Genomic DNA, 54,831 nt, shown 5'->3' with positions numbered 1-54,831 from the left:
GATCTCCGGCTGCGACCGGCACTACGGCTCGGTCAACGTCTGTGTGCCGACGGTCTTCCCGCCCAAGGTGAAGAAGACGGCGGCGGCGCGCTGCACCTGGCTCAAGCAGAACCACTACGGCCGGCTGAAGGTCAACGGCGGCGACGACCCGCTGGGCCTGGACCGGAACCGGAACGGCATCGCCTGTGAGAAGAGGGATACGAGCAGGCGCTAACCATGCTCCGTCAGGGCGCGCTCCACGATCGCTTCCAGCTGGTCGTGGTGCGCGCCCTTCCAGTAGGCGCGACCGCATTCCGTGCACTGGGCGAAGACGTCGTACGAGCGTTGCGTGCCGTGCTTGAGCTGCCCGGCGACCTCCTCCTTGGTGGCTTGCCTGAGCAGGCCGTTGCAGGCGGTGCAGCGGGTCCAGGGGTTCAGGGCGGGGGCGAACCGGTCGAGGACGTCGTGCAGCTGGTCGTCGGGGCGGGTGCTGTAGACGAAGGCGCCGGCCCACAGTTCGCGGCGGCGCAGGAGCCCTCGGTCGCGGCTGAGCATCACCCGCTGCTCCGACGCCGAGCGCGCGGCCAGCGCCGGGTCGCCGATGTCCGTCGACTCGTACGCCGTGTCCACACCGAGCAGCCGGAGGCGGCGGGCGAGGGTGCCCAGGTGCACGTCGAGGAGGAAGCGGAGCGGGGCGCCGGGGACCTGCTGGGGGCGGGTGACGGGCTGGACCAACACCGTCTCGCCCGCCGCCGGGATGTGCGAGACAGGTACTTCACGGCCGTCCACGACCAGTGCGCCGACCTCGGTCAGCGGGACGCCGAGGGACTCGATGACATGGCCGAGCGTCGAGACGCCGTCCGTGCCGAGCGGCGTGGCGCCGCCCCGTCGGGCGGCCGGCACGAACAGATGGAGCGCGGGGGCGACTTCGACGTGGATCTCGGGTCGGTTCACCCCGTCAGGATCGCACGGGGGGCCGCCCGGACCTCAGCGGTTTTCGGTGGGCAGGCCGTGTTCCAGGACCGTGAGGGCGCGTTCCATGAGGTCGCCCAGGTCGCCCTCCTGGTCGTGCTCGCCCCAGTACATGTTGGCCTCCATGAGCCCGGCGATGACGGACATGGAGTAGACCCGCACCTCAAGGCTGTCCGGGTCGTGGCCCGTGCGGTCCGCGATGGCCCGGCGGAGCAGGACACTGGTGCTCGCCATGCTCTCGAACACCCGGGAGCGGACGGCGGGGACCTCGACTCCGAGACGCGTCCGCAGCCGGAGCACCTCGGGGTCGTCGTGCATCAGGCCGGCGAGCGACGCGCGCATGACGTACCGCAGCGACTCCAGCAGCGGCTCGTCCGCCGGGCGGGCCCGCAGTTCCTCCGCCATCAGGTGGTCGTACTCGTCGGTGAGGACGATGTCCTCCTTGGTCGGGAAGTACCGGAAGACGGTCGACGGCGACACCTCGGCCCGCTCGGCGATCTGGTCGACGGTCGTGGCGTCGTACCCCTGCTCCCTGATCAGTTCGTATGTCGCGGTGCGGATCGCCTCACGGGTCTTGATCTTCTTGCGCTCGCGCAGACCCAGTTGCGGGCGGTCGGCGGGGGAGAGGGGGGAACGTGCGGCCGTCATGGGGGTCATTGTCGGGCATCCTCCCGCGGGGCGACCACGTCGGGGGCGGCGGCCTCCGCGGGCCCGGCCGCCGTCGTCCCGGGCAGGAAGGCCGCCGCCAGCAGTGCGGAGACCAGGGCGGCGGCACCGCACACCAGCAGCACGACGGTCATGCCGTGGACGTACGCACCGTTCGCGGAGGCGGCGAGGTGGGCGGAGTGGGCCTTCTCGGCGATCAGACGGGCGGCGACGACCGAGTCCCCTGCGGTGTCGGCGGCCTTCGCGGGCAGCCCGGTGACGTCCAGGCGGTCCCGGAAGGTGTCGGCCAGCAGGCTGCCGAGCAGGGCGATGCCGATCGCGGAGCCCACCTGGCGCAGGGTCATCAGCAGTCCGGAGCCGCTGCCGGCCCGGTCCCGGGGCAGGGTGCCGAGCGCGCCCGTCATGGCCGGTACGAGGGCGAAGCCGAAGCCCAGTCCGGCGGTGGTGAGCCACAGTGCGGTGAAGCCGTAGCCGGAGCCGGTCGTCGTACGACTGCCGAGGAAGGCGGCGAAGGCCAGCACCACCAGGCCCGCGCTGACCGAGGCACGCGCGCCGAAACGGGCGGCGACCGGCGGGGCGAGCTTCGCGGCGACGGACAGGCCGAGAACCATCGGCAGCATCCGTACGCCGGTGCCGAGCGTGTCGTTGCCGAGGACGGCCTGGAGGTAGGCCGGCAGGACGAACATCAGGCCGGACAGCACGAACATCACGAGGGTCGCGGCGACGGCGTTGAGCAGGAAGCCGCGCCGGGCGAGCAGGGTGAGGTCCAGCATGGGGCGCCGGACCCGGCGCGAGCGCAGCACGAGCGCGGCGATGAGAGCCGCGGACCCGGCGAACAGAGCGAGGACCAGTGGGTCGTCCCAGCCGCGGTCGGAGGCCTCGGTGGTCGCGTAGACCAGGGCCCCCAGCCCGGCGGTGGTGAACACGGTGGACAGCGCGTCGACCGTGGGGGAGTGCGGGTCACGGGTCTCGGGGAGCAGCAGGACGCAGGCGAGGATGCCGATGGCGACCATCGGGATGTTGATCAGGAAGACCGATCCCCACCAGTAGTGGTCGAGCAGCCAGCCGCCGATGATCGGTCCCAGCGGCATGCCCAGGGCGCTGCCGGTGGAGACCAGGCCGATGGCCTTGCCCTGCTCCTGCCGCGTGAACAGCGAGGGCAGCACGGACATCGCCAGTGGAGTGATGAACGCGGCGCCGAGGCCCATGACGGCGCGGGCGGCGATCACCACGTCCACATCCCCGGCCAGTGCACCGAGCAGCGAGCCCGCCAGGAAGACCATGAGTCCCGCGATCAGCATTCGGCGCCGCCCGAACCGGTCCCCGAGCAGTCCGGCCGGGAGCATCAGCGCGGCGAACACGACGACGTACGCGTCCGCCATCCACTGCTGTTGGCCCGTCGTGGCGCCGAGCTGCCCGGCCATCGTCGGCAGGGCCACGTTGAGGATCGTCATGTCGAAGCCGAGCACCAGCATGCTCGCGACCAGGGCCCCGAGGGCCCACCAGCGGCGGGAGTCGTGCCGCGGCTCATCGACGTGAGTGACAGTAACCATGGAATGAAAGTAACTCTTAAAAACATGTGACTGTCAATGGCGATCTGGTGTCAGGCGCACGAAAAACGGCCACGGCGGATGAGCCGTGGCCGGGAAGGGATGGGTTGCGGTTACGCGTGCTGGTACGCCACCAGCGAGATGCCGACGTAGTGGACCACGAAGGCGGCCAGCGTGAGGGAGTGGAAGACCTCGTGGAAGCCGAACCAGCGCGGCGACGGGTTCGGCCGCTTGATGCCGTAGATCACGCCGCCGGCGCTGTAGAGCAGGCCGCCGACGACCACCAGGACCAGCACCGCGATGCCGCCGGTGCGCAGGAAGTCGGGCAGGAAGAAGACGGCCGCCCAGCCCATCGCGATGTAGCAGGGCGTGTAGAGCCAGCGCGGGGCGCCGACCCAGAAGACCCGGAAGACGATGCCGGCCGCGGCGGCGGCCCAGATGCCCCACAGCAGCCACTGGCCCTTCCCGCCGGGAAGGAGCAGCAGGGTCAGCGGAGTGTAGGTGCCCGCGATGATCAGGAAGATGTTGGCGTGGTCCAGGCGGCGCAGGACGCCGTCCATCCGGGGGCTCCAGTTTCCCCGGTGGTACAGCGCGCTGATGCCGAAGAGCAGACAGGCCGTCAGGACGTAGATCCCGCAGGCGATACGGCCTCTGGTGGAGTCGGCGAGGGCGGTGAGGACGAGGCCCGCGATGAGCACGGCCGGAAACATGCCGAGGTGCAGCCAGCCGCGGAGCCTGGGCTTGACCGGATGCGGCAAGGAGAGCGCTACGGGGCCGCGGCCGCTGGCCGGCGTCTCCGTGGGCGCGTCGGGAGCGGACGCAGTCATGCGGGGCATGGTACCTACGGCGCCGTAAGTCGGGAATCAGTGAGGCTCTTGGTCGATCGAACGCAAAAAGACCTTCAGGTGACGCAAACCTGGACGTAAAGGAAACGTAAACGGCGCTGGAAACCGTGGCCTTCCTCACGTGCTCACCTGTGAGGTCCCCTGGACATATGGGCACTCGTGTCGGATACGATCAAATGAGTGCAGTCGGCACCGGATGAGCAGCACAGAAGCGTCCGGGTCGCAGCCCCCACGGGGCCACAAGGACAAAATCCCTCACTTAGGAGCAACCGTGGCGCGCGACAACTCGGCTTCCAGCGTTCCCACCCATCACCAGGAACTGATCTCGTGGGTCGACGAGATCGCCGAACTGACGCAGCCGGACAGCGTGGTCTGGTGTGACGGCTCCGAGGCCGAGTACGACCGGCTGTGTGCAGAGCTGGTGGCCAAGGGCACCTTCAAGAGGCTCGACCCGATCAAGCGCCCGAACTCCTACTACGCCGCCTCCGACCCGACCGACGTCGCCCGCGTCGAGGACCGGACCTTCATCTGCTCCGAGAAGGAGGAGGACGCCGGCCCGACCAACCACTGGAAGGCGCCCGCCGAGATGCGGGAGATCTTCAGCGGTGAGAAGGGCCTGTTCCGCGGCTCCATGCGGGGCCGCACCATGTACGTCGTCCCGTTCTGCATGGGTCCGCTGGGCTCGCCGCTGTCCGCGATCGGCGTGGAGATCACCGACTCCGCCTACGTCGCCGTCTCCATGCGCACGATGACGCGCATGGGCCAGGCCGTCCTGGACGAGCTCGGCGACAGCGGCTTCTTCGTCAAGGCCGTCCACTCCCTCGGCGCCCCGCTGGAGGAGGGCCAGGACGACGTTCCGTGGCCGTGCAACTCCACGAAGTACATCTCCCACTTCCCCGAGGACCGCGAGATCTGGTCCTACGGCTCCGGCTACGGCGGCAACGCCCTGCTCGGCAAGAAGTGCTACGCCCTGCGCATCGCCTCCGTCATGGCGCGTGACGAGGGCTGGCTGGCCGAGCACATGCTGATCCTCAAGCTCACCCCGCCGCAGGGCGAGGCCAAGTACGTCGCCGCCGCCTTCCCGAGCGCCTGCGGCAAGACGAACCTCGCCATGCTGGAGCCCACGATCTCCGGCTGGACCGTGGAGACCATCGGCGACGACATCGCCTGGATGCGCTTCGGCGAGGACGGCCGCCTGTACGCGATCAACCCCGAGGCCGGCTTCTTCGGTGTCGCGCCCGGCACCGGTGAGCACACCAACGCCAACGCGATGAAGACGCTGTGGGGCAACGCGGTCTTCACCAACGTCGCGCTCACCGACGACGGTGACGTGTGGTGGGAGGGCATGACCGAGGAGCCCCCGGCCCACCTCACCGACTGGAAGGGCAACGACTGGACGCCGGCGTCCGAGACCCCGGCCGCCCACCCCAACGCCCGCTTCACGGTTCCCGCGTCCCAGTGCCCGATCATCGCGCCGGAGTGGGAGGACCCCAAGGGCGTGCCGATCTCGGCGATCCTCTTCGGCGGCCGGCGTGCCAGCGCGGTGCCGCTGGTGACGGAGTCCTTCGACTGGAACCACGGTGTCTTCCTCGGTGCCAACGTGGCCTCCGAGAAGACCGCCGCCGCCGAGGGCAAGGTCGGCGAGCTGCGCCGCGACCCGTTCGCGATGCTGCCGTTCTGCGGGTACAACATGGGCGACTACATGGGCCACTGGGTCGACGTCGCCAAGGGCAAGGACCAGTCCAAGCTGCCGAAGATCTACTACGTCAACTGGTTCCGCAAGAACGACGAGGGCAAGTTCGTCTGGCCGGGCTTCGGCGAGAACTCCCGTGTCCTGAAGTGGATCGTGGAGCGGCTGGACGGCAAGGCCGAGGGCGTCGAGACCCCGATCGGCGTGCTGCCGGCCAAGGGCGCGCTGGACACCAAGGGCCTCGAACTGTCCGAGTCGGACCTGGACTTCCTGCTCACGGTCGACAAGGAGGTCTGGCGCGAGGAGGCCGCCCTGGTCCCCGAGCACCTCAACACCTTCGGCGACCACACCCCGAAGGAGCTGTGGGACCAGTACCGCGCGCTGGTGGAGCGCCTGGGCTGAACCGCCCGCTGAAGACTCCACGGCCGGTCCGGATGCCCTGACCAGCGATCGTCACGGCCGGCCGTGGTGACCACCCACCGGGGCCCCGCACAAAGGCGTGCGGGGCCCCGGCTTCATCGGTGCCGTGCAGAGCCCCGCCCGAGCGGGGCCACTGCCGCCCCCTCCGTCGCAACCGACAGCCGGGCGCACGCGTCGCGTAACACGTGGAACGCGAATGGCTCTTCTCTCTCATCCCTCTGACGATCGGCGTGCTCTCCCTCGGCTTCGGCCTGTACGGCCTCCGCCTCGCCGGCACGCTTCGCCGCGTGGGTGTCACCGCCGAGGCCCGGGTCGTCCGCCACGATGTCAGGCGGGACGACGAGGGCGCCACGTTCTACCACCTGGTCGTGGCCTGGACGGCACAGGACGGGCGCACGTGCGAGTACTCCTCCAGGTTCGGACGCGGAGTCGTCGCCCACAACTTCCGTGTGGGGTCGTACGTTGTGGTCCGATACGACCCGCAGGCCCCGCACCGGTTTGCGGTCGAGGGCTGGGACATGAGGGCGGTCGACCTGCTGTTCACCGTGCTGGGGGCGGTGTTCACGGTGGGCACGGTGACGGCTTTGCTCGTCCGGCTGCTCACCCTTTGACCAAGCCGACGCGGTGTGTGGCGCCCGGTCCGCGCGTCGCTGCGGGTGCACGCGGACCGGGGCCGATCGGGGGACCCTGCGGGGTCAGGCGGTGGTGCTCAGTTCCTTCGGCTCCGACAGTGCGTCGGTGTGCGCGTCCATCCGCTCGGCGGCGAGGATCGCCGCCGCCGTGTCGGCGCGCGAGGCGGCGACCACGAGCGCGCGGCCGGCGAGGGCGTGCGCGCGCTGGTGCAGCGCCATGGCGTCGCCGGACACGGACGGCGCCGCGCGCAGCGGGCTGCGTCCGCCCCGCAGCCGGGCCACCTGGTCGGCGAGCCGCTCCGCGGCGGTCTCCAGATCGGCCGACGGAGTCAGTGCCCGCAGTTCGTCGGTCACGGCGAGCAGCGCGGCGAGGTGTCCGGCGAGCTGGATGTCCAGCTCCTCCTCGCGCGACCGGTGGGGGAAGTCGGAGGGGGTGCCGGCCATCGTGCTGTGCACCGACTTGGTGCGGATCGGTTCGTACATGAGTGATGGCCTCCTGTGCTCTGACAGGAAGCCATCCTAGCTTGGATTTCGTCTAAAGTTGAGTCGTGTCACGGAATGGAGTCCGTCGGCTACGGCCGGCTGCGTCCGTCCGCTACGGCTGGCTGTATCCGTCCAGGAAGTTCCCGATCCGGGTGATCGCGTCACGGAGATCGCCGACCGTCGGCAGGGTGACCACACGGAAGTGGTCCGGCTCCGGCCAGTTGAAGCCCGTGCCCTGGACGACCATGATCTTCTCCTGGCGCAGCAGGTCCAGGACCATCCGCCGGTCGTCCTTGATCTTGAAGACCTGGGGGTCGAGGCGCGGGAAGAGATACAGCGCGCCCTTGGGGCGCACACAGCTCACGCCGGGAATCTGCGTCAGCAGCTCGTAGGCGGTGTCCACCTGCTCCTTCAGCCGGCCGCCCGGCAGCACCAGGTCGTTGATCGACTGGCGTCCGCTGAGCGCGGCGACCACCCCGTGCTGTCCCGGCATGTTCGCGCACAGGCGCATGTTCGCCAGGATCGTCAGGCCCTCGATGTAGGAGTCGGCGTGGGCGCGCGGGCCGGAGACCGCCATCCAGCCGACCCGGTAGCCGGCCACCCGGTACGCCTTCGACATGCCGTTGAAGGTGAGGGTGAGCAGGTCGGGGGCGACCTTGGCGGTCGGGGTGTGGGTGGCGCCGTCGTAGAGGATCTTGTCGTAGATCTCGTCGGAGCACACCAGCAGGTTGTGCCGGCGGGCGATGTCGGTGAGCCCCCTGAGCATCGCCTCGTCGTACACGGCCCCCGTCGGATTGTTCGGGTTGATGATCACGATCGCCTTGGTGCGGTCGGTGACCTTGCGTTCGACGTCGGCGAGGTCCGGCATCCAGTCGGACTGTTCGTCGCAGCGGTAGTGCACCGCCGTACCGCCGGATAGGGAGACGGCCGCCGTCCACAAGGGGTAGTCCGGGGCCGGTACGAGGACCTCGTCGCCGTCGTCGAGAAGCCCCTGCATGGCCATCACGATCAGCTCGGAGACGCCGTTGCCGATGAAGACGTGCTCGACGTCCGTCTCGATGCCGAGGGTCTGGTTGTGCATGACGACCGCGCGGCGGGCGGCCAGCAGGCCCTTGGCGTCGCCGTAGCCGTGCGCGCTGGAGACATTGCGGAGGATGTCCTCCAGGATCTCCGGCGGGCACTCGAAGCCGAAGGCGGCCGGGTTGCCGGTGTTGAGCTTGAGAATGCGGTGCCCCGCTGCCTCCAGCCGCATGGCCTCTTCGAGAACCGGGCCCCGGATCTCGTAACAGACGTTGGCGAGCTTGGTCGACTGGATCACCTGCATGTCGTGAGCTTACGGCCCGGTAATGCCTCCTGGGTCGTGTTTTCCGACACGTGAGACGGAGAGGTTTGCCCGGATATCGCCGAAGGCTGTCTCAGCAGTCACTTGCGTCCCTACAATCCGCTGTCATGTCCACCGAACGGGAGCACCAGCCGTCGCCTCCGGCGCCGCCGAGCGTGTACCTCCGGCAGGCTCCGGCGCCGGCGTACGAGGAGTACGCCGACCCGGCCGCCGCACACGGCTGGCAGAGTGCCTACGACCAGACGCGCGAGCTGCCTTCGCTGCCCGAGCCGTACGGGCCCGACGAGCCCTACGAGTCCTACGCCCCCCATGAGCCGGTCGAGCCGTACGAGCCGTACGAGGCGGTACGGCCGGGTGCGGGGCGGGCCGCGCGGCGGCGCGCCGGGCGGCGCACGGGCGGCCGGCGGCGGGTGGCGGCCGTCGCCGGGGTGCTGGGCGTGGCCGGTGCGGTCGCGGTGATCGCCGCGGTGGCGGGCGGCTCCGATTCCGCGGCCCCGGACGGGTCCCGGCCGGCCGGCGGCGGGCGGGTCGCCGTCGGTGACTCGGCCTCCGCGAGCCCCCGCACGGACCACGGCTCCCCGGCCGCGACCGCCTCGACGGCCGTCGCCGGCTCCCCCTCGGCCGCGCCGCCCGGCTCGACGGCCTCCCCGGCCGTCCAGGCGTCCCGGTCGACCGGCGCCCCGGACAGCGCCCCGACCGCCGTGACCTCCGCCCCACCCGCCCCCACTCCCACGCCCACACCCACCACGACGACGGCCGGCCCGGCCGACTCCACGTCGTCCTTCCCCGCCGGCCGGGGGCACGGTCACGGCACCACCAAACGCCCCCGCTGACCGCCCGAGGTCATTTTCGCGCCAACTCTGTTTCCCGCCGGGCCACTCGGCCTGCCGCCGGGCGGTACGGCGTGCCGGTCGTGCGAGAGTTGCCGCATGACCGAGCACCCCTCTCCCGCGGAGCAGTCGCCGTCGGCTCCTGACACGCTTGCCTCCGAGGAGGACCGCGAGCGTGCCGTCGAGCGGGTGCGGGCCGCCGCAGCCGACGGCCGCCTGCCGCTGGGTGAGTTGGACGACCGCCTGGGCCGGGTCCACAGCGCCCGGACGCTCGGTGAGCTGGCGGTCGCGACGCGCGGCCTGCCGGAACCGGGGCCCAGGGACTGCCTGGTGGTGGACCGGCCGCCCACCTCCCGTTTCGCGCTGGGCATGTTCGGCGGTTTCCACCGCGACGGCGAGTGGGTCGTTCCGTCCAGGTTCACCGCCTGGTCCATGTGGGGCGGCGGCCGGCTCGATCTGACCGAGGCCCGCTTCGCCGCCCAGGAGACCGTGATCCGGGCCGTCGCCCTGTGGGGAGGCACCGGGATCGTCGTCCCGGACGACATCGACGTCGAGGTCAGGGGCCTCGGGCTGTTCGGAGTGTTCCGCAGGCGCGGCGCCCGCAAGCCCGGCAGGCCGGGCGCCCCGCGTGTCGTCATCAAGGGTCTCGCCCTGTTCGGGGCTGTTGTCACCAAACCGCCCCGGAAATAGCCGAGTTGCCGGAGCGGGGGGCCGAGGGAAACCCCTATGACCTGACGCGGCTCCTTGTTCGCACCCCTCCCGGGCATTGAGAATGCGCATGACAAATGAAGGGCGGCCGGAAGACATCCGGTCGCCCAAGTCGTCAGAGGGGACCCCCACATGAACAAGCCTCTCCTTGCCGCACTCTCCTCCGTGGCCCTGATCGGACTGGGCGCCGCCCCCGCGGTCGCCGCACCGCACACCGTCGTCAAGCCCAAGGTGACCGTCAACTTCGCCGGCACCGTCGCGCTCAGCAACTGCTCCGGCTCCGTCATCCGCTTCCCCAACTCCGCGGACACCGACCCGGCGCTCGTGCTCACCAACGGCCACTGCCTGGAGACCGGCTTCCCCGAGCCCGGCGAGGTCATCACCGGTCAGTCCTCCAGCCGCAGCTTCGGCCTGCTCAACGCAAGCGGCAGCAAGGTCGCCACCCTCCGTGCCAACCAGGTCGTCTACTCGACCATGACGGACACGGACGTCACGATCTACCGCACCACCACCACGTACGCGGCGATCAAGAACTCCTACGGCATCTCCCCGCTCACCCTCCAGGACACGCACCCGACCGCCGGCACCGCCATCAAGGTGGTCTCCGGCTACTGGAAGCGCACCTACAGCTGCAGCATCGACGGGTTCGTGTACCGGCTGAAGGAGGGCGACTGGACCTGGAAGGACTCGGTCCGTTACACCTCCTCCTGCAACACCATCGGCGGCACCTCGGGCTCCCCGGTGATCGACACCGCCACCGGCAAGGTCGTCGCGGTCAACAACACCGGCAACGAGGACGGCGAGCGCTGCACCGAGAACAACCCCTGCGAGGTCGACGAGAGCGGCAACGTCACCGTCCGACAGGGCATCAACTACGCCGAGGAGACGTACACCATCCCGGCCTGCTTCACCACCGGCAACAAGCTCGACCTCAGCGCGGCCGGCTGCACCCTGCCCAAGCCGTAAGGGCCCTCACACCGGGGTGCGGCGGACGGACCGGCCCGCGAGCACGTCCGTCCGCTTCCCGTCCTCGATGACGAACCGGCCGTCGACGAGGACGTGAGGGATCCCCGTGGGAAGCGTGCGGGGCTCGGCGAAGGTCGCGCCGGACGCCACCGTCTCCGGGTCGAACAGCACCAGATCGGCCCGGTATCCCTCGCGCACCAGTCCCCGGTCCGGCAGCCGCAGCCGGGCCGCGGGCCGGGACGTGAGGTGGGCGACGCACTCCTCCAGCGAGAGGATCCCCAACTCCCGCACGTAGTGGCCGAGATAGCGCGGGAAGGTGCCGTAGGCGCGCGGATGCGGCTTGTCACCCCGCAGGATGCCGTCGGAGCCGCCCGTGTGCGTGCGGTGCCGCATGATCGCGCGGACGTTCTCCTCGTGGCCGACGTGCTGGAGGACGGCCGTACCGAGCCGGTCCTCGATCAGCAGGCGGCGGGCCGTCTCCCAGGGGGGCTCGCCGTGCAGCGCCGCAGCCTCCCGGACGGTACGGCCCACGAGGGTGCCGAGCGCGGGATCGGTGACCCCATGGGTGACTCCGGAGATCTCGATCGTCTCCCAGTCCACGGGTACGCCGTGGCAGCCGTCCGAGCCGGTCACCTCCAGGTCGTGCCGGATCCGTGCGGCCGTCGCCGGGTCGGTGAGGCGCGCCAGGACCTCCTCCGGGCCGCCCTCGCTCGCCCAGCTCGGCAGCAGCGCGGCCAGGGTGGTGCAGCCGGGCGTGTAGGGATAGGTGTCGAGGGTGATGTCCGCGCCCGCGTCCAGTGCTCGGTCCAGCAGGGCCAGCAGCTCCGGCGCCCGGCCCTCGTTCACACCGAAGTTCATCGTGGCGTGGGCCAGGTGCAGCGGACAGCCGGCCTCCCGCGCGAGGGCGATCATCTCGGCGTACGCCTCCAGGGCGCCGGCGCCGTAGGAGCGGTGGTGCGGGCAGTAGTAGCCGCCGTACGACGCCACCACCCGGCACAATCCGGTCAGTTCGGCGTCGGAGGCGTACATGCCGGGCGTGTACGTGAGCCCGGACGACAGCCCGACCGCGCCCTGCTCCATCCCCTGCGCGACCAACTGCCGCATCCGGTCCAGCTCTTCGGGGGTGGCCGCGCGGTCCTCCCAGCCGACGACGAGGGCGCGGACGGTGCCCTGGGGGACGAGGTAGGCCGCGTTGACGGCGATGCCCTGGTCGAGCCGGTCCAGGTACTCGCCGACCGACCGCCAGTCGAAGCCGATGTCGTCGCCGTACCCGTTCCACCCGGTGATCACCCGGCGCACCTCCTCCAGGGTGCGGTCGTCCACCGGCGCGTACGACAGCCCGTCCTGGCCGATGACCTCCAGCGTGACCCCCTGCGCCGCCTTCGCGCTGTGGTCGGGGTCGCGCAGCAGGGCGAGGTCGGAGTGGGCGTGCATGTCGATGAAGCCGGGGGAGAGGACCAGGCCCTCCGCGTCCAGCTCCCGCACGGCGCGCGGGCGCTGGCAGCCGGCCGCGGCGGCCTCCTTGACGATCGACACGATCCGGCCGCCGTCGATCACCACATCGGCCCGGTACGACGCGTCGCCGCTGCCGTCCACGACGTCGGCGTCCCGGATGACCAGGTCCTCCATGTCACGCCTCCCTTTCGCCGGTTCCTAGAAGAAGGTGCGGACGTAGTCGACGACCGTCCCGTCCGCCTCGGCCACCGGGATCAGCTGCCACTTGTCGAACGACGTGCACGGGTGGGACAGGCCCAGGCCGATCCAGTCGCCGACCTCGACGTCCGCGCCCGGTTCCGTGCGCAGCCAGGCGTGCTGGTCGGACAGGCCGGTCACGGTGATGCCGGTGGCCGGTCGCTCGACACCGTTCCGGCGTACCACCTGCGCGGTGGGCAGGTCCAGGTCGTGGGCGGCGTCGCGCTTGCCCGCGTTGGCGAAGGCCTGCTCGGGGGCGGGCCGGGAGACGACCTGCGCCCACAGCCGGAAGGCGGGCTCCAGCGCGCCCTCCTCGGGCACCCGGGTGAACGGGGTGAGCCTGCGGTAGTGCCCGTCGTCGTGCGAGACGTACGCCCCCGAGCGCAGCAGCTTCAGCACGGGCGCCGACAGCTCGGGGAGCTCGGCGAAGACCTCGGACACCGCGTCGAACCAGGCGCTGCCGCCCGCGCTGACGATGATCTCCTCGGCCTTCCCGAACCGTCCGCCCTTGTCGAGCTCGACGGCGAGCGCCACCAGCCGCCGCAGATACGACCGCACGCGCTCCGGGTCCGCGCGCGGCACCTCGCCCTCGTATCCCGCCACGCCCACGAGCCGCAGCGTCTCGGTCCGGGCCACCGCGGCGGCGACGGCCTGCGCCTCCGCCTCCGTGCGCACCCCGGTCCGGGCCCCGTCGCCCGCACCCAGCTCGACCACGACGTCCACGGGGCGGGTGGCGCCGTTGCCGCGCAGGGCGGTGTCCATCAGCTCGACGCCGCGCACCGAGTCGACGTAGCAGACGAACCGGAAGCCGGGGTCGGCGGCGAGTTCCGCGGCGATCCAGCGCAGCGCCGGGGCGTCCACCAGCTCATTGGCGAGAAAGACCCGCTGGATGCCGAACTCCCGGGCGACGCGGACCTGATGGGGCATCGCGAGGGTGATGCCCCAGGCGCCGTGCTCGATCTGGCGGTGGAAGAGCTGCGGGGCCATGGAGGTCTTGCCGTGCGGGGCGAAGGCGAGGCCGTGCCGGGCGGTGTACGTCTGCATGAGCGCCAGGTTGTGCGCGAGCCGCTCGGCGGACAGGACGAGGACGGGGGTGGGGAAGCCGCCCGTGAAGAGGTTGCGGCGCTGGGCGGCCAGCTCGCCGACGGTGTGTCCGGCGGCGTCCGGCGGGAGGCCCTTGAAGCGGTGGTCGACGCGTTCCTCGGCCAGCCGGGCGAGCGCTTCGGTGCTCATGGAGCCCCTCTCTGAGTCGTTGCATTCTCTGCAACGGTCATTGCATGTGTTGCTAACTGGTGTCTAGCATCTCGCCGACACCGGGTCAACGGAGCCGCTACCCGGTCATCGGACAGGAGTCATCATCAACGACGCTGCTTACGTCTCGCCCGTTCCACACGACCACGCGGGTCTTGTGGAGACCGTGGACGTCGTGGCGCTCGGCGAGTCCATGGTCACCTTCCTGCCCGGCCGGCCGGGCCGCCTCGCGGACGTGCCCTCCTTCGACCGCGCGATCGGCGGTGCCGAGTCCAACGTGGCCTGCGTGCTGGCCGCCGCCGGCCACACCGCCCGCTGGGTCGGCCGGGTGGGCGCGGACGGCTTCGGTGACCATCTGGTGGAGCGCATCGCCGGGTACGGCGTCGACGTCTCCTCCGTGGAACGCGACCCGGCCCGCCCCACCGGCGTGTACTTCCGCACGGCCGGCGACCGGGGCACGGGCGCCCACGAGGTCGCCTACTACCGGGCGGGTTCGGCGGCGTCCGCGATGTCCGTGGCCGACGTGGACCTGGCGGCGGTGCGGGCCGGCCGAGTCCTGCACCTGTCCGGCATCACGGCTGCGCTGTCGGAGGACTGCCGCGCCCTGATGCACACCCTGACCGCACACCACCCGGGCCGCCCCCTCCTCTCCTTCGACGTCAACCACCGCCCGGCCCTGTGGCCCACCCCCGAGGCACCGCTGGTCCTGCTCGACCTGGCCCGGCGCGCCGACATCGTCTTCGTCGGCGAGGACGAGGCGGAGCATGCCTGGGGCGTCACGGGCGGCCCCGAAGCGATCAGAAGAGCACTGCCGGAGCCGGGGGTGCTGGTGGTGAAGCAGGGTCGAAGAGGGGCGACGGCATTCGAACGTGACCGGCCCGGGGGCGACCGGGGGGTGGGGGCGGAGGCGTGTGGCGAGCAGCCGGGTCGTTCGGGCGCGGACGTCAGGGGTGCCGCGCCGGTCGCCGCACAACCCACCCGCACGACCGCCACCCCACCGCGGGCCACCTTCGAACCCGCCCCGACCGTGGACGTCGTGGCGACCACCGGCGCCGGAGACGCCTTCGCCGCGGGTTTCCTGCACGGCACCCTCCGCAACCTCCCCCTCGCCACCCGCCTCCGGCTCGGCCACCTCTTCGCCGCCGCGACCCTCACCACCCCCGCCGACCTGGCCACCCCGCCCGCCCGCGACCACGCCGACCGCCTGAGCGCCCTGGACGACACCGCATGGGGGAGACTTCGACTCGCCCCCGGCTGGACGCAGGCCGAGTGGCACGAGGAGGAGGCGAACACCCCATGAGCCAGACCGTCGACCGCGCCCTGAGCATCCTGCCCCTGCTCGCAGAGGGCCCCGCCGACCTCGGCCAGGTCGCCGACCGCCTCGGCGTGCACAAATCCACGGCCCTGCGCCTCCTGCGCACCCTGCACGAGCACGGCCTGGTCTACCGTCAGTCCGACCAGCGCTACCGCCTCGGCGCCCGCCTCTTCGCCCTCGCCCAGGAGGCGATGGAGAACCTCGACATCCGCGAGATCGCCCATCCCCACCTCGTACGGCTGAACGAGAACTGCGGTCACACCGTGCACCTCGCCGTCTACGAGGAGGGCGAGGTCCTCTACATCGACAAGGTGGACAGCCGCTACCCCGTCCGCATGTACTCGCGGATCGGCAAGCCCGTCGCCATCACGGTCGCGGCCGTCGCGAAACTCCTCCTCGCCGACCTCCCCGAGCCCGAGCGCCGCGCCCTCGCGGACAAGCTCGACTACCCCCTCTACACGGCCCGTTCGACCCCGAACGCCGCGGCCTTCCTCAAGGAACTGGCCACGGTGCGCGAGCAGGGCTGGGCCACCGACCTCGGTGGCCACGAGGAGTCCATCAACTGCGTCGCCGCCCCGATCCGCGGCGCCGACGGCCGGGTGGTCGCCGCCATGTCGGTGTCCGCGCCGAACGTGGTCGTCACCGCCGAGGAACTCCTCGCCCTGCTCCCGCAGGTCCGCCGTACCGCGGACGCGATCAGCGGCGAGTACTCCGGAAGAACGCCCGTGTCGGACCCCACGAAGGATCCCTCATGACCGAAAAGGACGCCCCATGACCGACAAGGACCCTGTATGACGGACAAGATCGCCCTCACCCCGAAGACCCACACCACCCCGCCCGCCAAGTTCTCCCACGGCGTGCGGAAGGGGAACATCCTCCAGGTCGCAGGCCAGGTCGGCTTCCTGCCCGCCGAGGACGGCAAGCCCCCGACGCCGGCCGGTCCCTCCTTGCGTGAGCAGACCCTCCAGACCCTCGCCAACGTCAGGGCGATCCTCGAAGAGGGCGGCGCGAGCTGGGACGACGTGATGATGATCCGCGTCTACCTGACGGACGTGGACCACTTCGCCGAGATGAACGACATCTACAACACCTACTTCGAGGAGCAGGGCCTCACCCAGCCGCCCGCCGCCCGGACGACGGTCTACGTCGGTCTCCCGGCCGGCCTCCTCATCGAGATCGACGCTCTCGCCGTACTCGGCTGAGCCGCTGACGATCCCTCACCTCCCGCACGTCCGTCGACGGTACGGCGGCCCCCGACCCCGGTCCGCCGCACCGCGATGCCCCCTGCCGGAAAGCACGATGCATTTACGAAGAGGACCCCCGTATGTCCTTCCCGCTCACCCTGCCCGCCACAACCGCCCCCACCGCTCCCGCTGCGCCACCACCCCACACCGGAGGCCTGCTCCTCCTCCTCGACGGCACCCCCGGCCTCCTCACCGTCGCCGCCCTGGGCATAGCCCTCCTCCTCTTCCTGATCATCAAGGTCCGGCTCCAGCCCTTCGTGGCGCTCCTCGCCGTCTCGACAGCCGTGGGCCTGTCGGCCGGCCTCTCGGTCACCGAACTCTTCGGCACCGTCCAGCGTTCCGACGCCGTCTCGACCATCGAGTCCGGCATGGGCGGCATCCTCGGCCATGTCGCGATCATCATCGGCCTCGGCACGATGCTCGGCGCGATCCTGGAGGTCAGCGGCGGAGCCGAAGTGCTGGCCTCCCGCCTCCTCGGTCTGTTCGGCGAGCGGCGCGCCCCCCTCGCCATGGGCCTGACCGGCCTGATCTTCGGCATCCCGGTCTTCTTCGACGTGGGCATCTTCGTCCTGGCGCCGCTCGTCTACGCGGCGGCGAAACGCGGCGGCAGGTCGATCCTCCTCTACTGCCTCCCGTTGCTCGCCGGCCTGTCCATGACCCACGCCTTCCTGCCGCCGCATCCCGGCCCGGTCGCCGCCGCGGGCCTGCTGCACGTCCAGCTCGGCTGGATCATCCTCATGGGCATCGTGTGCGGCATCCCGGCCGTACTGGCCGCCTGGGCGTTCTCCGCCTGGATCGGAGAACGGATCTTCGTCGCCGTACCGCAGGACATGGCCGAGGCGGCTCAGGAGGCGAAGCGGGCGGTCGTGGCCGAGCAGCGTGCCCAGGGCGTGGAGGCGGGCGAGAAGCCGGTACCGCCGGCCACGGTCCTGGCCATCATCGGCACACCCCTGATCCTCATCCTCGCGGCCACCTTCTCCTCGATCGCCCTGGACCCGTCCCCGGCCCGCTCGGTCGTGGAGTTCTTCGGCAACCCGTTCGTGGCCCTGACCCTGGCCCTCCTCCTCGCCTACCACCTCCTGGGCATCCGCCGGGGCTGGTCCCGCAAGTCCCTGGAGACGGTGTCGACTTCCTCGCTCAAGCCGGTCGGCAACATCCTGCTGGTGGTCGGCGCGGGCGGGGTCTTCGGCGCCGTACTGAAGGCGAGCGGGGTGGCGCAGGCGCTGTCGGACACCTTCCACGGCGTGGGTCTGCCGGTGATCGTGCTGGCGTATCTGATCTCCCTGGTGCTGCGGGTGGCCCAGGGGTCGGCGACGGTCGCGATCGTGACGACGGCGGGCATCGTGGCGCCCCTGCTCTCGGCGGGCCACCACTCCCAGGCTTTCGCGGCCCTGGTCATCATGGCCATTTCCGCAGGCTCGATCTTCGCCTCGCACGTCAACGACGGTGGCTTCTGGATGGTGGCCAAGTACTTCGGCATCAGCGAACGGGACACGCTGCGCACATGGACGGTCCTGGAATCGGTGCTGTCGGTGGTGGGTTTCGCGGTGGCGGCGACGGTGAGTGTGTTTGTGTGAGTGTGACGTGAGTGAACCCGGGGATGAGCGGGCTGACTGGTTCCGGCACAGGGAAGTCGTCCATACTGCCGCCGTGGAGCAGCGCATAGGAGCGAGCAGCAAGCCGTCCAAGGGCGAGCCGTTGAAGGCAGAGCCCGTCACGGGCGCCGGTTTCGACCCGGCGTTCATCCCCGGAATCACGGCCCCGGCCCCGGCCAGGTCCGATGAGCCTGTGGACGCCGAGCCGGCCCGGTCGTCGGCGGAGCCGGAGCCGCAGGACCGGGAAGCGCCGGCTCAGCTGGAGAAGGCCGGGGACGCCGGGGACGGTGAGAAGGCCGGGGACGGCGAGGACGCCCAGGCGGCCGACGAGACCACGGCCGGTGGTCCGGTCTTCGAGGCGTCCGACCGCCGCGCGAAGATCGTGGCCGACCGCAAGGGTGTCCGCCTCCGCCTGGACGAGGAGTCCTGCGAGTTCCGCTGGGACGAGATCGCCGCGGTCGAGACGGAGTCCCCCCGCTTCGGCAAGCGCTTCACGATCACGGTCCACACCCCGGACCGCCGCTGGTACCCGATCGAGATCGAGGCGACGGCCAGAACCCGCTTCAAGGAGTGGGACGAGCAGCTGGACGCGGTACTCGACGCGTACTTCGAGCAGGACTCCAGCGGCTGAGGCGGCGTCAGGGAGCGCGGCCGGGGCGCGGGCACGCGCCCGGCGCGCGTGATCCGAGGCGTCAGCGCCCAGCCCGCCGCATGACGTATCACCAGGCCGCCGAGACGCCGGTATTCCGTCAGCCCGCCACGCCGGCCGCGTGCTTGGTGCGCCAGGCGCTCTTCTTGGCCTGGTTGCCGCACGCTCCCATCGAGCACCAACGGCGGTTCCCCGGCCGGGAGGTGTCCAGGAACCAGGCGGCGCAGTGCGGTCCGGCGCAGGCACGTACCCGCTCCAGTGCGGCGGAGGTCGCGAGGCCGAGCGCGTCGCGGGCGATGTGGGTGAGGACGGCGCGTACCGGATCGGCGGCGGTGTAGGTCACCGAGCCGTCCTCGTCGAGCACCGGCACCGGGGGTGCCCCCGCGGCGGCCGGTTCAGCAGGGCACGATCCTCCGGCGGGCAGCCGGCCGGCCCGCTGTCGCCGCGGGCCGCCGTCCACGCCGGCCGCCGGGCGGCACACGGACCGGTGCGGCCCCGACGCTGTGAACCTGGTCTGCATGGTCGGCGCCATCGCCGCCGCGGCCGTACTGCCGGCCGGCCGTCTGGGCGGCGCCGTCGGACTGACCGGCCTGGGCACGGGGATGCTGCTCCTCGACGTGGCCATGCAGTCGGGCCAGGTCGCCAACCAGGCCCGCATCTTCGCGCTGCGCCCCGAGGCCCGCGCATGCCTGAACACGGCGTACATGACCTGCGCGTTCCTCGGTGGCAGCGCAGGATCGTGGCTGGGCGTGCGCGCGTACTCCGCCTTCCGCTGGAACGGAGTGTGCGGTCTGGTCGCCCTCCTGGCCGGCCTCGCCCTGCTCCGCCACGTCCTGCGCGGCCGGCCGGTCACGCCGGCCGAGGCACCGGTCGCGGCGCCGTCGGGCACGGACGGCGTACCGGCCGGCCGCTGACGGATCACCCCGTGCACCGGTGAAGGCGCCGACGGGTGGCAGGCGCGCGGCGAGGCAGGTGGTAAACGGGTGTCCAGGGGCGGCGAGCTGCGGCGATCATGAACCGGACACGACCGCAACCGATAAGGAATCGCTTCCCATGCCTGTACCTGCCGACCCGACCGTCCTCCATCCGATGCCCGAGCAGCCGCGGGTGGTACTGCTCAGGCCGCTGGTGAAGTCCCCGCTGATCGAGGTCGGGGAGTATTCCTACTACGACGACCCGGACGACCCGACCGCGTTCGAGACGCGCAATGTGCTCTACCACTACGGGCCGGAGAAGCTGATCATCGGCAAGTTCTGCGCGCTGGGTACGGGAGTGCGGTTCATCATGAACGGCGCCAACCACCGCATGGACGGCCCCTCGACCTTTCCCTTCCCGACCATGGGCGGCTCCTGGTCGGAACACTTCGACCTGCTCACCGACCTGCCCAGCCGAGGGGACACCGTCGTCGGCAACGATGTCTGGTTCGGCCACGGTACGACCGTGATGCCCGGCGTGCGGATCGGACACGGCGCGATCATCGGCTCCGGCGCCGTGGTCACCACGGACGTACCCGATTACGGGATCGTCGGCGGTAACCCGGCACGGCTCATCCGTACCCGGTACAGCGAAGAGGACGTCGCTCGGCTGCTTGCGGTGGCCTGGTGGGACTGGCCCGCGGAGCACATCACCGACCATGTGCGGACGATCATGTCGGGCAGCATCGCCGATCTGGAGGCCGCCGCCCCGGACACCCCGCATGTCTGACGCTGCTACGCGACGGCGTAGTGACCGAGGGCCGCTTCGAGCATGCCGAAGGCGCTGGCCGCCTCCGCGGTGACGGTTTCGGCGATCTCGTCGTTGGGGTGTCCGGTCAGGGTGAGGTCCTGGATGCGCTGGAACAGGATGCGGTGGACCGTGCCGAGCAGTCCTGCGGCGGTCCGGACGGTGATGTCGTTTGGCGGTGCGCCGGTGGCCGCGGCGAGCGCTTGGGCCAAGGCGCTTTCACGCTGGTCGTGCAGGCCGCGCAGGCAGGCGGTGAGGGTGGGGCTGTCGGCGATCATGCGGGCGAAGGCAGGGCCGGAGAACCCGGAGACCGGATCCGCGGCCGCAGCGGCGTCCATGAAGGCGCGACGCAGCGCCGCCAGCGCGGACTCGCCGGACCGCCGTGCGGTCACCGTCTGCGCCAGGGAGGCGATGAACGCGTCCTGGTGGTCCAGGGCCAGATCCTCCTTGCGCGCGAAGTAGTTGGTCACCGTCTTCTTGGCGACCCGTGCGGCGGCGGCGATCTCGGCGATGGTGGTCTGCTCGAAGCCCTGGGCGATGAACAGGCGGGTGGCGTGGTCGGAGATGAGCTGCCGGGTCTCCTGCTTTTTGGATTCCCGCAGGCCGGCGGGCTGCGCGGGCGATGTGATGTCGGTAGCCATGAGGCGAATCTTACCCTCGTAGCATTTTTATGTTGACACCCGCGCTCTAGTCCGGCTAACTTTACGCCCGTCGCAACTTTATGTCGAAGGAACGAAGAGGAGTGCCCATGCGTGAGCTTCACACCGCGGTCGTCGCCCCCGCTCCCGCGGCGCCGATCCCCGCGCCGCGTCGCCGGGACGGGCAGCAGCTCGCCCGCATGGCAGCCGCCCGCGCCCGGCGCATCACCCCGCCCGTCCGCAGCCTGCCGCGCCGCGCCGGCTACTGACCCGCACCGCGCCACCGACGATCACGTCCGACCGCCTCGCCCACCAGCGGCGACAGGCTCCGCGCATCGATGAGGGGAACGTCTCTTGCAGATCACCGCGTCCACCGTCTCGCTCACCGTCGACGACGTCGCTGCGTCCCAGCGGTTCTTCACCACCCACCTCGGCTACGTCGAGCAGGCCGCCGCCGAGGGATTCGCCTCCCTGTCACGCGACGACGCGGCGGTGGACATCGTCCTGCTCGCGCGCGGCATCGAGGTGCTGCCGGCCGACCAGCGTGACCAGCACGCTTCCGGCCTGATCGTCGCGTTCACCGGCACCGGGATCGAGAACGAGGAGAAGCGGCTGCGCGCCGAGGGTGTCGAGATCACCATGCCGCTGCGCGAGGAGCCCTGGGGCGAACGCCTCTTCCAGGTCACCGACCCCAACGGCGTGATCGTCCAGTTCGTCGAGTGGGCCGCCACGTCCGGCCCCGAGAACGCCTGAGTACGCCTGCTCCGAGGTGTCCACGTACCCGTTCCCCGGTCAGGGGAGGGCGCAGACGCAGAACTCGTGGCCCTCCGGGTCGGTCAGACACGTCCATGGCACGTCGCCCTGGCCGACGTCGAGGTCGGTGGCGCCGAGAGCCCGCAGCCGGGCCACCTCCGCTGCTCTGTCGTCACCGGGGTACGGCAGCAGGTCAAGATGGACGCGGTCCGGCACAGTCTTCACGTCGGGTGTGCGGAGGAATTCCAGATACGGGCCTACGCCCTTGGCGGAGCGCAACGCCGCATGGTCGTCGGTCACCTCGTGCACGGCCCAGTCCATCGCCTCACCCCAGAACCGGGCCATGGCCCGCGGATCCACGCAGTCGACCACCACTGCGGCGATCGGCCCGGTGTCGCGGTAGATCTCCCGAGGCTCCAGCACGCAGAACTCGTTGCCCTCCGGGTCGGCGAGGACCGTCCACGGCACGTCGCCCTGGCCCACCTGGGCGGGCGTCGCACCGAGAGCCACGAGGCGCGCGACCAGCTCCGCCTGATGGGCCGCGGAGGTGGTCGCGAGATCGAGGTGCACCCGGTTCTTCGTCGTGGTCTTGGGTTCCGGGACGGGAACGACGTCGATGCAGACAGCGACCGGGTCCGGCCAGACGGGGCCGCCCGCGGGTCCGACGTAGGTGGTCACACCGGGGCTGTAGGCACTCCAGCCGAGCGCCTCCGCCCAGAACCGGCCGACCGCCAGGGCGTCAAGAGCCTTGATGTTCACCTGAACCGGTCGCAATGCCATGCCGGCGATCCTACGCACCCGCTCCGCACAGTCGATCAGGCAACGGGATCGGTCCGGTCGCGCGGGCGGCGCCTCCGCCCCGCTATTTCTTGCCCTTCTCGTCGTTCTCCTTGAAGCAGACGACGAACCATTTCCCGGCGCCCGACTGGGTGAGCGAGCCGGTCGTGCCCGGGACGTCGGAGCATGCCAGGGTGTCGACGACGGCGTCCTCGTTCATCTTCAGGACCTTGTAGTCGGCGTGCGGGTCGGTGCAGTCGAGCTTCTTGGCCTTCGCATCCTTGTCCGTCCCGATGTTCTGGAAGCAGTCACCGGCCTTGAGCGTCGCGGACTGGTCCTTCGTGTCGTACGGGCCCAGAGCCCAGAACACCACCATGCCCGCGACGGCGAGGACCAGACCGAGGAGGATCAGGCGATTGCGTCGTATCTGCGCCGGGGTGTACGAGGCGTTCGGGGGCGGCATGGGGGACACGGGCAGTTCCTCAGTGGGTGCGGACGTGCGAAGACGGCCACGAATCTAGCCCACCTGCCGGTACTCGTCGTTCGCGGCCGGACGTCGTCCCGTGCGCAACGGCAACGCCCGGACCGCAGAGGTCCGGGCGCCGTCGCCGAGCGGAACTCACGTCACGGCAGAGCGTGCACATGTGCCCCCACCGCACTCGACCACGCGTTCCCGGCCGACGCGTCCCAGTTGGTCGACCAGGTCATCGCGCCGCGCAGGTCGGGGTAGGTCCTGGACGGCTTGAAGGTGCCGCAGTGGGTGCCGGCCGTCAGGCAGTCCAGGGCGTTGTCCACCACCGTCGGGGACACATATCCGCTGCCTGCCGCGCTCGTGGAGGCCGGGAGACCCAGGCCCACCTGGGACGGGGCGAGGCCGCCCTGGAGCTGGATGCAGGCCAGGGCGGTGAGGAAGTCGACCGAGCCCTGGCTGTAGACCTTGCCGTCGCAGCCCAGCATCGAACCGCTGTTGTAGTACTGCATGTTGACGACCGTGAGGATGTCCTTGATGTTCAGGGCCGTCTGGAAGTAAGCGTTCGATGTCGACTGCATGTCGATCGTCTGCGGTGCCATCGTGATGACCAGGGACGAGCCCGCCTTCGACGCCAGCGCGCGCAGTGCCTGGGTCATGTAGGTCGCGTTGAGGCCGTTCTCCAGGTCGATGTCCACGCCGTCGAAGCCGTACGTCTGCATCAGCGAGTGGACCGAGTTCGCGAAGTTCGTCGCCGATGCCGAGTCGCTCACCGAGACCGTGCCGTTCTGGCCGCCGATCGAGACGATGACCTTCTTGCCGGCCGCCTGCTTGGCCTTGATGTCCGCCTTGAACTGGTCGACCGTGTAGCCGCCCAGGCCGGACGTGTCCAGGTTGAAGGTCACGGCACCCGGCGTCGAGGTCGCGTCCGCGAAGGCCACCGCGATGATGTCGTACGACGACGGGACGTCCGACAGCTTCTGGACCTTCGCGCCGTTGTTGAAGTTCTGCCAGTAGCCGGTCACCGCGTGCCTGGGCACGGAGCCGCCACCGCCACTGCCGCCGGAGGCCGTCGTGGCCGTCACCGACGCCGACTTCGCCGACTCGCCCGCCGTGTTCGTCGCCGTCACCTGGAAGGAGTAGGAGGTCGAGGGCGTCAGGCCCGTCAGCGTCGCCGACGTTCCCGTCACCGCTGTCGCCTTCGCGCCGTCCCGGTAGACGTTGTAGCCCGTCGCGCCCGAAACACCGGCCCAGGACAACGACACCGACGAGGAGGTCGTGGACGAGACCGTCAGACCGGCCGGAGCCGCCGGGACCGTCGGGGCCGGGTCGCCGCCTCCGCCGCCGTCGGGGCCGTGGACCGAGACGTCGTCGGCGTAGTAGGACGCCTGGCCGTACCAGCCGTGGGTGTAGACCGTGACCGATGTCGTCGACGCGCCGGTGGTGAAGGTCGTGGACAGCTGCTTCCAGGCGGATGTGTCCGGCGTCCACGTGGACACGTCCGTCGTGCCCGTGCCCGTCACGCCCAGGTAGGAGTAGCCGCCCTGCACCCATGCGCTCAGCGTGTACGTCGAGCCGGGCTTGACCGCGACCGTCTGGGTGCACTGGGCGTCGTCCTGGCCGGCCGGCGTCGCCTTCAGCGCGGCCGACCCGGTGTGTACCGGGGAGGAGACCGTCGTACCGCTCCCGGCCGTACAGGTCCAGTTGGTCAGGCCCGACTCGAAGCCCGCGTTCCTGACGTTGTTGACGTCCGCCGCGGAGGCCGGGGCGGTGGCGAGGCCTGCTACGGAGAGGGCCAGCGCGGTGGCCGCGGACCAGAGGGTGATTCGGCGTCCGCGGGGTCTGGGTATGCCTGGTGCATGGTCCACAGGGGGCCTCCGGTGGGGGAGTCGAAGAATTCGGCGCGCGAGGCAGCCGTGGGAGGGAGGGGAGAGAAGCGGTGGCCACCGTTGGGCTACAAGTTGGTCCAGACCAATCCGGGTGTCAAGAGGTTCAGACCAAAACTGTTTCCGGGCGCCCGCTCAAGCTGTCCGGATTTGGCGGGAGTTGTGACCGGAGAGTTCCACGCGAGCTTCACCAACGCTGTTCTCCGGCCATACGGCCGTGGATACAGTGCTCACATAGTCACGCAGTGAAGTCGTCCTGGCGCACGGGAGTTACCCCCGTGGGCCGGCGGGTGTGAAGAGCGGGGAGCTGCGCGTGCCAACTGCCATTGCCGTGACCAGTGCCGACATGGCGCTGCCGGCGCAGGACGAACGGACCATGCCCGCCGTCGTGCTCAGCGGCATCGACCAGCGGCCGCTGGAGCAGGCGCTCACCGAACTGCACACCCTGACCGAGCAGTACGGCTATGTCGTCGTCGTCTGCTCGGCCGCCACTCCGGAGCCCGTCGTACGGCGCCTGCACACCCTGCGCTCGCTGCTGGAGAGCGACCGCATCGCCCTCTTCCGGCCCGAACTGCCGCCGCTGGGCGTCGCCGTGCTCGCCCGCCAGTTGCGCCAGCTCGCCTCCTGCGATCTGAGCCCGGGTGTGCTCGCCTCCGCCGGGCGGCTGCTCACCCACTACATCCACGCCGGGGCCGTCCTCGGCTCCGTCGCCAAGCTGGACCGCGTCCCGGTCGGCCTGAAGGCGCACGCCAAGTCCTGGATGCCGGGCAGTCAGTTCGCCGTGCTCGCCCATCCGGAGCCGCAGCTCGTCAAGGTCGGGCCCGGCGTCACCCTCAAGGGGCCCGATTTCAACACCTGGATGCTCGTCGCCAAGGGACAGCAGACGCAGGGCGACTGGGTGGCCGGGCTCGCCGGGCAGTGGAGCGTGCACGGGCTGCGCGAGGCTCCGCTGCCCGCCGAGTCCGCCGCCTGGTGGGGGACGGCCCGGATCGCCGAGTTCTGCAGCTACCTCGCCGATCTGTCCGTTCTGTATCAACTCGTCACATCGGTACGACAAGCCGGCTGCCACTGGTGCGGCCTGGACGTGATCGGCGACCGCTGCGTCTTCTGCTCCGCCAACCCGCCCGCCCGTGAACCCGCCGCACCCCGCGCCCTGGAACAGCGCACGCCCGCCTGACCAGCCCAGCACGTCCATACCCCGCTCGGCCGATTCCCCCAATGAGGTTGCACGGTTCATGAACTCCCGTCAGCGCCGCGGCGTGATACTCCTGATCCTTTCGGTCCTGTGCGCTCTCGGCGCGTTCGCCGGCGTGCTCTCCGTCGTCCACGACGTGAATTCCAAGGTCGGGCCCGAGGTCACGGCCTATCGGGTCCGGTCCGACGTGAAGCCGTACACCGCCCTGGACGCCGGTCAGTTCGAGCAGACCAGGATGCCCAAGCGCTGGCTGTCCGGCAACGCGGTGACGGATCTGCGGCAGATCCAGGGCAAGATCGCCGTCACCACCCTGCGCGCCGGCTCACTGCTCCAGACCGACATGATCGTCGACCAGCCCGCCCTCCAGCCCGGACAGCAGGAGGTCGCCATCATGATCGACGCGGCGACCGGCGTGGCCGGGAAGATCACCCCGGGGGCGCGGGTCAACGTCTACGCCACGTTCCAGGGGAAGAAGGACGCCGACCCCGACCAGTCGAAGATCGTCGTGACCAACGCGCGCGTCCTCGACGTCGGCCGGATCACCGCCCTCGACCCCGACAGCAGCAAGAACCAGCAGCAGCCCACCGAGGCCGTCCCCATCACCTTCGCGCTGTCCACCCTCGACGCCCAGCGCCTCACCTACGCCGAGTCCTTCGCCCAGCGTGTCCGGCTCGCGCTGGTGGCCCCCGGCAGCGAGACCAGCGTCCCGGACAAGGACCGCACCTACGAACTCGCGACGGACAAGTGAGAGGCCGCCCGCATGCCCACCAGGATCCTCCCGGCCGGCGCGGACCCGGATGCCGTCCGCTCCCTCACCACCCTGCTCAGCCAGCTCCCCGACGCCGAACCACAGCCACCGGTGACCGACTCCACCCAACTGGTGGACACCCTCGCCCGGCTCGCCGCCGAGTCCGTGGACGAACTGCCCGAGGTCGTGGTCGTCCATGAGCGGATCGGCCCGGTCCCGGCCCTGGAGCTGATCCGCGAGGTCGCGCTCCGCTTCCCCGCGGTCGGCGTCATCCTCGTCACCACCGACACCAGCCCCGGCCTGTTCTCCGCCGCGATGGACTCCGGCGCCCGCGGCCTGGTCGCGCTCCCGCTGTCGTACGAGGAACTCGCCAGCCGTGTCCACGTCGTCGCCCAGTGGTCGACGGGGGTACGCCGCCACCTCGGCCACAGCGTGGACGTCTTCGGCGGAGTCGGCGGTACGGCCGTCACGGTCAGCGGCGCCAAAGGCGGCGTGGGAGCGACACTCACGGCCATCCAGCTGGCCCTCGCCGCGCAGGCCTCCGGGCGGGCGACGGCCCTCGTCGACCTGGACCTGCAGACCGGGGACATCGCCTCCTACCTGGACATCCAGTTCCGCCGGTCCGTGGTCGACCTCGCCGCCATCACCGACATCTCGCCCCGCGTCCTCGCCGACGCCGTCTTCCGCCACGACACCGGCCTCGCCCTGCTCCTAGCCCCCGCCGAGGGCGAACGCGGCGAGGAGGTCACCGACCGCGCCGCCCGCCAGATCATCAGCGCGCTGCGTTCCCGCTACGAGGTGGTCGTGGTGGACTGCGGAGCCCAGTTGAGCGGTGCGGGTGCGGCGGCGGTGGAGATGGCCGACACCGCGCTGCTGGTGACCACCCCGGACGTGGTCTCCGTACGCGCGGCCAAACGGACCGTACGGATGTGGGACCGGCTGCAGATCCGCAAGGCCGAGGAGACCACGGTGGTCGTCAACCGGCACTCACGCAGCACGGAGATCCAGCCGGCGCTGGTCCAGCGCATCACCGGGACCGCTCTGGCCCGTACCGCCGTCCCCGCCAACTTCAAGGAGCTGCAGGGGGTGGTGGACGCGGGGCGGCTGCACGAGCTGGACAGCAGGAGCACGGTCAAGCAGGCACTGTGGGCGCTCGCGGGCGAGCTGGGGCTGGTGAAGGCCGCCGAGGGGGCGCACCGCGGAAGCGGGCGGGCCTCGGTCGGATTCCGGCGGCGGAAGGAGTGAGCGCTCCGATGAGAAGCAGAAGGCCGGGCGGGGACCGGGACCGGGGGCAGGTCAGTATCGAGTTCCTCGGGATGACGCCGCTGATCGTCCTGACGCTGGTGCTCGTGTGGCAGGCCGTGCTCGTGGGATACACCTTCACGCTGGCCGGGAACGCCGCGGACGAGGGGGTGCGGGCAGGGACCGCGGCGCCGCGGGGGGAGCGGCAGGCGGTGTGTGAACAGGCGGCCCTGAAGCAGGTGTCGAAGGCGTGGCAAGGGGGAGCCAAGGTGAGCGGGTGCGACCAGACCGGCTATGTGACCGTGGACGTGCGGCTCAAGGTGCCCGTCCTCTTTCCCGGCCTCATCGACTTCCCGGCCCACGTGACCGGCCACGCCGGTGCCGTCGAGGAGGTGAAGGACTGAGATGCGTCGCCGCAGAAGCGACCGGGGCCAAGTCGCCGTCGAGTACCTCGGGTTCATCCCGGTCCTCCTGATCGTGGCCATGGCGGGCATCCAGATCGGGGCGATCGCCTACGCCGCCGAGCAGGCCAGTACGGCGGCGCGGGCGGGGGCGCGGGCGGCGTCGTTGCGGCAGGACGTGCCGCAGGCGTGCTCCGAAGCCGTCAGTGGCGCCCTCAAGGTGAGCTGCGACGAGACCGGGGGAGGGGAGGCCTCGGTCACCGTCACCGCCAGGGTCGGCATCCCCAAGATCTTCTGGAACTTCGGGGAGGCCACCAAGACCGCCACCATGCCCCGCGACCACTGACCGAGGAGAAGCGACCCCATGAGCCTGAGGGCACGCATCAGCACCCCGGAGGAGCACGGCAGCCGGGGCGAGGACGGGCATCTGGTCGCCTCCTACCGGGCCAAGCTGCTGGAGGAGATCGACCTCGCGGAGATGAGTTCGCTGGCCGCCGCCGAGCGCCGGGCCCGGCTGGAGCGGGTGCTCGGGCACATCATCAGCCGTGAGGGCCCGGTGCTGTCGACGGTCGAGCGTTCGCAGCTGATCCGCCGGGTGGTGGACGAGGCACTGGGCCTCGGCATCCTGGAGCCCCTCCTCGAAGACGCGTCCATCACCGAGATCATGGTGAACGGCCCCGACGCGATCTTCGTCGAGCGAGGCGGCCGCGTCGAGCAGCTGCCGCTCCGGTTCGTCTCCGCCGACCAGCTGATGCAGACCATCGAGCGGATCGTCTCCACGGTGAACCGCAGGGTCGACGAGTCGAACCCGATGGTGGACGCCCGCCTGCCCTCCGGCGAGCGCGTCAACGTCATCATCCCGCCGCTGTCGCTGACCGGCCCGATCCTCACCATCCGCCGCTTCCCGCGCTCCTTCACCCTGCAGGAGCTGATCTCCTTCGGCTCGCTGGACGAACACATGGTGTATCTGCTGGCGGGGCTGGTGCAGGCGAAGTTCAACATCATCGTGTCGGGCGCCACGGGCACCGGGAAGACAACCCTGCTCAACGCCCTGTCCGGACTCATCCCGCCGCACGAGCGCATCATCACCATCGAGGACTCCGCCGAACTCCAGCTCCAGCAGACGCACGTGGTCCGCCTGGAGTCCCGGCCGCCGAACGTCGAGGGAAAGGGCCAGGTCACCATCCGCGACCTGGTCCGCAACTCCCTGCGGATGCGCCCGGACCGGATCGTGGTCGGTGAGGTCCGCGGCGGCGAGTCCCTCGACATGCTCCAGGCGATGTCGACCGGCCACGACGGATCGCTCGCGACGGTGCACGCCAACAGCGCCGAGGACGCGCTCACCCGGCTCCAGACCCTCGCCTCCATGTCCGACGTCGAGGTCCCCTTCGTAGCGCTGCACGACCAGATCAACAGCGCCGTCGACGTCATCGTCCAGCTCACCCGGTTCGCCGACGGCGCCCGCCGGATCACCGAGATCGCGCTCCTCGACAGCCATGGCGGGGAGCCGTACCGGCTGGCGACCGTGGCCCGGTTCGACGCCCGGCCCATGACCCCCGACGGCCGCGTGTACGGCGCCTTCCAGTACTTCCCGCTGCCCCGCCGTACCGCCGACCGCCTCTACATGGCGAGCCAGCCCGTCCCGCAGGCCTTCGGAGTCGCCCACTCCGCGGACCAGCTCGCCACCCGAGAAGCCAGGTAGGCCACCCATGGAACTGCACACCCTCGTCCAGCTCACCACCGGCGTGACGCTGCTGGCCTGCGTCCTGGCGGTGGCCGGCGTGCACGCCTGCGCCTCGGGCCGGGCCCGGCGCGCCGCCCTCGTGGACCGGCTCACCCACACCGGCCCGGTCCCGGCGACCGGCCGCCGGCGCCGCTTCCGCGACCTCGACCGGCGGCTGCGCCGTACCCGCCTCGGCCGCCGGCTGGAGCTGCGCCTGGCGGCGACCGGCCTCGACGTCACCCCCGGCGAGTTCTTCGTCTACATGCTCGGCACGGTCGCCGCGCTCTGGCTGATCGGCCAGGCCACCCTGGCGCCGTTCTTCGGACCCCTGGCCGGTCTGCTCGGCATCGGGGCGGCGGTCCAGTTCCTCAACTGGCAGCGGCAGAAACGCATCGAACGGTTCATCAACCAACTCCCCGAACTGGCCCGCATCCTGGCCAACGCCACCCAGGCCGGCCTCGCCCTGCGCACCGCGATCGGCATGGCGGCGGAGGAACTGGAGGCCCCGGCCGGCCAGGAACTGGGCAAGGTGGCCGACCAGCTGGCCATCGGCCACTCCCTCGACGACGCGCTCGGTGAACTCGCCGACCGCCTGCCGTCCCGCGAGCTGGTCGTCCTGGTCACCACCCTGGTCCTGTCGAACCGCGCCGGCGGCCAGGTCGTGTCCGCGCTGCGGAACCTCACCGAGACCCTGGAGGAACGCAAGGAGACCCGGCGCGAGATCCGCACCCAGCTGAGTCAGGTGACGATGACGTCGTACGCCGTCCCCGTCCTGGGCGTCGGCGCGCTGTTTCTGATGAACGCTGTGAAGGACGGCGCGCTGGCCCGCATGACCGGCTCACCGGTCGGCCAGGCCTGCGTGCTCATCGCCTTCGCGATGTACGCGGTCGGCTTCGTCCTCATCCGCCGCCTGAGCCGGATCGACGTGTGAGGGAGGTGACCCGATGCTCGCATTCCTGCTCGCCCTGCTGATGGGCCTCGGCGTCTGGGGCGCCTTCGCGGGCGTCCGCATGTACCGCGCGGACGCGAAACTCCCCGGCGACCTGGCCGTGGCCCTTGAGGTCGGCGCCACCCGCACCGGCGCGGTGGGCTCGGTCATCGACCGGATGGGCATGCGCTACGCCCCCGCCGTGCTGCGCCTGATGGGCCCGCGCCTGGTCGCCAAGTACCGCCGCAGGATCGACCTCGCGGGCAACCCCGGAGGCCTGACCATCGACCGCTACGCGGCCCGCCGCGCGGTGTACGGCGCACTGGGCGGCGTGGGCTTCCTCGTCTTCCTGCTCCGCGGCCAGTGGTTCGTGGCCCTGCTCCTCCTGCTCTTCGGGGCGTTCTGGACGGAGGTCGGCATCTGGTCGGCGATCCGGGTCCGCAAGGACGTCATCGAGCGCACCCTGCCGGACTTCCTGGACGTGCTGGCGGTGGTGGTCAGCGCGGGGCTCGGCTTCCGCCAGGCACTGGACCGGGTGGCCTCCCGCTACGAGGGCCCCTGGGCGGACGAACTGCACATCACCCTCCGCCAGATGGACCTGGGCATGAGCCGCCGCCAGGCCTTCGCGGAACTGCGGCGGCGGAACGACTCGGAACAGGTGGCGATGTTCGTGACGGCACTGCAGCAGGGGGAGGAGCTGGGCGCGCCCATCGTGGACACGTTGGTCTCCCTGGCCAAGGACATGCGCCGCACCGACGCGCAGAACGCCCGCCGCAAGGCCGCCCGCGCGGTGCCCAAGGCCACGCTGATGATCACCACGTTCATGGTCCCGGCCACCATGCTCCTGCTGGGCGCGGGCCTGATCCTCGGCTCCGGAGTGGACTTCGGCTCCCTCACGGGGAAGTGAGGCGGACATGACGGTGACGGGGTGGACGGGGCGTGGAGGGAGTTCGCTCTTCGAGGGCCGCCTGAGCCGGCTGAAGGGGAGGGCGGGCCGGTTCCCACGGCGCCGGAGCTCGACCGCCGGTACGACGCAGCACGCCACCCCCTCCGCCACTGCCGAACCCTCGGAGAAGATCCAGGTCAGCGCGTTGCAGGCGATGTGCCGGCAGGTCTTCGGGTTCCGCCTGGCCATGATCGCCCTGGCCGCGCCCGCCGCCCTGCTCAACGCGGCCCCCGGCCTGGGCGTACGCCTGGTCGGCGCGGCCGTGGTCGTCACCTTCATGGTGTCCTACGTCCTCTTCCGCGACTGGGAACGCTTCGGCCCGCTCCTCCTGCGCCACCCGAGCCTCCTGGCCGCCGACACCGTCTTCGGCTCGTTCCTTCTGATCTCGGCCGGCCCGGACACCACCCTGGCCTACGTCAGCGTCTGCACCCCGCTCCTGGCAGGCCTGGTCTACAGCTGGCGCGGCGCTGCGTTCTTCGCCTCGCTCCAGTCCCTGATCCTGCTGCTGGTCCACGCCACCCTGAAGGCCGACCGCCACGCGCCGGTCGCCGAGGCGTTGCTCCTGCCCGGCCTGTGCGTCATCGCCGGGGCCATGGGCTCGACGTTGCGCAACCTGATGCTCCGCTTCGGTGCGGCGACCCAGGCCCTGACGACGGTCCGGGCCCGCCTGGCGGCGGCGGAGGCGGTGAGCGCGGAACGCGCCCGGCTGGCCCGCGAGATGCACGACTCCGTGGCCAAGACCCTCTACGGCGTGGCCCTCGCGGCGGACGGCCTGGCGGCGACGGCCTCGGCGGACGCTCCCGACCCCGACCGCATCCGGCAACAGGCGGAACTGGTGTCCCGCTCGGCGCGCAGGGCGGCGGCCGAGTCGAGGGAACTCCTGACGGACCTGAGACGAGAGCGCCCGGACGCACCGGGGGAGACAACCCCGTGGTCGGAACTGTGGGCGTCGGCCCGTGACTTCGCGCAGCGCACCGGCCTCCGCGTCACCTGCTCCTGGCCGCCGGCCCCGCATGCGGACCCCACGCCACCGGCGCTTCCCCCGTTGCCCGCGCCCGTGGCCCGCAACCTCTTCTCCATCGCCATGGAAGCGCTGGAGAACGCCCACCGGCACGCGGGCGCGACCCGCGTCGACGTCCACGCGGCGGTGTACGGCAACGTGCTGCGCCTCACGGTCCACGACGACGGCCGGGGCCTGCCGCCCGGCACGACGCTCGAACGACTCCGTGACCGTGGCCACTTCGGTCTGCTCGGCATGGTGGAACGCGCCGCACAGGCGGGCGCCCGGATCCGTATCGGCCGAGGCGGCCACGAACGGGGCACGGAGGTCCGCGTGGAACTCCCCCTGCCGGCCCCGCACCATCCCGGCCCAACCCCCGAAAGCCCCTGAGAGGAGGCAGACCATGCAGCACAGTCACCCCTGGCCGGAGCCCTGCGCGCCGCCGCCTCCCCCGCTGCGGCTGTTGGTGGCCGACGACAACCCCGTGGTCCGGGCGGGTCTGACGGCCCTGCTCTCGGGCCGCGAGGACACCACGGTGGTGGCGGAGGCCGCGGACGGCCGCGAGGCCTACGAGGCCGCCCTGCGACACCGTCCCGACGTGATCCTCCTCGACGTCCGCATGCCCGGAGTCGACGGAATCTCGGCATTGCCGCACCTGGTGCGGCTGGCGCCGGTCATGATGCTCACCTACAGCCACGAGCCGGAGACCGTGCGGGAGGCGCTGCGGCTGGGGGCGGGGGGATACCTGGTGCACGGCGAGTTCACGACGGAGCAGTTGGTGCGGGCGGTGCGGGATGTCGGCGAGGGGCGGCCGCATGTGACACCGGGGGCGGCAAAGGCGTTGCTGACCGACCTGCGATCGAGTGCACCTGCACACGCGGAACTCCAAGTACCGGCCGATTTAGGGAAAACCCCCGTCCAAACTCTTTCGCAACTGCAATCCTCTATGGAAGACTCGGCCCGTTCACGTTCCCGGCTGAGTACGAGGGAGGCGGAGATCATGGACCTCATCGCGTCCGGCATGACCAACCAGCAGATCGCCGCCGCCTGCTTCATCTCCGAGAAGACGGTCAAGAACCACATCAACCGCATCTTCGCCAAACTCCAGACCACCACCCGGTCGCAGGCGGCCGCGAAGTGGTTGGGGGTGGCCTGAGGTGGAGGCGCGGGGAAGCGGCAAGGGCCGTGAATGGGTCCGGGGTTGGGCCCTGGGACCCTCCGACGGGGCCCGGCTCCCGGCATACGTTTTCCGGATCGGAGGCGAACCCGGAGGGGACCACCATGAGCAACTGGTTCAACACCACCGTCGCATACCTGCAGGCCCGTGTTGCTCGCAGCGACAGGGGGCAGACCGCGGTGGAGTACCTCGGCATCATTGCGGTGGTGGTGGCGATCGTGTTGGCGATCACGGGGACGAGTATCGGGCAGACGATCTTCGATGCGATCAGGAACAAGATCACCGAGGTCACCGGCGGCTGATTCCTCCATATCGCGACGCGGGGCAGGCCTTCCCCATCTACCTCACGGTGGTGGCAGGCCTGCTCTTTCTTGCGCTGGCCTACCTTGCCGTCGGACAGGCGGCCGTGAACCGGAGCGGGGCTCAGACGGCGGCGGACGCGGCGGCGCTGGCGGCGGCTCAGGACGAGCGGGGCCAACTGACGGATCAGTGGGTCAAGGCGCTGCGTGATCCGACACGGTGGCCGGACATCTTCGACGGGAAGGTGATGCTCGACAACCCCGACCACCCGTGCCGACGGGCCGGCCAACTCGCGACAGAGAACGATGCCTCGCTGGGGCACTGCTTTGTGCCGGCCCTGCTCAAATACCAAGTCGACGTGACGACGAACAAGACCGTTGGTCGCTCCGTCGTACCCGGTAGCGAGAAATACCAGTCAACGGCTCACGCGACAGCCGAGGTCCAACGCCGCTGTTGGTTCAAGCTCGCCGCCGTTGGTGCCGAGCTGCCCGATCTCGCCTGCAAGGACGGCAAGGTCTGGCATCTCAAACCGGACGACACCACAGGGCTCCCGAAGCCCGAAGACCTCTTCGACGTCCACCTGGCCAACTCACCGGTGAACGAACAATGACGAAGGAAGCGGAGCGATGAGCATTCGGTTCACTGCGAAGGCCTGCAGGGGGATGGTCGCATTGACCGTTGCGGCTGGTCTGGCCGTGGGTGTGGCCGGTTGCGGTGGAGGTGGCAGCGACGACAAGGAGCCGAAGAGTTCAGCGTCCGCTTCCGGCACCTCTCGCTCCGGCCCGAGCACCCAGGAGGGGCAGTCGGAACAGCCGCTGGCCGAACTGAAGGGTTCGGACGGCCTGCTTCTCCAGATCGGCTCCGCGCAACGGGACTCCGGTGGCTTCGTCACGGTGAACGGCACCCTGAAGAACGATGGCGCAAAGGATCTACTCATCCCGGCCGCCCTCAGCGGCAATGAAACCGAGATCACCAAGAACGGCCCGTCCCTGGGCGGAGCAACCCTCGTGGACTCGAAAGGGAAGAAGCGCTACTACGTACTGCGCGACACAGACGGCCGCCCGCTCACCACAACCGGCCTGGGCACGCTCAAGGGAGGCCAGTCGCTGCCGGTCTTCATGCAGTTCCCTTCACCACCCGACGACACCAATGAGCTGACCCTCCAACTGCCCACCTTCTCCAGCGCCACCATCAAGATCTCCGGGTGAAGCCAAGTGACCACCCCCCGCCTCCCCGCCACCCTCGCCCTCACCGCCGCCCTCCTCCTCACCGCCACCCCCGCCCACGCCGGCGACACGGACCCGAGTCAGCCCCCCGGCACCGCCCCCTCCGCCGCCGCGCCCGTCAAAATCGACCCCACCGACCCCGACCTGAAGCTCCCCGAGGGCGCCACCCTCGCCGCGCCCAAGGTGCTGGACATCAAGTCGGTCGTCGAAGACCAGAGCGGGGACGAGCGCCGCGAGGACACCAACGCCGATGTCACCTTCGCGCTTCAGGCCGAAGTCCTCTTCAGCAAGGACAGCGCCAGGCTCGGCGACGAGGCGAAGGCCCGTATCGCCACCATCGCCGAAGAGATCAAGAAACAGAACGCGACCCGGGTCCGCGTCTTCGGCTTCACCGACAACCTCGGCTCGTCCGCCCACGGCGACATCCTGTCCAGGCAGCGCGCCAACGCCGTACAGGCCGTCCTTGACCAGGACCTGAACGACCCGGACATCACCTTCGAGGTCCGCGGCTACGGCGAGCAGTACCCGATCGCCGACAACTCCACGGAGGAGGGCCGGAGGAAGAACCGACGGGTCGAGGTGTCCTTCCCGCGTTCGGGCGGCTGACTCAGGCACCCGCCGAGACGACGAGAAGCGGAGCCCCTACCCCGCCTCCACCGTCACTCGCACTCCCCTCTGCAGTCCCCACCCCGCCATGGTCCCCGCCTCCGCCTCCAGTACGTGCCGTGCCCGCAGGCGGGGGCGGCCCAGACGGCCGGGCTGCATGGTGCGGACGGCCAGGACGGTCAGCTGGCGGTCCAGGTAGGCGACGTCGATGGGGATGCGCATCCCGAACGTGTGCACTCCGCCGGCCGGTGACAGCAGCATCGCCCCGGCGATCGAGTCCCGGCCCAGGAGCCCTCTTGTCCGCGCCCGGTACGAGGCCGCGATCTCCAAGGGAAGGGCCACCGGGTCTTCCCCTCCCTCGCTCCCCGGCACGATCAGCTTTCCCGCGCCGTCCCGCCAGCGACGTCCCATGGCTCCCCTCAGTGACACTCGGCTCCTCGGCTCCTCGCCCCTCGACGCCGCCAACTCTCCTCCCGGACAATCCGGTTGTCATCTCCCTTCCTCCCCACTAGGCAGAGCCCAATGACTGGACTCGGTGTCGTGTTCCGCCCCCAGCTACCGCCCGAGCGTCTGCGGGCCGTCGCCCGTGCCGCGGACGACGTGGGGCTCGAAGAACTGTGGCTGTGGGAGGACTGCTTCCTGGAGGGCGGTATCTCGACGGCCGCCGCGGCGCTCGCGTGGACGGAGCGCGTGCGCGTGGGTGTCGGGCTGCTGCCCGTGCCCCTCAGGAACGTCGCCGTGACCGCGATGGAGACCGCGTCCCTGCACCGGATGTTCCCCGGCCGCGCGACCGTCGCCGTCGGGCACGGCGTGCAGGACTGGATGGGGCAGGTCGGGGCACGGGCCGACTGGCCGCCGGAGCGTGCCGTGCCGGTCTTCGCCGGCGGCACCGGGCCACGTACGCTCCGCCTCTCCGGCGCCAAGGCCGACGGTACGCTCCTCACCGCCGTCACCTCCCCGGACGGCGTACGACAGGCCCGGCGGCTCATCGAGGAGGGGCAGCGGGAGGCGGGGCGCGGCGAGCCGCACAAGGTCGTCGTCCATCTGCTGGCCGCCACAGGTCCCGACGCCGAGGCCCGCCTGCGGGCCGAACTCGCCGCCGATGGGCTGGAGTCGGCCACGGACGTGGGCGTGGCAGGGGATGCGGGCGCCGTGGCCGCGGCCGTACGACGGCTCGCCGAGGCCGGTGCCGACACCGTCGTGCTGCAGCCGACCGGGGACGAGCCCGACCCGGAGGGATTCGTGCGTTTCGCCGCGGAGGCGGTCCGGCCGCTGGTGCCGTAATCGCAGGTCGCGAGGCATTGTCAGTGGCCGCTGCCACACTGCCTGGCATGACGGACGAGCGCGATGAGCACAGCGAAGTGAGCCTGCGCGGTGTCACGGACGACGACCTGTTCGTCTTCCTCACCCATGAGCACGACCCGGATGCGGTCCGGCGGTCGAGGTTCACGCCCCGGCCCCGGGACGCCTTCCTGCGGCACTGGCGGCAGCGCGTGCTGGGCGATCCCGACTGTCTCGTGCGGACGGTCACCGTGGGCGGGGAGGTCGCCGGGAACGTCGTCTCCTGGACGCAGGAGGACGGGCGGCGGTACGTCGGGTACTGGCTGGGGCGGCCGTACTGGGGGCGTGGCGTCGGCACCCGCGCGCTCGGTCTCTTCCTGGAGCTGGAGCGCGTACGGCCCCTGTACGCCGATCCGTTCCGCGGCAACGCCGCGTCCGTTCGTCTGCTGGAGAGACACGGCTTCGAGCGGGCGGGCACCGTCCGGCACGGGGAGGACGAGCACATCCTGCTGGTCCTGCACCCCGCCGCGCGCCCGGAAGCGACCCCATGACCTCGATCCCCGCGCCCCGGCAGCTCCCCGGTCGGTCGGTGTCATCGGGCGGAAATCGGCAGGCCGCGTCGGCGGCATCCTGCGATCATGGAGGGCATGGCAGTGCAGCGTTCCTTCGAAGACCTCGTCGCCGAGGGTGCTGCCGTGCCGACCGAGGGGTGGGACTTCTCCTGGTTCGAGGGGCGGGCGAGCGAGGAGCGGCCCTCATGGGGATACGCCGTGTCGGCGGGGGAGCGGCTGGCCGGGGCCGAGGCCGTGCTCGACATCCAGACCGGTGGCGGTGAGGTGCTGGACTTCGCCCTCGCCACCGCAGCCCCGGCCCGGCCGGTGCTCGTCGCCGCGACGGAGGGCTGGCCGCCGAACGTGACCAGGGCCACCGCCCTGCTGCGGCCGCGCGGCGTGGTGGTCGTCGCCGCCCCTCAGGACGCGCCACTGCCGTTCGCCGACGAGGCGTTCGACCTGGTGCTCAGCCGGCATCCGGTGCGCCCGCACTGGGACGAGATCGCGCGGGTGCTGCGGCCCGGCGGCCTGTACTTCGCCCAGCATGTCGGACCGGCCAGCGCCTTCGAGCTGGTCGAGCACTTCCTCGGGCCGCAGCCGCAGGAGGTGCGGACCGCCCGGGACCCCGAGCGGGAGCGGGCCGATGCCGAGGCGGCCGGACTGGAGGTGGCGGGGCTGCGGGCGGAGCGGCTGCGGATGGAGTTCCACGACATCGCCGCCGTCGTCCATTTCCTGCGCAAGGTGGTGTGGATGGTCCCGGGCTTCACGGTGCAGGCCTACGAGCCTCAACTGCGTGCACTGCACGAGCGGATCGAGCAGGAGGGCCCCTTCGTGGCGCACAGCTCCCGGCATCTCTTCGACCTCCGCAAGCCGGCGCGCTGAAGCAGTTTCCACATTGTTACCGGCTCTGGTTCACATCCGCCCCACCCGTCACGTAAGTTCAGACCAAGGTTATTCGCGCAAGCAAAGCTGCGCGGGCGGCACCGCGCAGTGGAGGGGGCTGCGCGGTGCCGTGAAACCGGGGATCCTCCCGCTTGCTGTAGCGGAACCGTCAAGTCAGGATTCGCCGACCGGGTAGCCCGTCGGGGGGACCCTGGGGGCAGCCCGTCGATCCGCCCTCAAGATGGCGCAAACCTTCCGGAATCTCTCTGAATCATTTCGTATCCGACCGGTGTTCCCTGGAATTCCGTGGTGAACCGGCCAGGGGACCTCTCTGAATCCGCCATTCCGCGACCAGCGGGGCGTCGCCGGGCGACTTCGGAGAGTAGTTGTGCGCCGCCGATGCACCCACCATCCCTTACGAAGGGTTATGGTGGAAACCCCCCCTCGGGCCGGTCCGTCTCCCCCCCACGGACCGGCCCGTTTTTCGTCCCCGGCGGACGGCGGGCCTCTCGCCGGGAACTCCGGGAACCTCCGGGCACGCGACGAGCGTTCCCCCTCAGGGGCGCGGGACTGTGCCGACATGCGGCCTTCGCCGCGAGGGCGCGTTCGACCACCACGCAGCCGCACCCGACGGCGAAACCGCACCCACCCCGATGCCCAATCCCCAAACCCCGAGCCAGAACCGAGCCCCCAGCGGGGGTAGGCTCAACGGCTCGGGCAACCGTACGCACCGACCCCCACGCCAAACCCCCGGAGGGCCACGTGAACCTGCGCGACAACCTGCGCAGCCTGCTCGTCAGGCTCTACGCACGCCGGGTGGAGGGCCACCTGGACCACGACCAGGTGCCCAAGCACATCGGCGTCATCATGGACGGCAACCGCCGCTGGGCGAAGGCGTCCGGCTCCACCACCGTCCACGGCCACCGGGCCGGCGCCGAGAAGATCGAGGAGTTCCTCGGCTGGTGCACCGAGACCGACGTCGAGGTGGTCACCCTGTGGCTGCTGTCCACGGACAACTTCGACCGGCCCCAGGAGGAACTGGTCCCGCTGCTCGGCATCATCGAGGACGTCGTCCGCACCCTCGCGGCCGACGGCCGCTGGCGCGTCCACCACGTCGGCACGACGGACCTGCTGCCGGCCGGGATGCAGCGCACCCTGAAGGAGGCCGAGGAGGCCACCGCCCCCATCGACGGCATACTCGTCAATGTCGCCATCGGGTACGGCGGGCGGCAGGAGATCGCCGACGCCGTGCGCTCCATGCTCCTCGACGCCCAGGACAAGGGTGTGACGATGGAGGACCTCGCCGAGTCCGTCGACATCGACATGATCGGCCGTCACCTCTACACCGGCGACCAGCCCGATCCGGACCTCGTCATCCGCACCAGCGGCGAACAGCGGCTGTCCGGATTCATGCTGTGGCAGACCGCGCACTCCGAGTACTACTTCTGCGAGGTCTTCTGGCCCGCCTTCCGCAAGGTCGACTTCCTGCGCGCCCTGCGCGACTACGCCGCACGTCACCGCCGTTACGGCGGCTGAGTCACACCGAACGCCCCGTCGGCCGCCGCGCCGGCGGGGCGTTCGCCTTACCCCGATTCGGGCGGATGTAACGAGGAGTTCACCGGCACGCCGTTGGCCACTTTTGCATGGCGGTGCATGTTCGAGGGCATAAGCCAAGCAGGTCGACACCCGAACCACGGGTGTCGGATCTCAGCGGGCGGCTCGGGGCCGTCCGCCCGGGAGGCCCTTTGCACCAGCCCGATCGTGCGGTCACTGCACGGAAGCAGCCGCGGAGGGCCGGTTCGCGGCCCGCCGTACGCGGGGGCCAGACACCGGTCCAGCTCAGCCTCGTCGCTCCCCGACCTCATCCGAGGGGGTACGTCCTTCCGTGGTGACCAGCACAAAGCGCCACAAGCCAGACCGGCGCACCTATGTTCTCGACACCAGCGTCCTGCTGGCCGACCCGAACGCCCTGACCCGCTTCGACGAGCACGAGGTCGTGCTCCCCATCGTGGTGGTCACGGAGCTGGAGGCCAAGCGGCACCATCCGGAGCTCGGCTACTTCGCCCGCCAGGCCCTGCGCCTGCTGGACGACTACCGGGTGAAGAACGGTCGCCTCGACGCCCCCATCCCGATCGGGGAGCTGGGCGGGACCGTCCGTGTCGAGCTCAACCACTCGGACCCCAGCGTGCTGCCCACCGGCTACCGCCTGGGGGACAACGACTCCCGCATCCTCGCGGTGGCCCGCAATCTGCAGGCCGAGGGGTACGACGTCACGGTCGTGTCGAAGGACCTGCCGCTGAGGATCAAGGCGTCCTCCGTGGGACTGCTCGCCGAGGAGTACCGGGCCGAACTCGCCATCACGGAGAACTCCGGCTGGACCGGAATGTCCGAACTGACGCTGCCCGGCGAACAGGTGGACATCCTCTTCGAGGAAGGCCATGTGTATGTCCCGGAGGCCTCCGACCTCCCCGTGCACACCGGCCTGACCATCCAGTCCGAGCGCGGCAGGGCCCTCGGCCGCATCACCGCCGAGGGCAACGTCCGCCTGGTGCGCGGGGACCGGGAGGCGTTCGGCATCAAGGGCCGCAGCGCCGAGCAGCGCATCGCGCTCGATCTGCTCCTCGACCCGGACGTGGGTATCGTCTCGATGGGCGGCCGGGCCGGCACCGGCAAATCGGCGCTGGCGCTGTGCGCGGGCCTGGAGGCGGTCCTGGAGCGCCGCCAGCACCAGAAGGTGATGGTCTTCCGGCCGCTGTACGCGGTCGGCGGGCAGGAGCTGGGCTATCTGCCGGGCAGCGAGGCGGAGAAGATGAGCCCGTGGGCGCAGGCCGTCTTCGACACGCTGTCCGCGGTCACCAGCCGCGAGGTCATCGAGGAGGTCACCGCGCGCGGGATGCTGGAGGTGCTCCCGCTCACCCACATCCGCGGCCGATCGCTGCACGACGCGTTCGTGATCGTGGACGAGGCGCAGTCGCTCGAACGGAACGTCCTTCTCACCGTTCTGTCCCGAATCGGCGCGAACTCACGGGTGGTTCTCACCCATGACGTGGCACAGCGGGACAATCTGCGTGTCGGTCGCTACGACGGTGTGGTCGCGGTCGTGGAGAAGCTGAAGGGGCACCCGCTCTTCGCGCATGTCACGCTGACCCGGTCCGAGAGGTCCCAGATTGCTGCGCTTGTGACCGAAATGCTGGAGGACGGTCACATCTGACCCACCTCGTACGGAAGTTGGCGCCGTCCGGCAAAGGGCCAAGAGCCTAGCCGGGCGGCGCCTCGGCGTGTGGAGCTTTCCGAAAATCCCGGGGGCCAAACGGGATGTGAGCTTTCACACTCAACGCAGAATTGCCACCCGGCGTCCGGTTACGGCAGAGTCTCAGTCCTGTCAGGCCCCGCATACGACACAGCTGTACCCCCAGCGGTACGGCGCCCCAGAAGCACCACCAACTCCATAGAGTTCGTCGTATGCCGCCCGAGCACCACGCGGCGCTCCCTCACGGGGAGTTGCCCACCGGGCCCGTGCCTCCCGTGACCCCGCAGTTGGGAGGCCAGTGTCAGGGGCACGATTGCGTCCGCCAGGGTCACCGAAGCGGGCGATGCTGGAAGGAAACCGTGTGAGCCGGATTTCGGTCCGGGGATTCGCAGTGGCCTCGGCCACCGCGGTCACCGCCGTCGGAAGCGTCGTCGGAGTTGCCTCGGGCAGCGTCGCGCAGCAGAACAACAACGACGCCGAGGCGACGGCAGCCGACACCACGCTCCTCGCGGACATACCCGCGGGCCAGCAGGCCCAGGTGCAGTCCGCGTCCCTGACGCAGCAGGCCGACGCCCAGGCCATCGCCGCGGACGCGAGCGCCAAGAAGGACGCCGAGGCGGCGGCCCGCAAGGCAGCTGCCGAGACCGCGATCGCGAAGAAGCAGGCGGCCGAGCAGGCGGCCAAGGAGGCCAAGGAGCGCGCCGAGGCCAAGAAGGAAGCGGCCAGCCGCTCCGCCGCGCGCGATTCCTCCAGCTTCCCGGTCCAGAGCAGCTACAGCGTCGCGCAGATCCAGGCGATGGCGCGTCAGATGGTGGCCGGCGACCAGTTCCAGTGCTTCAGCAACATCGTGGACCACGAGTCCAGCTGGAACTACCAGGCGGTCAACGCCTCCTCCGGTGCCTACGGTCTCTTCCAGGCCCTGCCCGCCGGCAAGTACGCCTCGGCCGGTGCCGACTGGCGGACCAACCCGGCCACGCAGATCAAGTGGGGCCTCAACTACATGAACAGCCGGTACGGCAGCCCCTGCCAGGCCTGGTCGTTCTGGTCGGCCAACCACTGGTACTGACCCGGCCGGCCCCGCTCAACCTCGCGCAGCCCCTCCCCGTCCTCAGGTGAGGGGCTTTCGCCCTGTACGGTCGTACCCGGCATACCTCCAGGGGGAGGAGAGGTGGCGAGCACGCGGGGACGCGGGGGAAGAGGACGGATCATGTCGCGAGTGCCAGGATGGCTCGGCCGGCTGGGCGCCGGTCTCACCGAGATGAGCGAGCGCCTGGACGAGCGCCGCGCGGAGGTGGAGCAGGACAGCGATCCGCTCGCCGCGTCCGAACCTGCCGCCCCGGCCGCCGTCGAGACCCCGCCCCCCGCCCGTCGGCCCGCACCCCCGGCCGGCGGCCCCCGCCCCGATCCTGCCGAGGCCGTGCCCTGGGGCGTCCGGGTGGCGGCCGAGGCCGGCTGGCGGCTGCTGGTCCTGGCCGGCACCGTCTGGGTCCTGATGCGTGTCATCAGCGCCGTCCAGCTGGTGGTGTTCGCCTTCGTCATCGCTCTGCTGGTGACCGCGCTGCTGCAGCCGACGGTCGCCCGGCTCACCCGCCGCGGAGTGCCCCGCGGCCCGGCCACCGCGCTCACCGCGATCAGCGGGTTCGTCGTCATCGGGCTGATGGGCTGGTTCGTGACCTGGCAGGTCATGGAGAACATCGACACGCTCTCCACCCAGATCCAGTCCGGCATCGACGATCTGCGCGACTGGCTGCTGAAGAGCCCCTTCCACGTCACCGACAAGCAGATCAACCAGATCGCGAAGAACCTCCGCGAGGCGATCGGCGCCAACGCCGACCAGATAACGTCGGCGGGCCTGGAGGGCGTTCAGGTCATCATCGAGACCCTCACCAGCATCCTGCTGGTGTTCTTCTCGACGCTGTTCCTGCTCTACGACGGCAAGCGCATCTGGGAGTGGTTCCTGAGGCTGGTGCCCGCCGCGGCCCGCCCGGGCGTGGCAGGCGCCGGCCCGCGCGCCTGGAGCACCCTGACCGCCTATGTCCGCGGCACGGTGCTGGTCGCGCTGATCGACGCCATCTTCATCGGTATCGGCATCTACTTCCTGGACGTGCCGATGGCCGTCCCGCTGGCCGTCTTCATCTTCCTGTTCTCCTTCATCCCGCTGGTCGGCGCGGTCGCCTCCGGCGCGCTCGCGGTGATCGTGGCGCTGGTGACCCAGGGCGTCTTCACGGCCGTCATGACGCTGATCGTCGTCCTCGCGGTGCAGCAGATCGAGGGCCACGTCCTGCAGCCGTTCATCCTCGGCCGCGCGGTCCGCGTCCACCCGCTGGCGGTCGTCCTCACGGTCGCGGCCGGCGGCATGGTGGCCGGCATCGGCGGCGCGGTGGTGGCCGTACCGCTGGTGGCGGTGACGAACACGGTGGTGGGGTATCTGCGGCAGTACTCGGAGGAGCTGCAGCAGCAGAAGTCCGCCGCCCCGGCCGAGGACGAGGCCGTGGGCCGGAACGCGGAAGACCCCGCCCACCAAGGGTGAGCGGGGCCTTCACGGGACCGCTTACTCGGCCAGCACGGCCTCTGCGTCCAGCGTGACACCGACCGCCTGGATCACCGAGGCGATCTTGAACGCCTCCTGGACGACCTCGCGCTCCACGCCGGCCTTGCGCAGCACCTGCTCGTGCGAGTCCAGGCACAGGCCACAGCCGTTGATCGCGGAGACCGCGAACGACCACAGCTCGAAGTCGACCTTCTCCACGCCCGGGTTGCCGATGACGTTCATCCGCAGACCGGCGCGCAGGGTGCCGTACTCGTGGTCCGACAGCAGGTGACGCGTCCGGTAGAAGACGTTGTTCATCGCCATGATCGCGGCGGCCGACTTGGCGGCCGTGTACGCCTCCGGCGTCAGGTTCGCCTTCGCCTCCGGCTCCAGCTCACGCAGCACGATCGGGGAACGGGAGGCGATGGCGGTCGCCAGCACCGTGCCCCACAGCTGCTGCGCCGGCAGCTCGGAGTTGCCGATGACCGAGCCCAGGTTGAGCTTGAGGTCCTTGGCGTAGTCCGGGACGCGGGACTTCAGCGAGTCGAGCGACATGGGTCACTCACCAGCCAGCAGCGCGACCGGGTCCAGGGTGTTCTCGCCCTTGTTCCAGTTGCACGGGCACAGCTCGTCGGTCTGCAGGGCGTCCAGGACCCGCAGGACCTCCTTGGGGTTACGGCCCACGGAACCGGCGGTGACCATCGTGAACTGGATCTCGCGGTTCGGGTCGACGATGAAGACGGCGCGCTGCGCGAAGCCGTCCTCGCCCTCGATGCCCAGCTCGCGCATCAGCTCGTGCTTGGAGTCGGCCATCATCGGGAACGGCAGGTCCGTCAGGTCCGGGTGGTCCTTGCGCCAGGCGTGGTGGACGAACTCAGAGTCACCGGAGAAGCCGAGGATCTGGGCGTCGCGGTCGGCGAACTCGTCGTTCAGCTTCCCGAACGCGGCGATCTCGGTCGGGCACACGAATGTGAAATCCTTGGGCCACGCAAATACCACCAACCACTTGCCCTCGTAGGACTTGTGGTGGATCTGCTCGAACTCCTTGCCCTTCTCCAGCGAGACGCAGGCGGTCAGTTCGAACTCGGGGAACTTGTCACCGACAGTGAGCACACGCTCTCCTTGCAGCGAAGAATCACCCCTTTTGGGGGCTTTTCTCATTGGGTTGGACATTGTTGATGTTGGCACGGCGCGCATTGATTAGGGAAATAGCTACACTTGGTCAGGTTGATCGGAGGTGGTTATCAGTGACGGTGGGTAGCGGAAAGCGAAGGCAGCCGAGCCTCGCACAACTGCGTGCCTTCGCCGCCGTCGCCGAGTATCTGCACTTCAGGGACGCGGCGGCCGCCATCGGGATGAGCCAGCCCGCACTGTCGGGCGCGGTCTCGGCACTGGAGGAGACCCTCGGGGTGACCCTCCTTGAGCGTACGACGCGCAAGGTGCTGCTCTCGCCCGCCGGTGAGCGCCTCGCCGTACGGGCGAAGGCGGTGCTGGACGCCGTGGGGGCGCTGCTGGAGGAGGCCGAGGCGGTCCGGGCGCCCTTCACCGGAGTCCTGCGCCTCGGGGTGATCCCCACGGTCGCGCCGTACCTCCTGCCGACCGTGCTGCGGCTGGTCCACGACCGCTACCCGCACCTCGACCTCCAGGTGCACGAGGAGCAGACGGCCAGCCTGATCGACGGCCTGGGCTCCGGCCGTCTCGACCTGCTGTTGCTGGCGGTCCCGCTCGGCGTGCCCGGTGTCGTCGAACTCCCCCTGTTCGACGAGGACTTCGTGCTCGTCACCCCGCTCGACCACTGGCTCGGCGGTCGCGAGGGCATCCCGCGCGAGGCCCTGAAGGAGCTGAACCTGCTGCTCCTGGACGAGGGTCACTGCCTGCGCGACCAGGCCCTGGACATCTGCCGGGAGGCGGGACGGGAGGATGCGCCGGTGACGACCACGGCCGCCGGGCTCTCGACGCTGGTCCAGCTGGTCGCGGGCGGCCTCGGCTGCACGCTGCTGCCGCGTACGGCCCTGAAGCTGGAGACCACGCGGAGCAGCCAGCTCCTCACCGGTTACTTCGCCGAGCCGGCCCCGAGCCGCCGGGTCGCTTTCGCGATGCGGGCGGGGGCGGCGCGCTCCGCGGAGTACGAGGAGCTGGCCGCGGCGCTGCGGGAGGCCCTGGGCGCGCTGCCGGTTCGGGTACTGGACTGAGCGCTCCTGAGGGGCGTGGGGCTGTGTCTGACATGCGGCTACCGCCGCATGGGCGCGACCGGCCCCACCGGCCCGCAGCCGCGTGTGGCCCCGGAACCGCCCTCCCCGAAGCGCTCACCGGCTACTCCGTCCGCAACCCCTCCGGCCGCATCAACCGCACCAGCGGCGGCAGGCTCAGCAGCGTGACCGTGAGGACCACCGCCGCACCCGCGCCGGTCATCGACAGCACGCTCGGCCAGTCCACGCTCACGGTTGTGCCCACCATGTTCAGCAGCACCGCGCCCAGCGTCAGCCCCATGGCCATGGCGAGCAGCAGGCCCAGGGCGATCGGGATCGCCGTCTGCCAGAGCACCGACATGCCCAGGGTGCGCCGCCGGGTGCCGAAGGCGACCAGCGCCGACAGCAGCTTCCTGCGCTCGCGCAGCTGCTCCAGCTGGGAGACCAGCAGGCTCACACCGATCAGCGCGAGCACACAGATGGCGCCGGCGAAGGTTCCGGTGCGGATGGAGGTGAACTGAGCCGACCGGTCGATGCTCGAGTACACCATCGCGTCCGCCAACGGGTCGAGCCGCGCCGCCGTGTTGCGGACGTAGTCGTGCACGTCCGGCACCGACTCGTCGAGCGAGAGGTACATGGCTCCGGTCAGCGCGCTGCTCAACCGGCCGGGTACGGCGGCCGGTGTCATCAGCACACCGCTCTCCTTGATCCCGTTCGGGCTGGTGATCGCGCGGGCCTGCTTCAGCCCGTTCGGCACGGTCCACACGATGTCGTGGCCGTCGTGCAGGCCGTCGCTCGTGTTGGCGTGGAGGGTGCGGCCCGGACGGACGAGCTTCACCAGGTCGGCGTCCCGATCCCCGCCGGTCGCCGCGAAGACGTCCCCGTCGTGGCAGCTCGGCAGGTCGGCCACCTCGCGCAGCGCGGTGCAGGTGCCGACGGTGAGGCCGACGGAGTTCTCCGGCCCCTCGTCGGAGCGGAAGCGCCGGTCGCCGAGCTCGGTGCTGCCCAGCGCGGTCGCCTTCCGCACGCCCTTGGTTGTGGCGAACTTCTCGACGGCCGGGAGGAAGGGGAGGCCCCGCGAAAGGTTGACCTGCATCTGCACCCGGTCGGTGTCCTGCCCGGTGGACTTGGTGAAGTCGCCCTGGACGCCCGCGAACAGCATCTGCAGCGCGATCGCCCCGGCCACCGCGACCGCGATGCCGTTCACCATGCGGGCCGCCGAACCGCTGCTCAACTGCAGCCGTCGTACGGCCAGTTGCCAGGCCACCCCACCGCGTCCGAGCCGGGCCACCGCCGCCTCGACGGCCCAGGGCAGCAGCGCGGTCAGGCCGAGGAGCAGCAGCAGGACGCCGCCGATCACCAGGTAGCGGTTGAAGTCGCCCTGGCGGCCCTGTCCGATCATCGGCGCGAGGCACGCCAGTCCGCCCAGCGGCAGCAGCAGCCGCCACCACAGCCGGCGGCGCCTGGGCCTGGCCGTACGGACCACGCCCAGCGGCTCGATGACCACCCCGCGCAGCGCGAACAGCGTGACCAGCACCGCCGCCGCCGGCACGGCGACCGCGACCAGGGCGGCCAGTGCCGGGGAGGGGTCGAGATAGCTGGGGAACACGCTGATGCCCACGATCTCGACCGAGCCCGCGAGCTGCCGGCCGAGCAGGAAGAAGACGGTGCCGAAGACCAGTCCGACCAGGGAGCCGGCGAGCGCCTCGCCCGCCGCGATCCGCCGGGTCATCCGGCTGTCGGAGCCGACCAGCCGCAGCGCGGCCAGCCTGCGGTCGCGCCGCTCGCCACCGAACCGTACGGCCGTGGCGATGAACACGGCGACCGGCGTCAGCAGCACCACGAAGACGACCAGCATCAGCAGCAGCAGGATCGGGTCCGCCTTGTCGGGCGGTGTCTCCTGCGGTGGTCCGAAGCGGGTGATACGGGCCGTCCGCCAGCCGTTGATGCGCGGGGCCAGGTCCTTGGCCCCGGCGTAGTAGGCGAGATCGTGCGAGCCGATGAGCCCGGACTCACCGATCGTGCCGACGATCCGGAACGGCAGCCGCTCGCGCAGCAGCTTGCCGGAGTCGGAGCCGAGGAGGTCCTTCAGCGCGGGCGAGACGACCATCTCGCCCGGCGCCGGGTACTTCGCCAGGCCCGGTGCGAGCGGTGCCTGCGGCCCCTCCGGTTCCACCAGCCGGCCGCGGACGTCGCTGCCGCGGTAGGTCGTGTCGGTGTCGGAGATCACCAGGGTGTTCGCGGCCTTCGGCCGGTACGGCCCGTAGGTGTAGTCCATGCGGGCGTCGTTGCGTTGGTCCCGTACCGCCAGCGCGTTCGGAATCGCGGTGGTCAGCAGCAGCAGCGCCACGCCGAGGCCGACGCCGACCGCCGTCAGCAGCATCCGGATCCAGCCCTCGCGCCCGCCGGCGAACGCGAACCGCATCCCCATGCCGAGATCGCGCGACCACTGCCGCAGCTTCATATGGCGCGCTCCATGTCCCGGGACTTGCCGTCGCGTACGACGATCTCGCGGTCGGAGTAGGCGGCCACCCGCGCCTCGTGCGTGACCAGGACGACGGCCGCGTTGGTGGAGCGGGCCGCGTCGGTCAGCAGCTCCATCACGCGCTCGCCGTTGAGGGAGTCGAGGGCGCCGGTCGGCTCGTCGGCGAACAGCACCCGGGGCCCGGTGACCAGCGCCCGCGCCACCGCGACGCGCTGCCCCTGGCCGCCGGAGACCTCGCCGGGCCGCTTGCCCTTGAGGTCGTCCACCTCCAGCCGTTCCATCCAGGTGAGCGCGGCCCGCTCGGCCTCCTTGCGGGAGGTGCCGTTCAGCCGCAGCGGCAGCGCCACGTTCTCCACGCAGGTCAGCTCCGGGACGAGCTGGCCGAACTGGAAGACGAACCCGAACTCGCTGCGCCGCAGCGCGCTGCGTTCGGTGTCGCTCATGCCGGTCAGTTCCCGGCCGTCGTAGGTGATCGACCCCGAGTCGGGCGGCACGATCCCGGCGAGGCAGTGCAGCAGTGTCGACTTGCCGGAACCGGAGGGGCCCATGACGGCGACGACCTCGCCGGGGTGGATGGAGAACTCGGCGCCGTCGAGCGCGACCGTCGGGCCGTAGGCCTTGCGCAGGTTGTCGGCGGCGAGCAGGGAGCCGGGGGGAGGGGTCATCGGGCCACCGCCTCACGGAGCTTGTCCAGACGGGCCGCGGTCAGTTCCAGCCAGCGCAGGTCGGCCTCCAGATGGAACAGCGCGTGGTCGCAGATCAGCTGGTCCGCGAGGTCGCCCTTGCGCTTGCGGTCGGTCAGGATCCGCATGCTGCGCAGGTGCTCGGCACGCTGGGTGTCGAGGATGAGGGAGGCGTCGCGGTGGGTGAGCAGGGCGAGGACGACCTTGGTGTACAGGGTCGACTGCAGATACTCCTCGGGCTTCTCCGGGGTGCCGAGCCACCGGTCGACGTCGGTGATGCCGGCGTCGGTGATGGCGTACCGCTTGCGCTCGGGGCCGTCGCCCGCCTCGATCCCGTCGACTTCCACGAGGCCGTGCTTCAGCAGCCGGGACATCGTGGAGTAGACCTGGCCGTAGTGGAGCGGCCGGTCGTGACCGAACTTCTCGTCGAAGGCCCGCTTGAGGTCGTAACCGTGACGCGGGCCGGACTCCAGGAGCCCTAGGAGCGTGTGACCGATGGACATGCAGGGCACTCTACACAGGGTGTATACGCCGCATGTATACGTCGCGTGCACAAGCCATGGCGGGCAGTACGGTGCTGCAGGTGAGGGCCCATTGTCACGGTTACGACACAGGGGGCCTGCCCCTGCGCGGCAGCGGGCCGGTGTCCTTCGGCAGCCGTCCCGCCTCCGCCAGTGCCTTCCTGAGGAGGAACTCGATCTGCGCATTGGCCGACCGCAGCTCGTCCCCGGCCCAGCGGGCCAGCGCCTCGTAGACCGACGGGTCCAGCCGCAGCAGCACCTGCTTGCGCTGCTGCGGCCGTCGCTTCGGAGCTTCCGAAGGGTCCGTCACTGGTAGAGGGTCCCGGTGTTGAGGACCGGTTGCGGGGCCCGGTCCCCGCACAGCACAACCATCAGGTTGGACACCATCGCCGCCTTCCGCTCCTCGTCCAGTTCCACGATGTCCGCCTCGGCTATCCGGCCGAGCGCCGCCTCGACCATGCCGACCGCCCCGTCGACGATCTGACGCCGTGCGGCCACGACCGCGCCCGCCTGCTGCCGCTGGAGCATCGCCGAGGCGATCTCGGGAGCGTACGCGAGATGCGTGAAGCGGGACTCGATGATCTCGACTCCGGCCGCCTCCACGCGCACTTGCAGCTCCACGGCCAGCTTCTCGGTGATCTCCTCGGCGTTGCCGCGCAGCGACAGACCGTCCTCGTCGTGGGCGTCGTAGGGGTACTCGATCGCGATGTGCCGTACGGCCGTCTCGGTCTGCGTGGCCACGAACTCGGCGAAGTCGTCCACCTCGAAGGTGGCCTGCGCGGTGTCCTGGACCTTCCAGACCACGACCGCGGCCAGCTCAATCGGGTTGCCGTAGGCGTCGTTGACCTTCAGCACGGCCGTCTCGTGGTTGCGCACCCGGGTGGAGATCCGGGTCCGCGAGGTGAAGGGGTTGACCCAGCGCAGGCCGTCCTGCCGGATGGTGCCCCGGTACCGCCCGAAGAGCTGGACGACCCGGGCCTCTCCGGGCGCGACCGTGTTGAGGCCGCGCAGCGCGATGACGGCGGAGAGGAAGACGAGGACACCGCCGACGATCAGCCCGCCCCGAAGGGCGGAGCCGTGGGCCGCCGAGCCGCCGCCGATCAGGGCGAAGGCGGCGCCGAGCCCGAGCAGGCCGAACAGCAGGGCGAGCCCGCCGCCGATGCTGTGGGCCGCGAACTCCCGCACGTGGGGCGCGGGCATCTCGGGTACGTCGGCGGTGGCGGCCGGGTCGTGTGCGGACATGGTGGTCCCCGTTTCTCATGAGGCCTGCACCGGCAGGTCTAGCTTGCTTCTAGCTAAGTGATATCACTTTTCGCGGTCGAAGCAACCCTGGGGCCGCCAGGACCGTCGGTTCCCTCGGGGCAGGTGCTGATTCTCACGTCCGTAAAAGAACGGATCGGACGCCCTTTGTCATATAGGTGAGTGTTAGCTTTCGGAGCTGACCCCGAGACGGAAGCGAGCGTAGGGACCCATGGGACGAGCGGAAGAGAGACGAGCGCGACAGCGCGGCGGCCGCCGCGCGGCGCCCAAGCGCCGCCCCTCCGCGCCCATGGCGGCCGCCCCGGCCGACGGCAAGCCGCCCAAGGGCCGAATACGCCGGCTGTTCACCTGGAAGAAGGTGCTCGGCACGTTCTTCGGGCTCTGTCTGCTGGTGATCGCGGCCTTCATCGGGCTGTACATGTACGTGGACATCCCGAAGGGCAACGCCGACGCCCAGTTGCAGAGCAACATCTACAAGTACAGCGACGGCACGATGCTCGCCCGCACCGGCCAGCTCAACCGGGAGAGCGTCGACCTCTCCGAGGTCCCCAAGGACGTCCAGCGCACCTTCGTCGCGGCCGAGAACAAGAGCTTCTACCACGACTCCGGCATCGACCTGAAGGGCACCGCCCGCGGTGTGCTCAACACCGTCATGGGACGCGGCACGCAGGGCGGTTCGACGATCACCCAGCAGTACGTCAAGAACTACTACCTGGACCAGAACCAGACCGTCTCGCGCAAGCTGAAGGAACTGGTCATCTCGCTGAAGCTGGACCGCCAGAAGTCCAAGGACTACATCCTCGCGGGGTACATCAACACCAGCTACTACGGCCGCGGCGCCTACGGCATCCAGGCCGCGGCGCAGGCGTACTACCACAAGGACGCCAAGGACCTGAAGGTGCAGGAGGGCGCCTACCTCGCCGCGCTGCTGCAGGCGCCGAACCAGTACGACTGGGCGCTCGCGAGCGACACCGGCAAGAAGCTGGCGAAGGCCCGCTGGAACTACGTCCTGGACAACATGGTCAAGCAGCACTGGCTGGACGCGGGCAAGCGCCAGGCCCTCACGTTCCCGGAACCGAAGGCACCCAAGGCGGCACCCGGCATGAAGGGACAGACCGGCTACCTGGTGGACGCGGCCAACGCGGCGCTGGAGAAGCGGCTGGTCGCCCAGGGCCAGGCCGCCACCATCGGTGACGCCGAGGCGCTGGTGAAAAAGGGCGGCTGGACCATCACGCTCAACATCGACAAGAAGAAGCAGCACCAGCTGGAGCAGGCCGTCAAGGACCAGCTGACCGGCCGGCTGAACGCCAAGAAGCGCCCCGTCGACGGCAACGTCCAGCCCGGTGCCGTGTCCGTCGACCCGAAGACGGGCAGGGTCCTCGCCATGTACGGCGGCGCGGACTACTTCAAGCACTACCGCAACAACGCGACCCGCACCGACTACCAGCCCGCCTCCACCTTCAAACCGGTGATCCTGGCCGCCGCACTGGCCGAGGGGGCCACGACGCAGGACGGCCAGCCCATCACGGCGAGCACGATCTACGACGGCACCAGCGGCCGCCAGGTCGTGGACCACGGCCGCAAGGTCGGCTTCGGCCCGCCGAACGAGGACCACGCCGACTACGGCCCCATCACCGTCCAGAAGGCCATGAACCAGTCCGTCAACTCCGTCTTCGCGCAGATGGGCATCGACGTGGGCATGGACAAGGTGATGGAGGTCGCCGGCAAGCTCGGCATGGACACCCAGGGCATGGAGCCGGTTCCCGCGCAGACGCTGGGCTCCATGGGCGCGAGCCCGCTGGAGATGGCCGGCATCTACGCCACCCTCGACAACCACGGCAAGAAGGTCACCCCGGCGATCATCAAATCGGCCGACCACAAGGATCGCACAGTCAGCCTCCCGGACCCGATCGGCGACCAGGTGATCCCCGAAGAGGCCGCCGACACGGTCACCTCCGTGCTCACCGGCGTGGTCGACGACGGTACGGCCAGTACGTCGGTGGCGGCCAACCCGGCGCGCGACGGCCAGCAGGTCGCCGGCAAGACCGGTACGTCCGACAAGAACAAGTCAGCCTGGTTCACCGGCTACACGCCCGGCCTCGTCACCTCGGTCGGCCTGTTCGGCGAGGACTCCAAGACCCACGCGCAGGTGCCGCTGACCGGCGCGACCGGCCTGCTCGACACCCTGGGCCGCCCCGCCCGTATCAACGGCGGCAGCATTCCGGCGAAGATCTGGGCCGCCTACACCTTCGAGGCGATGGACGGCGTCACCAAGTTCGACCTGAACACCACCCAGGGCGCGGCGATCCAGCCGACCGTGCCGCCGTCGCACTCCCAGACGCCGTCCAGCACGCCGTCGCACACGCCGACCAGCAAGGCGCCCAAGCCGTCGCACTCGCCGCACCACCCCAAGCACTCGCACAAGCCGACCGAGCCGCCGACGAGCCCGCCGCCCACCCAGCCCACGACCGAGCCGCCGACGACCCAGTCGCCGACGGACCCCGTCACGCCCGAGGACCCGCTCGACCCCGGCAAACAGTAGAAGAACGTGAGGGAGGGGGGGGGGGGGGGGGGGGGGGGGGGGGGGGGGGGGTGGGGGGGGGGGGGGGGGGGCGGGGGGGGGGGGGGGGGAA

At 70.5% G+C, this 54,831-nt stretch carries 59 protein-coding genes (1 of these 59 cut by a window edge); 38 read left to right on the top strand and 21 right to left on the bottom strand.

The window, feature by feature from the left end:
* Positions 1–214: the end of a galactose oxidase-like domain-containing protein gene (locus ACZ41I_RS18305; RefSeq protein WP_399764035.1), read on the top strand. 2,189 nt of this gene lie to the left of the window's left edge; only the last 214 of its 2,403 coding nucleotides appear in the window; its start codon lies off the left edge, out of view; it ends in the stop codon at positions 212–214.
* Here the strand turns inward: ACZ41I_RS18305 and ACZ41I_RS18300 are convergent.
* The 4 genes from ACZ41I_RS18300 to trhA form a co-directional block, all read right to left on the bottom strand.
* The gene (locus ACZ41I_RS18300; RefSeq protein WP_399764038.1) at positions 211–933 is read right to left on the bottom strand and encodes a Mut7-C RNAse domain-containing protein; all 723 of its coding nucleotides are present in this window, start codon (positions 931–933) and stop codon (positions 211–213) included. The two genes, ACZ41I_RS18305 and ACZ41I_RS18300, sit on opposite strands and share 4 nt — an antisense overlap.
* Positions 934–966: 33 nt before the next feature.
* Complete coding sequence (locus tag ACZ41I_RS18295) at positions 967–1,599, bottom strand: TetR/AcrR family transcriptional regulator (RefSeq protein WP_468319506.1); 633 nt, start codon at positions 1,597–1,599, stop codon at positions 967–969.
* 5 nt (positions 1,600–1,604) lie between these two features.
* On the bottom strand, positions 1,605–3,170 hold the full coding sequence (locus ACZ41I_RS18290) for a DHA2 family efflux MFS transporter permease subunit (RefSeq protein ID WP_468514573.1): 1,566 nt from the start codon (positions 3,168–3,170) through the stop codon (positions 1,605–1,607).
* A gap of 110 nt (positions 3,171–3,280) precedes the next feature.
* On the bottom strand, positions 3,281–3,994 hold the full coding sequence (trhA, locus tag ACZ41I_RS18285) for a PAQR family membrane homeostasis protein TrhA (RefSeq protein WP_399764045.1): 714 nt from the start codon (positions 3,992–3,994) through the stop codon (positions 3,281–3,283).
* Positions 3,995–4,283: 289 nt separating this feature from the next.
* Between trhA and ACZ41I_RS18280 the strand changes: the two genes are divergently transcribed.
* Positions 4,284–6,104, top strand: a complete 1,821-nt coding sequence (locus tag ACZ41I_RS18280; protein WP_363217304.1) for a phosphoenolpyruvate carboxykinase (GTP) — start codon at positions 4,284–4,286, stop codon at positions 6,102–6,104.
* 203 nt (positions 6,105–6,307) lie between these two features.
* Positions 6,308–6,733 (top strand): DUF3592 domain-containing protein, encoded by a 426-nt coding sequence (locus ACZ41I_RS18275; protein WP_363217303.1) that lies wholly within the window; start codon positions 6,308–6,310, stop codon positions 6,731–6,733.
* 84 nt (positions 6,734–6,817) lie between these two features.
* On the opposite strand, the gene ACZ41I_RS18270 is transcribed toward ACZ41I_RS18275, so the two are convergent.
* Positions 6,818–7,237, bottom strand: a complete 420-nt coding sequence (locus tag ACZ41I_RS18270) for an SCO4983 family protein (protein WP_468514572.1) — start codon at positions 7,235–7,237, stop codon at positions 6,818–6,820.
* 112 nt (positions 7,238–7,349) lie between these two features.
* Positions 7,350–8,561 carry a pyridoxal phosphate-dependent aminotransferase gene (locus tag ACZ41I_RS18265; RefSeq protein ID WP_363217301.1) on the bottom strand — a complete coding sequence of 404 codons (1,212 nt, stop codon included), beginning with the start codon at positions 8,559–8,561 and terminating at the stop codon, positions 7,350–7,352.
* 125 nt (positions 8,562–8,686) lie between these two features.
* On the opposite strand from ACZ41I_RS18265, the gene ACZ41I_RS18260 reads away from it, so the two are divergent.
* The 3 genes from ACZ41I_RS18260 to ACZ41I_RS18250 all read left to right on the top strand — a co-directional run bounded on the left by ACZ41I_RS18260 (position 8,687) and on the right by ACZ41I_RS18250 (position 11,083).
* Complete coding sequence (locus ACZ41I_RS18260; RefSeq protein WP_468514571.1) at positions 8,687–9,412, top strand: hypothetical protein; 726 nt, start codon at positions 8,687–8,689, stop codon at positions 9,410–9,412.
* Between the two features lie 96 nt (positions 9,413–9,508).
* Positions 9,509–10,099, top strand: coding sequence for a DUF1707 SHOCT-like domain-containing protein (locus ACZ41I_RS18255; RefSeq protein WP_468319502.1), 591 nt, complete (start codon positions 9,509–9,511; stop codon positions 10,097–10,099).
* Positions 10,100–10,249: 150 nt separating this feature from the next.
* Complete coding sequence (locus tag ACZ41I_RS18250; RefSeq protein WP_363217468.1) at positions 10,250–11,083, top strand: S1 family peptidase; 834 nt, start codon at positions 10,250–10,252, stop codon at positions 11,081–11,083.
* A 6-nt stretch (positions 11,084–11,089) separates the two neighbouring features.
* On the opposite strand, the gene ACZ41I_RS18245 is transcribed toward ACZ41I_RS18250, so the two are convergent.
* Entirely contained in the window at positions 11,090–12,712 is a 1,623-nt protein-coding gene (locus tag ACZ41I_RS18245) for an amidohydrolase family protein (RefSeq protein WP_399764059.1), read from the bottom strand.
* A 24-nt stretch (positions 12,713–12,736) separates the two neighbouring features.
* A complete protein-coding gene (locus ACZ41I_RS18240) occupies positions 12,737–14,008 on the bottom strand; it encodes an amino acid deaminase (protein ID WP_468514570.1) in 1,272 nt (423 codons plus the stop codon).
* Positions 14,009–14,192: 184 nt separating this feature from the next.
* Here ACZ41I_RS18240 and ACZ41I_RS18235 point away from each other — a divergent pair, with 184 nt between their 5' ends.
* The 5 genes from ACZ41I_RS18235 to ACZ41I_RS18215 all read left to right on the top strand — a co-directional run bounded on the left by ACZ41I_RS18235 (position 14,193) and on the right by ACZ41I_RS18215 (position 18,811).
* Positions 14,193–15,326, top strand: a complete 1,134-nt coding sequence (locus tag ACZ41I_RS18235; protein ID WP_468514598.1) for a sugar kinase — start codon at positions 14,193–14,195, stop codon at positions 15,324–15,326.
* The gene (locus ACZ41I_RS18230) at positions 15,323–16,096 is read left to right on the top strand and encodes an IclR family transcriptional regulator (RefSeq protein WP_468514569.1); all 774 of its coding nucleotides are present in this window, start codon (positions 15,323–15,325) and stop codon (positions 16,094–16,096) included. The genes ACZ41I_RS18235 and ACZ41I_RS18230 overlap by 4 nt, the downstream gene beginning before the upstream one ends.
* 36 nt (positions 16,097–16,132) lie before the next feature.
* Entirely contained in the window at positions 16,133–16,543 is a 411-nt protein-coding gene (locus ACZ41I_RS18225; protein ID WP_363217464.1) for a RidA family protein, read from the top strand.
* Positions 16,544–16,665: 122 nt separating this feature from the next.
* On the top strand, positions 16,666–18,162 hold the full coding sequence (locus tag ACZ41I_RS18220) for a GntP family permease (RefSeq protein ID WP_363217463.1): 1,497 nt from the start codon (positions 16,666–16,668) through the stop codon (positions 18,160–18,162).
* Positions 18,163–18,235: 73 nt separating this feature from the next.
* On the top strand, positions 18,236–18,811 hold the full coding sequence (locus ACZ41I_RS18215) for a hypothetical protein (protein WP_468514568.1): 576 nt from the start codon (positions 18,236–18,238) through the stop codon (positions 18,809–18,811).
* A 118-nt stretch (positions 18,812–18,929) separates the two neighbouring features.
* On the opposite strand, the gene ACZ41I_RS18210 is transcribed toward ACZ41I_RS18215, so the two are convergent.
* Positions 18,930–19,349: a CGNR zinc finger domain-containing protein gene (locus ACZ41I_RS18210; protein ID WP_468514567.1), complete on the bottom strand. Its 420-nt coding sequence runs from the start codon at positions 19,347–19,349 to the stop codon at positions 18,930–18,932.
* Here ACZ41I_RS18210 and ACZ41I_RS18205 point away from each other — a divergent pair.
* On the top strand, positions 19,348–19,743 hold the full coding sequence (locus ACZ41I_RS18205) for a hypothetical protein (protein ID WP_468514566.1): 396 nt from the start codon (positions 19,348–19,350) through the stop codon (positions 19,741–19,743). The two genes, ACZ41I_RS18210 and ACZ41I_RS18205, sit on opposite strands and share 2 nt — an antisense overlap.
* Before the next feature lie 139 nt (positions 19,744–19,882).
* Positions 19,883–20,533, top strand: a complete 651-nt coding sequence (locus tag ACZ41I_RS18200; protein ID WP_468514565.1) for a CatB-related O-acetyltransferase — start codon at positions 19,883–19,885, stop codon at positions 20,531–20,533.
* A 5-nt stretch (positions 20,534–20,538) separates the two neighbouring features.
* Here ACZ41I_RS18200 and ACZ41I_RS18195 read toward each other — a convergent pair whose 3' ends face one another.
* Complete coding sequence (locus ACZ41I_RS18195) at positions 20,539–21,192, bottom strand: TetR/AcrR family transcriptional regulator (protein WP_399764077.1); 654 nt, start codon at positions 21,190–21,192, stop codon at positions 20,539–20,541.
* 107 nt (positions 21,193–21,299) lie between these two features.
* On the opposite strand from ACZ41I_RS18195, the gene ACZ41I_RS18190 reads away from it, so the two are divergent.
* A complete protein-coding gene (locus ACZ41I_RS18190) occupies positions 21,300–21,458 on the top strand; it encodes a hypothetical protein (RefSeq protein WP_468514564.1) in 159 nt (52 codons plus the stop codon).
* 85 nt (positions 21,459–21,543) lie between these two features.
* A complete protein-coding gene (locus tag ACZ41I_RS18185; RefSeq protein WP_399764082.1) occupies positions 21,544–21,942 on the top strand; it encodes a VOC family protein in 399 nt (132 codons plus the stop codon).
* A 39-nt stretch (positions 21,943–21,981) separates the two neighbouring features.
* Here ACZ41I_RS18185 and ACZ41I_RS18180 read toward each other — a convergent pair whose 3' ends face one another.
* The 3 genes from ACZ41I_RS18180 to ACZ41I_RS18170 form a co-directional block, all read right to left on the bottom strand.
* Entirely contained in the window at positions 21,982–22,722 is a 741-nt protein-coding gene (locus tag ACZ41I_RS18180) for a VOC family protein (protein WP_399764085.1), read from the bottom strand.
* A gap of 82 nt (positions 22,723–22,804) precedes the next feature.
* Complete coding sequence (locus ACZ41I_RS18175) at positions 22,805–23,182, bottom strand: LppU/SCO3897 family protein (RefSeq protein WP_468319567.1); 378 nt, start codon at positions 23,180–23,182, stop codon at positions 22,805–22,807.
* Positions 23,183–23,343: 161 nt separating this feature from the next.
* The gene (locus tag ACZ41I_RS18170) at positions 23,344–25,056 is read right to left on the bottom strand and encodes a chitinase (RefSeq protein ID WP_468514563.1); all 1,713 of its coding nucleotides are present in this window, start codon (positions 25,054–25,056) and stop codon (positions 23,344–23,346) included.
* A 364-nt stretch (positions 25,057–25,420) separates the two neighbouring features.
* Here ACZ41I_RS18170 and ACZ41I_RS18165 point away from each other — a divergent pair, with 364 nt between their 5' ends.
* From ACZ41I_RS18165 to ACZ41I_RS18100, 14 genes are all read left to right on the top strand, one after another.
* The gene (locus tag ACZ41I_RS18165; RefSeq protein ID WP_468514597.1) at positions 25,421–26,251 is read left to right on the top strand and encodes a hypothetical protein; all 831 of its coding nucleotides are present in this window, start codon (positions 25,421–25,423) and stop codon (positions 26,249–26,251) included.
* 58 nt (positions 26,252–26,309) lie between these two features.
* Positions 26,310–27,017 (top strand): Flp pilus assembly protein CpaB, encoded by a 708-nt coding sequence (cpaB, locus tag ACZ41I_RS18160; RefSeq protein ID WP_363217454.1) that lies wholly within the window; start codon positions 26,310–26,312, stop codon positions 27,015–27,017.
* Positions 27,018–27,029: 12 nt separating this feature from the next.
* Positions 27,030–28,262, top strand: a complete 1,233-nt coding sequence (locus tag ACZ41I_RS18155) for a CpaE/TadZ family protein (protein WP_363217453.1) — start codon at positions 27,030–27,032, stop codon at positions 28,260–28,262.
* Between the two features lie 8 nt (positions 28,263–28,270).
* Complete coding sequence (locus tag ACZ41I_RS18150) at positions 28,271–28,663, top strand: TadE/TadG family type IV pilus assembly protein (RefSeq protein ID WP_363217452.1); 393 nt, start codon at positions 28,271–28,273, stop codon at positions 28,661–28,663.
* A 1-nt stretch (position 28,664) separates the two neighbouring features.
* Entirely contained in the window at positions 28,665–29,006 is a 342-nt protein-coding gene (locus tag ACZ41I_RS18145; protein WP_399764100.1) for a TadE/TadG family type IV pilus assembly protein, read from the top strand.
* An 18-nt stretch (positions 29,007–29,024) separates the two neighbouring features.
* Positions 29,025–30,362, top strand: coding sequence for a CpaF family protein (locus ACZ41I_RS18140; protein WP_363217450.1), 1,338 nt, complete (start codon positions 29,025–29,027; stop codon positions 30,360–30,362).
* A 7-nt stretch (positions 30,363–30,369) separates the two neighbouring features.
* A complete protein-coding gene (locus tag ACZ41I_RS18135) occupies positions 30,370–31,314 on the top strand; it encodes a type II secretion system F family protein (protein WP_363217449.1) in 945 nt (314 codons plus the stop codon).
* A gap of 13 nt (positions 31,315–31,327) precedes the next feature.
* Positions 31,328–32,218: a DUF5936 domain-containing protein gene (locus ACZ41I_RS18130; RefSeq protein ID WP_468514562.1), complete on the top strand. Its 891-nt coding sequence runs from the start codon at positions 31,328–31,330 to the stop codon at positions 32,216–32,218.
* A 7-nt stretch (positions 32,219–32,225) separates the two neighbouring features.
* A complete protein-coding gene (locus ACZ41I_RS18125; RefSeq protein ID WP_468514561.1) occupies positions 32,226–33,647 on the top strand; it encodes a sensor histidine kinase in 1,422 nt (473 codons plus the stop codon).
* Between the two features lie 13 nt (positions 33,648–33,660).
* Positions 33,661–34,413, top strand: a complete 753-nt coding sequence (locus ACZ41I_RS18120; protein WP_468514560.1) for a response regulator — start codon at positions 33,661–33,663, stop codon at positions 34,411–34,413.
* Positions 34,414–34,538: 125 nt separating this feature from the next.
* Positions 34,539–34,736, top strand: coding sequence for a Flp family type IVb pilin (locus ACZ41I_RS18115; RefSeq protein WP_468514596.1), 198 nt, complete (start codon positions 34,539–34,541; stop codon positions 34,734–34,736).
* The gene (locus ACZ41I_RS18110) at positions 34,733–35,344 is read left to right on the top strand and encodes a pilus assembly protein TadG-related protein (protein WP_399764848.1); all 612 of its coding nucleotides are present in this window, start codon (positions 34,733–34,735) and stop codon (positions 35,342–35,344) included. Before ACZ41I_RS18115 ends, ACZ41I_RS18110 begins: the two co-directional genes overlap by 4 nt.
* A 16-nt stretch (positions 35,345–35,360) precedes the next feature.
* Entirely contained in the window at positions 35,361–35,942 is a 582-nt protein-coding gene (locus ACZ41I_RS18105) for a hypothetical protein (RefSeq protein WP_363217446.1), read from the top strand.
* Positions 35,943–35,948: 6 nt separating this feature from the next.
* The gene (locus tag ACZ41I_RS18100; protein ID WP_468514559.1) at positions 35,949–36,566 is read left to right on the top strand and encodes an OmpA family protein; all 618 of its coding nucleotides are present in this window, start codon (positions 35,949–35,951) and stop codon (positions 36,564–36,566) included.
* Positions 36,567–36,602: 36 nt separating this feature from the next.
* On the opposite strand, the gene ACZ41I_RS18095 is transcribed toward ACZ41I_RS18100, so the two are convergent.
* A complete protein-coding gene (locus ACZ41I_RS18095) occupies positions 36,603–36,977 on the bottom strand; it encodes a DUF192 domain-containing protein (protein WP_468514558.1) in 375 nt (124 codons plus the stop codon).
* A 75-nt stretch (positions 36,978–37,052) separates the two neighbouring features.
* Between ACZ41I_RS18095 and ACZ41I_RS18090 the strand changes: the two genes are divergently transcribed.
* The 7 genes from ACZ41I_RS18090 to ACZ41I_RS18060 all read left to right on the top strand — a co-directional run bounded on the left by ACZ41I_RS18090 (position 37,053) and on the right by ACZ41I_RS18060 (position 45,060).
* Complete coding sequence (locus tag ACZ41I_RS18090) at positions 37,053–37,850, top strand: LLM class flavin-dependent oxidoreductase (RefSeq protein WP_468514557.1); 798 nt, start codon at positions 37,053–37,055, stop codon at positions 37,848–37,850.
* Positions 37,851–37,897: 47 nt separating this feature from the next.
* Entirely contained in the window at positions 37,898–38,398 is a 501-nt protein-coding gene (locus tag ACZ41I_RS18085) for a GNAT family N-acetyltransferase (protein ID WP_468514556.1), read from the top strand.
* Positions 38,399–38,494: 96 nt separating this feature from the next.
* Positions 38,495–39,280, top strand: coding sequence for a class I SAM-dependent methyltransferase (locus ACZ41I_RS18080; RefSeq protein WP_468514555.1), 786 nt, complete (start codon positions 38,495–38,497; stop codon positions 39,278–39,280).
* A 762-nt stretch (positions 39,281–40,042) separates the two neighbouring features.
* On the top strand, positions 40,043–40,816 hold the full coding sequence (locus tag ACZ41I_RS18075; protein ID WP_363217440.1) for an isoprenyl transferase: 774 nt from the start codon (positions 40,043–40,045) through the stop codon (positions 40,814–40,816).
* A gap of 349 nt (positions 40,817–41,165) precedes the next feature.
* On the top strand, positions 41,166–42,491 hold the full coding sequence (locus ACZ41I_RS18070) for a PhoH family protein (protein ID WP_363217439.1): 1,326 nt from the start codon (positions 41,166–41,168) through the stop codon (positions 42,489–42,491).
* A 400-nt stretch (positions 42,492–42,891) separates the two neighbouring features.
* The gene (locus ACZ41I_RS18065; protein ID WP_363217438.1) at positions 42,892–43,596 is read left to right on the top strand and encodes an aggregation-promoting factor C-terminal-like domain-containing protein; all 705 of its coding nucleotides are present in this window, start codon (positions 42,892–42,894) and stop codon (positions 43,594–43,596) included.
* Between the two features lie 141 nt (positions 43,597–43,737).
* The gene (locus ACZ41I_RS18060; RefSeq protein ID WP_399764125.1) at positions 43,738–45,060 is read left to right on the top strand and encodes an AI-2E family transporter; all 1,323 of its coding nucleotides are present in this window, start codon (positions 43,738–43,740) and stop codon (positions 45,058–45,060) included.
* Between the two features lie 21 nt (positions 45,061–45,081).
* Here ACZ41I_RS18060 and ACZ41I_RS18055 read toward each other — a convergent pair whose 3' ends face one another.
* Both ACZ41I_RS18055 and ACZ41I_RS18050 read right to left on the bottom strand, forming a co-directional pair.
* Positions 45,082–45,615 carry an alkyl hydroperoxide reductase gene (locus ACZ41I_RS18055; protein WP_363217436.1) on the bottom strand — a complete coding sequence of 178 codons (534 nt, stop codon included), beginning with the start codon at positions 45,613–45,615 and terminating at the stop codon, positions 45,082–45,084.
* A gap of 3 nt (positions 45,616–45,618) precedes the next feature.
* On the bottom strand, positions 45,619–46,173 hold the full coding sequence (locus ACZ41I_RS18050; RefSeq protein WP_363217435.1) for a peroxiredoxin: 555 nt from the start codon (positions 46,171–46,173) through the stop codon (positions 45,619–45,621).
* A 134-nt stretch (positions 46,174–46,307) separates the two neighbouring features.
* On the opposite strand from ACZ41I_RS18050, the gene ACZ41I_RS18045 reads away from it, so the two are divergent.
* Positions 46,308–47,252: a LysR substrate-binding domain-containing protein gene (locus ACZ41I_RS18045; RefSeq protein ID WP_468514554.1), complete on the top strand. Its 945-nt coding sequence runs from the start codon at positions 46,308–46,310 to the stop codon at positions 47,250–47,252.
* A gap of 121 nt (positions 47,253–47,373) precedes the next feature.
* On the opposite strand, the gene ACZ41I_RS18040 is transcribed toward ACZ41I_RS18045, so the two are convergent.
* The 5 genes from ACZ41I_RS18040 to ACZ41I_RS18020 all read right to left on the bottom strand — a co-directional run bounded on the left by ACZ41I_RS18040 (position 47,374) and on the right by ACZ41I_RS18020 (position 52,180).
* Positions 47,374–49,713: an ABC transporter permease gene (locus tag ACZ41I_RS18040; RefSeq protein WP_468514553.1), complete on the bottom strand. Its 2,340-nt coding sequence runs from the start codon at positions 49,711–49,713 to the stop codon at positions 47,374–47,376.
* A complete protein-coding gene (locus ACZ41I_RS18035; protein ID WP_363217432.1) occupies positions 49,710–50,399 on the bottom strand; it encodes an ABC transporter ATP-binding protein in 690 nt (229 codons plus the stop codon). Before ACZ41I_RS18035 ends, ACZ41I_RS18040 begins: the two co-directional genes overlap by 4 nt.
* Positions 50,396–50,920: a PadR family transcriptional regulator gene (locus ACZ41I_RS18030; protein ID WP_363217431.1), complete on the bottom strand. Its 525-nt coding sequence runs from the start codon at positions 50,918–50,920 to the stop codon at positions 50,396–50,398. The genes ACZ41I_RS18035 and ACZ41I_RS18030 overlap by 4 nt, the downstream gene beginning before the upstream one ends.
* A gap of 100 nt (positions 50,921–51,020) precedes the next feature.
* A complete protein-coding gene (locus ACZ41I_RS18025) occupies positions 51,021–51,299 on the bottom strand; it encodes a hypothetical protein (RefSeq protein WP_399764135.1) in 279 nt (92 codons plus the stop codon).
* Positions 51,245–52,180, bottom strand: a complete 936-nt coding sequence (locus ACZ41I_RS18020) for an SPFH domain-containing protein (RefSeq protein ID WP_363217429.1) — start codon at positions 52,178–52,180, stop codon at positions 51,245–51,247. The genes ACZ41I_RS18025 and ACZ41I_RS18020 overlap by 55 nt, the downstream gene beginning before the upstream one ends.
* Positions 52,181–52,409: 229 nt before the next feature.
* Between ACZ41I_RS18020 and ACZ41I_RS18015 the strand changes: the two genes are divergently transcribed.
* Positions 52,410–54,740, top strand: coding sequence for a transglycosylase domain-containing protein (locus tag ACZ41I_RS18015; RefSeq protein WP_468514552.1), 2,331 nt, complete (start codon positions 52,410–52,412; stop codon positions 54,738–54,740).
* Positions 54,741–54,831: the final 91 nt, after the last annotated feature.

The sequence above is a fragment of the Streptomyces sp. NPDC030799 genome, from assembly GCF_055572255.1.
The sequence above is the reverse complement of the archived record's forward strand: the minus strand, read 5'-3'. Positions and strand labels throughout refer to the sequence as shown.

Coding starts and splice junctions, on each gene's coding strand:
- ACZ41I_RS18295 (WP_468319506.1), bottom strand. CDS start 1,599: ATGACGGCCGCACGTTCCCCCCTCTCCCCCGCCGACCGCCCGCAACTG.
- ACZ41I_RS18290 (WP_468514573.1), bottom strand. CDS start 3,170: ATGGTTACTGTCACTCACGTCGATGAGCCGCGGCACGACTCCCGCCGC.
- trhA (WP_399764045.1), bottom strand. CDS start 3,994: ATGACTGCGTCCGCTCCCGACGCGCCCACGGAGACGCCGGCCAGCGGC.
- ACZ41I_RS18270 (WP_468514572.1), bottom strand. CDS start 7,237: ATGTACGAACCGATCCGCACCAAGTCGGTGCACAGCACGATGGCCGGC.
- ACZ41I_RS18265 (WP_363217301.1), bottom strand. CDS start 8,561: ATGCAGGTGATCCAGTCGACCAAGCTCGCCAACGTCTGTTACGAGATC.
- ACZ41I_RS18260 (WP_468514571.1), top strand. CDS start 8,687: ATGTCCACCGAACGGGAGCACCAGCCGTCGCCTCCGGCGCCGCCGAGC.
- ACZ41I_RS18255 (WP_468319502.1), top strand. CDS start 9,509: ATGACCGAGCACCCCTCTCCCGCGGAGCAGTCGCCGTCGGCTCCTGAC.
- ACZ41I_RS18250 (WP_363217468.1), top strand. CDS start 10,250: ATGAACAAGCCTCTCCTTGCCGCACTCTCCTCCGTGGCCCTGATCGGA.
- ACZ41I_RS18245 (WP_399764059.1), bottom strand. CDS start 12,712: ATGGAGGACCTGGTCATCCGGGACGCCGACGTCGTGGACGGCAGCGGC.
- ACZ41I_RS18240 (WP_468514570.1), bottom strand. CDS start 14,008: ATGAGCACCGAAGCGCTCGCCCGGCTGGCCGAGGAACGCGTCGACCAC.
- ACZ41I_RS18230 (WP_468514569.1), top strand. CDS start 15,323: ATGAGCCAGACCGTCGACCGCGCCCTGAGCATCCTGCCCCTGCTCGCA.
- ACZ41I_RS18225 (WP_363217464.1), top strand. CDS start 16,133: ATGACGGACAAGATCGCCCTCACCCCGAAGACCCACACCACCCCGCCC.
- ACZ41I_RS18220 (WP_363217463.1), top strand. CDS start 16,666: ATGTCCTTCCCGCTCACCCTGCCCGCCACAACCGCCCCCACCGCTCCC.
- ACZ41I_RS18205 (WP_468514566.1), top strand. CDS start 19,348: ATGGTCGGCGCCATCGCCGCCGCGGCCGTACTGCCGGCCGGCCGTCTG.
- ACZ41I_RS18210 (WP_468514567.1), bottom strand. CDS start 19,349: ATGCAGACCAGGTTCACAGCGTCGGGGCCGCACCGGTCCGTGTGCCGC.
- ACZ41I_RS18200 (WP_468514565.1), top strand. CDS start 19,883: ATGCCTGTACCTGCCGACCCGACCGTCCTCCATCCGATGCCCGAGCAG.
- ACZ41I_RS18195 (WP_399764077.1), bottom strand. CDS start 21,192: ATGGCTACCGACATCACATCGCCCGCGCAGCCCGCCGGCCTGCGGGAA.
- ACZ41I_RS18190 (WP_468514564.1), top strand. CDS start 21,300: ATGCGTGAGCTTCACACCGCGGTCGTCGCCCCCGCTCCCGCGGCGCCG.
- ACZ41I_RS18180 (WP_399764085.1), bottom strand. CDS start 22,722: ATGGCATTGCGACCGGTTCAGGTGAACATCAAGGCTCTTGACGCCCTG.
- ACZ41I_RS18175 (WP_468319567.1), bottom strand. CDS start 23,182: ATGCCGCCCCCGAACGCCTCGTACACCCCGGCGCAGATACGACGCAAT.
- ACZ41I_RS18165 (WP_468514597.1), top strand. CDS start 25,421: ATGGCGCTGCCGGCGCAGGACGAACGGACCATGCCCGCCGTCGTGCTC.
- cpaB (WP_363217454.1), top strand. CDS start 26,310: ATGAACTCCCGTCAGCGCCGCGGCGTGATACTCCTGATCCTTTCGGTC.
- ACZ41I_RS18155 (WP_363217453.1), top strand. CDS start 27,030: ATGCCCACCAGGATCCTCCCGGCCGGCGCGGACCCGGATGCCGTCCGC.
- ACZ41I_RS18150 (WP_363217452.1), top strand. CDS start 28,271: ATGAGAAGCAGAAGGCCGGGCGGGGACCGGGACCGGGGGCAGGTCAGT.
- ACZ41I_RS18145 (WP_399764100.1), top strand. CDS start 28,665: ATGCGTCGCCGCAGAAGCGACCGGGGCCAAGTCGCCGTCGAGTACCTC.
- ACZ41I_RS18140 (WP_363217450.1), top strand. CDS start 29,025: ATGAGCCTGAGGGCACGCATCAGCACCCCGGAGGAGCACGGCAGCCGG.
- ACZ41I_RS18135 (WP_363217449.1), top strand. CDS start 30,370: ATGGAACTGCACACCCTCGTCCAGCTCACCACCGGCGTGACGCTGCTG.
- ACZ41I_RS18130 (WP_468514562.1), top strand. CDS start 31,328: ATGCTCGCATTCCTGCTCGCCCTGCTGATGGGCCTCGGCGTCTGGGGC.
- ACZ41I_RS18125 (WP_468514561.1), top strand. CDS start 32,226: ATGACGGTGACGGGGTGGACGGGGCGTGGAGGGAGTTCGCTCTTCGAG.
- ACZ41I_RS18120 (WP_468514560.1), top strand. CDS start 33,661: ATGCAGCACAGTCACCCCTGGCCGGAGCCCTGCGCGCCGCCGCCTCCC.
- ACZ41I_RS18115 (WP_468514596.1), top strand. CDS start 34,539: ATGAGCAACTGGTTCAACACCACCGTCGCATACCTGCAGGCCCGTGTT.
- ACZ41I_RS18105 (WP_363217446.1), top strand. CDS start 35,361: ATGAGCATTCGGTTCACTGCGAAGGCCTGCAGGGGGATGGTCGCATTG.
- ACZ41I_RS18095 (WP_468514558.1), bottom strand. CDS start 36,977: ATGGGACGTCGCTGGCGGGACGGCGCGGGAAAGCTGATCGTGCCGGGG.
- ACZ41I_RS18085 (WP_468514556.1), top strand. CDS start 37,898: ATGACGGACGAGCGCGATGAGCACAGCGAAGTGAGCCTGCGCGGTGTC.
- ACZ41I_RS18080 (WP_468514555.1), top strand. CDS start 38,495: ATGGCAGTGCAGCGTTCCTTCGAAGACCTCGTCGCCGAGGGTGCTGCC.
- ACZ41I_RS18060 (WP_399764125.1), top strand. CDS start 43,738: ATGTCGCGAGTGCCAGGATGGCTCGGCCGGCTGGGCGCCGGTCTCACC.
- ACZ41I_RS18055 (WP_363217436.1), bottom strand. CDS start 45,615: ATGTCGCTCGACTCGCTGAAGTCCCGCGTCCCGGACTACGCCAAGGAC.
- ACZ41I_RS18040 (WP_468514553.1), bottom strand. CDS start 49,713: ATGAAGCTGCGGCAGTGGTCGCGCGATCTCGGCATGGGGATGCGGTTC.
- ACZ41I_RS18035 (WP_363217432.1), bottom strand. CDS start 50,399: ATGACCCCTCCCCCCGGCTCCCTGCTCGCCGCCGACAACCTGCGCAAG.
- ACZ41I_RS18030 (WP_363217431.1), bottom strand. CDS start 50,920: ATGTCCATCGGTCACACGCTCCTAGGGCTCCTGGAGTCCGGCCCGCGT.
- ACZ41I_RS18020 (WP_363217429.1), bottom strand. CDS start 52,180: ATGTCCGCACACGACCCGGCCGCCACCGCCGACGTACCCGAGATGCCC.
- ACZ41I_RS18015 (WP_468514552.1), top strand. CDS start 52,410: ATGGGACGAGCGGAAGAGAGACGAGCGCGACAGCGCGGCGGCCGCCGC.